This window comes from Streptococcus sp. 27098_8_12, assembly GCF_041432115.1.
Lineage (GTDB): Bacteria > Bacillota > Bacilli > Lactobacillales > Streptococcaceae > Streptococcus > Streptococcus parasanguinis_V.
Genome location: NZ_JAPVZA010000011.1, coordinates 1 through 57,671 on the forward strand (window position 1 = coordinate 1; position 57,671 = coordinate 57,671).

The window sequence follows — 57,671 nt, forward strand, 5'->3', positions numbered from 1 at the left end:
TTTTAAAGATGATACAACTCTTCTACAATAGCGGCTACTTTTTTAATATCTCCCAACATCCCCCGCATTTCAAAATCGGCTAACATAGGGAAACCAAAGCGTTGGCTGTACTGCTTAGCGGTTAAACAATATTGATTGTTAAAATTCCGATTGCCTGATCCAACCACTCCTAAGCACTTGCTGGCGTTGTCTCCGTAAGCAATAAAATCCGCAACATCTGTCGTCAAAATTTCCACATCGCCGTTGTCAACACCATTTCCACCCTCCAAATAGGTTGGCAAAAAAGTAATAAAAGGATTGGTCATTTCAAAGAAGGGCTGGCCCTCTTTGACCAGGTCTTTCACATGAACTTTCTCGATTTCAAGTCCGGGATGGGCTTCCAGCAAATAGTCACTTAAACGGCGGACAAAACTCTCTGTATTCCCACTCAGACTAATATAAACAAAGGATACTTTCATCTTTTTTCTCCAATCAAGAAGCTCTCTTATCCTCTAAGAGAGCTCCATTCAAACTTATCTATTATGCCGTAGCTTGAGCTTTTCTCAAACGCAAGGTTTTATACAAAACAATTCCAAGGAAGAGAAGAGATAAAGCAGTCAAGAGTAACAAAGCAATGGACGAAGATGCCAGATATCGTTGACGAAGTGCTTGGTTTGAAAAACTAGCCAATAGCGGACGTCCTGCAAAATAATTATAAAAAGAGAAGGCTTGACTTAACAAAATCTGTCCCATATAAGTATAATGGGCTGTTAACAGATCCTGCTTCATAAAGAGGAAATAGAAAGTTGCCAGTAAGGCAATCAGAACCAGGGATACAAATAAAAAGGCTAGTGGAGACTGATTGAGTTGGGCTGATTTCTCATAATATGTCACATAGTCAGCCTTGTCTTGAGCCGTTGTTAAACCAAGTTGTTTAGCAAAATCATCTGTCAGCTCAAAGCTCTTTGAAGCTCCAAAGGTTGAGACAGCTGATGTTAGGGTTCCAACCGTAGAGAAAAATAACAAGATGTAAAGATAGATAGGTTTCTTTTTCATACAAACTCCTTTTCATTTCTTACACCCTATTATATCGCGATACAGATAGAAAGGCAAGCACCTCAAAACCGTGGAAGCACTTGCCTGATTACTGATACGTTCAAATGAAATTCATTTGGAAAATAATGTGTGCAAAAGATGAAAAGCCATCGCAACTGTATCATTGGAATGATTAGAGATATAACGGAGTCCTATAAACTTTCATTCGAACACCACCAGTATACCTCATTCTCTTCTTCTTGTGTCATCCATTTCTATTCTGCTTCATTTGGACACGATTTGGTCTATAAAAGCCATTTCCTCTCCTTATCCAAAAACTATTCTGTTCTATTTCTCAACTATTTGGTCATCACTCCATCAAAAAAGCCAGAAGGACTTGCCCTCTGACTTTCTTTATTTAGATGAATGAACGAAAGAAACAAGAATTAATCTTCTTTTTTCTTGCGTGCAAGACCCAATCCAAGCAATCCAGCCATCGCACCTGCAAGAACAGCTGCAGTTGAGCTTTCTGTACCTGTATTTGGAAGCGCAGGTGTTTGTGGTTGCGCAGGTTGTACAGGCTGTTCCGGAACTTCAGGAGTTGGTTCGGTTGGAACCTCTGGAGTTGGTGGAACGATTGGTGTAGGTGGAACAATTGGTGTTGGTGGGTTGTATGGAGTTGGTGGAGTTGGAGGAACTGGCGTTGGTGGGGTTGGAATATCTGTTTCCGTTACCACTTTATTCTTATGCCATTTCACTTCAGCTGATTGAGGTTCCTCAGTTTTAGGAATTGTTTTGTATTTTGGTTGCTCAGGGGCTTTTGGTTCAATTGGAGAAACTGGAGAAACCGGTGCGACTGGTGTTGGTGGGGTCGGTTCTTTAATTTTTTCAATTTCCTCTTTCACAGGTTTTACTGGTGCGATAGGAGAAACCGGACTCAACGGAGTAGGCAATGTTGGTTTTTCTTCATTTAATTTTGGCTCTACTGGAGCAACTGGAGCAACTGGGGCTGGCGGAATGACAAATGAACCTGGATTTTTTGGAAGACCAACATTTGAGTTGATTGCAAACCAATAAACCGTAGGTTGTTTAGCCGCATTAGCACCTTTAGCAGTAAAGACTAGGTGACCATCAGACATCTTCAATCCTGCTCCACCGTAGTAGAGGTATGGAGAAGATGGATCATCCCAACCACGAAGAGTCGCTGAAGATTCCCCATTAAAGACGGCACCATGTTCAACGTATTGGTTATCTTTTTCAGATGTTACCTCTTTAGTAGCAGAATCATAAGAAACACTTGAGTTTGGAATTTGAATATATTTATTATTTCCAATATTTACAGACTCTTGGTGTTCCACGTTTTCAAATTTCTTCTTAGGTGTGAACGTAATTTGACCTGTAGTGGCATCTACTTTGTATGAGCCAAGAACATCATCCTTACCTTCAAAAGTAAATTCTTCTGTACCAATAGAATGCACACTTCCTGAACCCGAAGCATTCACAGTTAACGCATCTGTTACTTCTTCCTTCTCAGGGGTCGTACCAGGAATCCACTTATCTTTCTCAACTTCTACATAACCATATTTTTGAGTGACAATCTTAATTGGGTTTTCAGCAGAAATCGTGACATCAGCCGTACCAAAGTCAGCCTTTCCTGTTTTAACCTTCACTTCATTGTTTTCAATGCTCATTGATGATTTCTCATCTGGATATGGATTCCAAGTCCCACGAACAGTATTCCCATTTTTATCTTTAGCTTCTACTGTAAGGGCACGAGGTTTATCTCCACTATCTACATAAGAAGCACCTGTCCAGTGGTTGAGAGAGTTCAACGCTACAATCGCATTGTGTTGGGTCAAATCAAACTTATTGCCATTTTCATCGTAAAATTCGATATCGACAGCAACTTTAACCGGTTTGATTTGATCTTTGGTTTGATCTTTGGTTTGATCTGTTGAAGCACCGACTGTTAGTGTTACAGTTGGGTCATTACTTACTGCTGCAATTCCCTTCCCATCCTTTGATGGAAGACTCAAAATCTCATAACGATAAATCACGCGTTTGATTGGATGCATATCCGTATTTTCACGCATGCTGGACTGATTCAAGTTATCATAAGTAACGACAAATTTATCGCCTTCTTTCACTTGAATGTACTCAGTTTCATTATTGGCCCAAGGACTAGTCGCTACAATATCTGAAGCTTCCAATTTATTAGAATCATACTGATGAACATTGCTTGTATTCAAACGTTCTTGAGCTTCACGAGTGAGGTAAGTACTAATGCCGTCAATGGTATGAATAGCACCACCTTCACGTTGGAAGGTCAAATCTTGAACAGTTTCAACATCTTTCAGCTCTTTGAAACCATTGTCAGTCATATATTTTTCATACGCTTCTTTAGCATTTTTGTATTGAGCCAAAGCGGTTTCAATACTTGCAAGTTTCGCTTGATAAAGTTTTGCATATTGTTCATTCACAGCATCATAACTTGATTTTGCTTTATCATAAGCTGCTTTTACAGCCACAAACTCAATTTCGTTTGCAGCGTACTTAGCTTTTGCTTCCTCAAATGCTTTCTTATCTTCCTCATACTGAGATTTATTATTTTTATATAAGTTTTTTGCAGCTGTTAAATCTTTAGCTTTGTCAGTAAGTTTCTTAGTAGGTTTTCCGTCTTTGTCTTTTTCTACTTCTTTTTCTTCATCTTCTTCAATCGTATTACTTTCTACAATATTAACTGTTGCATCTTTGTAGATTGCTTTAATTTCTTCTTTGACTTTTTTAAATTTGTTTACTACTGTATCGTATTCATTATTTGCTTTAGCATAAGAAGTTGCAGCCGTATCATATTCTAATTTATCTTTTGCATATTGTTCTTGTGCTTTTTGATAATCTGATACCGCCTTATTATATTCTTCAGTAGCTTTGTTATATTTTGCCACTTCTGAATCATACTGAGCTTTTGCAACATCATAACTTGATTTTGCAACATCGTATGCTGTTTTAGTTGAATCATAACTAGCCTTGGCTGTTTCATATGATGTTTTCTTATCATTATAATTTTCAGCATCTACATCATATTTTGCTTTTGCAGTTTCATATGCTGATTTATCTGCTTCATATTTAGCTTTCAGCGCAGCATATTCCGCCGAATCTGTCCCACCAGTAGATGTCGCAGCGTTATAAGCCTCTAGAGCAGTTTCGTATGCTGTCTTAGCTTCATTATATGCTGCTAGATCTTGTTGGTATTGTTTTTCAGCTGCAGTATATTCTTTAGTTTGTTGATCGAATTTTTTCTCAGCAGCTGCTTGAGCAAGTTTATTTTTTTCAAACTCTGCTTTTTTAGATTCGTATGATTCTAATTCCTTATCATATTGAACTTTAGCTTCATTATACTGGGCAAGTGCTGCGTCATAAGAAGTTTTTGCAGTATTGTACGACGCTGTTGCATCCGCAAAACTCAACTCATTATCAGCATATTTTGCTGCATCTGTTTCGTATTTAGCTTTACTAGTTTCATAAGTTGCTTTTGCAGCTTCGTATTGCTCCTTAACTAGTTTATAGGCATCAGAGTCTTTACTTGAAGTTGAAGTAGAAGCTGCTTTATATGCTGCTAAAGCTTCTTCATATGCTTTTTGGGATTCTTCATAAGAAGCTTTAGCTTTTTCATATTCAGCCTTTTGAGTCTGATATGCTAATAAATCATTCTGGTATTTTGTATTAGCTTGATCGTAGTCAGCCTTTGCTTTAGCATTTTCAGCTTCTACTTGCTTTTGTTCAGCTAATTTTGCTTCATACTCAGCTTTGGCCTTTTTGTAGTTTTCAACGACTGTGTTGATTTCAGCTGTTTGGGCTTTGTTATCTGCTTCTGCTGCTGCGATAGATGGTTGGACTTTTTCAGCTTCTTCTGTAACGGTCACACCTTCTGTAACTGCATCTGCTTTGGCTTTTTCAAGTTCTGGTGATTCTACATAAGTCGTCGTAACTGTTTTATTTCCTTCTGTCACAGTTGTAGATGTCAACTTAGAACTTGTTGAAACAGCTGCATCGCTTGTTGCTGTATCCGTAGTAGTCGCTTCAGTTGCAGGCGCTGTTGCTTCATCTGCTTTCACTTCTGCTCCGTAGGTATTAACAGTAGCCAATCCAGCGATGGCCAATGAAACAACACCGACTGATAACTTACGAATTGAAAATTTTTCCTGCTTCGAAACATGTTCACGATAGCTTTTCATTTTCAAAACTCTCCTTTTTTGTTTAAAAAAATCTCACTGTAGAGGCAAAAATATGCTACTTCCAGTTAACTTCATTGTATCACAATCAACCATTTTTATATATTTGTCAATTTAATTTTTTATTTTACTTTAAATATATAACAACTTGAATCCCCAAACTTTCCTTGCCTTCCCCATCTTTAGTTGAAAATATATGCAAACGCCTGTGAAAAAATCCTTTATTTTCAAGGGTTTTTAAGACACTTTCTCTTTTTATAAATTTCACCGAAAGGCTTTTTAAAGGGAAGTATTTTTTTATACCAATAAATTAGATTTGAAGACTGAAATAAAAATTATGTAATTTTTTCCCTTTAGGGGTTGCAAAATTCAAAAAAACAACACTTTTTGCAGAGTGTCCATTCCCTAAACTAGCTCCATTTCTTCTCCCAAATGAGAAGTAATGAAAAAGACCAAGGTCTTATGGACCTTGGTCTAACAACTAATGATTAGTTTAAGTGCCAGATATCTTCATTGTACTGAGCGATCGTACGGTCAGATGAGAAGAATCCTGCTTTAGCAATGTTTACGATAACTTGATCCAACCATGCATCACGGTCTTCGTAATCAGCCAACATGCGTTCTTTGGTTACAATGTAGTCTTCCAAGTCAAGAAGAGTCATGAACCAGTCTTTGTTGATCAATTCCTTGTGAAGACGAGTCAAGCGTTCCTTGTTACCAACTGCAAGAACGGCATCGCTGATAATGAAGTCTACCAATGGTTTGATAGCTTCACGTTCATAGAAGTCCGCTGATTTGTATGCTGATTTCTCATATAGATCGATTACAGTTTCTGAATCTTCACCGAAGATGTAGATGTTGTCACGTCCAACCAATTCAGCGATTTCCACGTTTGCTCCATCCATAGTACCAAGTGTTAACGCACCATTCAACATGAATTTCATGTTACCAGTACCTGAAGCTTCCTTAGAAGCAAGGGAGATTTGCTCAGAAATATCGCTAGCTGGAATCAAGTAGCTTGCAGCAGTCACGTTGTAGTTTTCTACCATAACGACTTGCAAGTGTGGAGCTACTGCTGGATCGTTTGCAATCACTTCAGACAAGCAAAGGATCAAGTGGATAATATCTTGTGCAATGGTGTAGGCAGGAGCTGCTTTACCACCAAAGAGAACAGTGATTGGGCGAGCAGGGATATTTCCAGCTTTGATGTCCAAGTATTTGTGGATCACATACAAAGCGTTCATTTGTTGACGTTTGTATTCGTGGAGACGTTTGATTTGGGTATCAAAGATAGAGTTAGGATTGATTTCCACACCTTGATGGTCTTTCAAGAAACGAGCCAATTTCCGTTTGTTGTGAGACTTGATGTTTTCCAATTTTGCTTTGACTGCATCTTTATCTTCATAAGAAAGAAGGTCTTCCAATTTAGATGCGTCATGGTGCCAGTCACGTCCGAGGATATCATCCAAGTAGTGTGACAAGGTTGGGTTGGCATGCATGAGCCAACGACGGAATGTGATACCGTTTGTTTTGTTGTTGAATTTTTCAGGGTAAATGTCGTAGAAGGCCTTCAACTCAGAATTCTTCAAGATTTCTGTGTGAAGTGCTGCTACCCCGTTTACGCTAAATCCATAGTGGATATCCATGTGCGCCATGTGTACGCGATCATTCTCATCGATGATTTGAACAGCTGGATCTTTGTATTCAGCGCGAACACGGCGGTCCAATTCTTCAATGATTGGAACCAAGTGAGGAACCACTTCTTGCAAGAATTCAAGTGGCCATTTTTCAAGGGCTTCTGCAAGGATTGTGTGGTTAGTGTAAGCCGTCATGCTACGAACGATAGAGATGGCTTCATCCATTCCAATACCACGTTCTGTCAAAAGACGGATCAATTCAGGGATGACCATTGATGGGTGAGTATCGTTGATTTGGACAACTGCGTAGTCAGCAAGGTCGTGCAAGTTGCTTCCTTTTTCGATGGCTTCATCGATGATCAATTGTGCACCGTTTGAAACCATGAAATATTGTTGGAAGATACGGAGCAATTCCCCTTGACGGTTACTATCATCTGGGTACAAGAAGAGGGTCAAGTTGCGAGCGATATCTGTCTTGTCAAAGTTAATACCATCTTCAATAATAGATGAATCAACTGAATCCAAGTCGAACAAACGCAAACGGTTCTTGGTATCAATCTTGTAACCAGGGACATCGATATCATAAAGGGTAGAAGTCAATGTGAAGTGTGCAAATGGCACTTTGTAGCTACGACTTGAACGAACGAGCCAGCTTTGGTCAGTCAACCATGCGTTTGGAATCGTTTCTTGTTGGTTGTTTTTAAATACTTGTTGGAACAAACCAAAGTGGTAGTTCAAACCAACCCCATCCCCTGTCAAACCAAGGCTTGAAATAGAGTCGATAAAGCAGGCTGCCAAACGTCCCAAACCACCGTTACCAAGTGATGGTTCCAATTCCACTTCTTCTACTTCGATCAAGTCTTTACCAGCATCTGACAATTCTTTTTTAACATCGTCGTAAAGACCCAAGTTGATCAAGTTGTTAGACAAGAGTTTACCGATCAAGAACTCAGCTGAGATGTAGTAAACTTTTTTCTTACCAGTATTGATTTTCTTTTGAGCGCTTGCTTGCTTCGTGTAATTTAGCAAGGCAATGTACAATTCTTCATTTGAACATTCAGCAATTGTTTTTTGATGATGATCAATCACATATTTTTGTAATGATTCCATGTTGGGAGTCTCCTTTGTTTCAACAATTTTAATAGGGGGGAAAGATTATTTTTTTGCTTTCTTAACTTCTTTTTTCAAGTCTTTGTTTTCACGACGATAGATCGTAGTGAAATCAAGCAATTCTTGCTCGACAGCTGGAGTCAATTGATCCGCTGTCATTCGCCATGACCAGTTACCACCGAGAGTAGATGGGAAGTTCATCCGAGCTGAGCCATCTAACTCAAGCAAGTCTTGCATCGTAGCAATCGCCATGAAGCTGACGGAAGCAAAGACGGTGCGAAGCATAGCATGCGGTACAGATTCGTACTCTTTCCGGTTGGTATAACGAGCAAGATACTCACGAGTTGGATCGTCGATTTCATTGCGGTACCATCCAAGAACTGTGTTGTTATCATGTGTTCCAGTGTACATCACAGAGTTGTTTGGTGCCAAGTGAGGGCTATCGATACTTTCATCGTCAGGATTGAAGGCGAATTGAAGAATCTTCATTCCTGGGAAACCAGTACGTTCGCGAAGCTCAATAACTTCATCCGTCATAAAGCCAAGGTCCTCAGCGATGATGTTCAAATCACCGAGCTCTTCCTTCACGGCTGCAAAGAGTTTGTAGCCAGGACCTTTGACCCATTTACCTGGTGCTGCAGTTTCAGAACCAGCAGGGATTTCCCAGTATGATTCGAAACCACGGAAGTGGTCGATCCGAACGATGTCATAGATCTTGAAGCTTTCACGCAAGCGTTCAATCCACCATTGGTAGCCATCTTTGTCCATTGCTTCCCAGTCATAGATTGGGTTCCCCCAAAGTTGACCAGTTGCTGAGAACTCATCTGGCGGGCATCCTGCAATGCAAGTTGCTTTTCCGTTTTCATCTGTTTTGAAGAGATGAGGATTAGCCCACATGTCACTTGAATCTTCCGCTACATAGATTGGCATATCTCCCACAATTTCAATGTGGTGGTCGTTGGCATAAGCTTTCAAGGCCAACCATTGTTGGAAGAAGAAGAATTGAGTTACACGATGGTAAGTCAATTGATCAGCCAATTCTTCACGGTATTTAGCCAAAGCTTTTGGCTCACGCGCACGAATAGCTGCATCTGGCCACTCTGTCCAAGCTTTCAAATCAAAGTGTTCTTTAATAGCCATGTATTCTGCGAAGAGCTCCAACCAAGAAGCATTGGCTTCGCAAAAGGCTTGGAATTCTTTTTGATCACCTGATTTCAAGAAGTTCGCAACGGCTTTTTCAAGTAGCGGACGACGTTGTTCGAAAACCTTTGCATAATCCACTTGAGTAGGATCTTGACCAAAGTCCACTCCTTTAAGATCTGCTTCTGTCAACAAACCTCGTTCAATCAAAAGATCGAAATCAATAAAATGAGTGTTCCCAGCAAAAGCTGAGAAAGATTGGTATGGAGAATCTCCATAACTAGTTGTACCAAGCGGCAAGATTTGCCAGTAACGTTGCTTGGTCCGAACGAGGAAATCAACAAAATCATATGCTGATTGACCGAATGATCCGATCCCGTATTGTCCAGGAAGGGAAGAAATGTGCATCAAAACACCACTTTGACGTTTTTTCATGGGTTACCACCTTTTTTTATTTCTTTGAAGCCTGCGATTCGGTGCACGGTATGGGTATCGTTGCAGAGTCGTATCCAGCTCTCAAGCGGCTCTACTCTTTGTTAAAAATCGAACAGGCGCAACTCAGTTTACGCAATTTTTGCGAAAACGTTTGCGTACCATGTTATTATAAACTTTTTCCCTATTTTCTGCAAGGGATTTCTTAAAAACTTTTTTAACTTTTTTCAGAATGTCCTCACCCCCTTAGTGTATTCTTTCCTTTGGCTAATGTCAACAAATTTGATGCATTTTATAGAAGAAAGTTCGGAATTAAAATATTTTTAAAAAAATTGTTTAAAACTACTTGCAAACGTTTTCGCCTTGTGATATACTTAAGACGTTTTAGGAAAACGTTTGTCTAAAACGGTTTCTAATTATTATCTTTTTTTATTCTTTAGGAGGAATAAATCATGAAACGTACAATTTTACGTAGTGCTGCTGTACTTGGTACAGTTGGTTTTGCCGGCTTCTTACTTGCTGCTTGTAGCAATAGCTCATCAGGTTCTTCTGAGGCAAGTAAAGAAATCAACGTCTATGTAGACAAAGGCTACAAATCTTATGTTGAAGAAGCTGCAAAAGCTTTTGAAAAAGAAAATGGCGTAAAAGTTAACATCAAGACTGGTGATGCTCTTGGTGGATTGGATAACCTTTCTCTTGATAACCAATCTAAAAAAGCTCCAGACGTAATGATGGCTCCATACGACCGTGTAGGTGGTCTTGGTAGCGATGGTCAATTGGCTGAAGTGACATTAAACAAAGATAGCCATACAGATAAAACAACTGAAGCTCTTGTAACAAACGGTGGTAAAGTTTACGGTGCACCTGCTGTCATCGAAACATTGGTTCTCTACTATAACAAAGATCTTGTAAGCGAAGCTCCAAAAACATTTGGTGATCTTGAAAATCTTGCAAAAGATAGCAAGTACGACTTCGCTAGCGAACCTGGTAAAACAACTGCCTTCTTAGCTGACTGGACAAACTTCTACTACACTTACGGTTTACTTTCAGGTAACGGCGGTTATGTGTTTGGTAAAGACGGTACAGATCCTAAAGATATTGGATTGAACAACCAAGGTTCTATCGATGGTATCGAATATGCAAAAACTTGGTATGCTAAATGGCCAAAAGGTTTGCAAGATACAAAAGGTGCTGCTAACTTCATCCAAACACAATTCCAAGAAGGTAAAACAGCTGCTATCATCGATGGTCCTTGGAAAGCTGCTTCATTGAAAGAAGCTAAAGTAAACTACGGTGTCGCAACGATTCCAACTCTTCCAAACGGAAAACAATACTCTGCCTTTGGTGGTGGTAAAGCTTGGGTTATCCCTGCAGGTGCGAAAAACCTTGATGGCGCTCAAAAATTCATTGACTTCTTGACAAGTACTGATCAACAAAAAGCTTTGTTTGACAAGACCAATGAAGTTCCTGCCAACACAGAAGCTCGTAAATATGCGGTTAGCAAAAACGATGAATTGACAACTGCCGTTGTTGATCAATTCAAGAATGCTCAACCAATGCCAAATATCTCAGAAATGAGTGCTGTTTGGGATCCAGCTGCTACTATGCTTTTCGATGCTGTAAGTGGTAAAAAATCTGCAAAAGCATCTGCTGACGATGCAGTGAAATTGATTAAAGAAACCATCGAACAAAAATTCGGTAGCAAATAAGACAGTTTTTAGGTGTGAGTAAGAGGTTGGAGACAAAGTCCCAACCTCTTATGTTCAATTTTCAAGCACAACTTACTGTCTGACTTGTCTTCTTGCTCTCTAGCAAGGACATTATAAGGAGATTTGAATGACTACAGAACAAAACCCTAAAAAGGCTATGTGGCTCTCTTTGATCCCGGGTCTTGGGCAAATTTATAACAAACAAAAAACCAAAGGCTATATTTTTCTTGCCGTAACCATTCTCTTTCTCGCCTATTTCCTAGGAATTGGAGCTGGAGAATTAGCGAAATTGGTTACACTTGGAACCGTCCGTGGACAAGATAATTCTCTCTTTATCTTGATTCGTGGCGCCTTCCACTTGATCATCACTGTTGTTTACTTCCTATTTTATGCCTTAAATATTAAGGATGCTGGAACAGTTGCTAAACGCATCAACAACGGGATTGCCGTTCCAAAAACCTTGAAAGAAATGGTTCAAGCCATCTATGAAAATGGCTTCCCATATTTATTGATTATTCCTTCATACATTGCTATGACATTTGCGATTATCTTCCCAGTTTTAGTAACTTTGATGATCGCCTTTACCAACTACGACTTCAAACATACCGCTCCAACAACCTTGCTTGATTGGATCGGGTTCCAAAACTTCACTAATATGTGGACCTTGAGTACCTTCCGCTCAGCCTTCACATCGGTTCTTGGCTGGACCTTGATTTGGGCCCTCGCAGCTTCTACTCTTCAAATCGTACTCGGTATCTTGACCGCTATTGTTGCAAACCAACCATTCGTAAAAGGAAAACGAATCTTTGGGGTTATCTTCTTGCTTCCTTGGGCTGTTCCAGCCTTCATCACGATCCTAACTTTCTCAAATATGTTTAACGATAGTGTCGGTGCTATCAATGCACAAGTTATCCCATTGTTTGCGAAGATCTTCCCATTCTTAGATGGCGTTTTGATTCCTTGGAAAACAGATCCTACCTGGACAAAAATTGCTTTGATTATGATGCAAGGTTGGCTCGGCTTCCCTTACATCTACGTCTTGACTTTAGGGATTCTTCAATCTATTCCAAACGATCTTTACGAAGCTGCTTATATTGATGGTGCCAACGGTTGGCAAAAATTCCGCAGCATCACTTTCCCAATGATTATGGCTGTTGCAGCTCCAACTTTGATCAGTCAATATACCTTCAACTTTAATAACTTCTCCATCATTTACTTGTTTAACGATGGGGGACCTGGTTCTGTCGGAGGAAACGCCGGATCTACAGATATCTTGATCTCATGGATCTACAAGTTGACAACCAATTCTTCTCCTCAATATTCAATGGCTGCAGCGGTAACCTTGATTATCTCTGTGATTGTGATCTCAATCTCTATGGTTGCCTTCAAGAAACTACATGCATTTGATATGGAGGATGTATAAAATGAAAAATTCAGTTCAATTTAAACGCCGCCTCAATCATTTCTTGACTTACCTGTACATGGTGGTTCTTTCAATCGTTATCATTTATCCATTGTTGATTACGGTTCTATCAGCCTTCAAATCAGGGAATGTCAGTGCCTTTACACTTGATTTTAGTGGCAATCTTAGTTTTGATAACTTCTCAAAACTTTTCTCTGAAACCCATTATGGCACTTGGTATATGAACACCTTGGTTATCGCCATTATCACCATGATTGTACAAACAAGTATCGTTACCTTCGCAGGTTACGCATACAGCCGTTACAATTTCTTGGCGCGTAAACAAAGTTTGGTCTTCTTCTTGATTATTCAAATGGTCCCAACCATGGCAGCCCTCACAGCCTTCTTCGTTATGGCTTTGATGCTGAATGCCTTGAACCAACCTTGGTTCTTGATCTTCCTTTATGTTGGTGGTGGTATTCCAATGAATGCCTGGTTGATGAAGGGATACTTTGATACTGTTCCAATTTCCCTCGATGAATCTGCGAAATTGGATGGAGCTGGACACTTCCGTCGCTTCTGGCAAATCGTCCTTCCTCTTGTTCGTCCAATGATTGCCGTTCAAGCACTTTGGGCTTTCATGGGGCCTTTCGGAGACTATATCTTGTCTAAATTCTTGCTTCGTGACGAAGTGAACTATACGGTAGCCGTTGGTCTTCAAACCTTTATCAGTGACCAAAAAAATCAAAAAATCGCCTTCTTTGCAGCCGGTGCTATTTTGATCGCGGTTCCAATCTGTATCTTATTCTTCTTCCTACAAAAGAACTTTGTTTCAGGCTTGACAGCTGGTGGAGATAAAGGATAAAATAGAATCTTATTTCAAGCACATTTTATTTTTAAGTTGAGGGTAGTATGGTGGATGCTTTACTACCCTTCGTTAAGAATAAAATCAATGCAAAGAGATTTCTCTTTGCATTTCTGATACTCTTATATTTAGAAAGGTCATCTTATGCCCTATCCTTTTAATTATTTCGCAAGTATCTTCAATTTCCGCTCTTCTTTTGCAAACCGCAAAAAACTGAGCTGGTTCCAAATGATTTTTACTTCTTTCTTTCTAATCTCTATCACACTATTACCTGTGGCTCTGCAAAATGCTCAACTCAAAACCTATCCTTTGACAACCTTTGTCAGCGATGTGTTTGATCCTTTATCAACAGACGTTATGAAAGATATCCAAGAACACGTCGTGATCAAAGACCAAGAGCTCACCTATACAGGGACTAACCCTGTACACAAGACTTCAAAAGGACAGGTTATCTTAGGCCAAGAGGCAAAGGCTAGTGAAGGCAAGGAGTTAACACTCCATTTTGATCGCAAACAATTGATTATCTCAAAAGAGAATAAAGAACTCGCTACAGTCTCATACCAGACTATTAATCAAGAGAGCCTTCGGGATAAAAAAAGCTTCACTCAAGCTATCTCTAGCGATTGGTTTCGCGACAATCGACTCCCTGTCAGTCTCTTTCTCGTGATTTTCTCTGGCTTCTTATCGACAGTCAATTATTTGATTCTCATCGTAGGGGCATCTTTCTTCCTCTACTTGACACGAAAATCTCGACTCTTTTCACTACAAACTTTCAAGGAATGTTTCAATTGTATTCTGAATTGCTTGGGACTCCCTATTTTACTGAGTGTCTTCATCAGTTTACTATTCCATCAAGTATTTACTACGATGATCATGATCCAAAATGTCTTATTTGTACTCTATCTTGCCATGGTATTTTATAAGACCCACTTTCGTGATCCAGACTATCACCGCTAGGAGGTTTTCTCATGCGTGTTACCATCAAAGATGTTGCGAAACTCGCTGGCGTCGCGCCTTCTACTGTCACGCGCGTCATCCAAAATAAATCCACGATTAGTGATGAAACAAAAAAACGCGTCCGTGAGGCCATGGTCGAGCTGGACTACCATCCCAATCTTAATGCTCGTAGTCTTGTCAGCCAATCTAGTCAAGTCATTGCTTTAGTCCTTCCAGTCGATAGTGACGTCTTCTATCAGAATCCTTTCTTTCCAACTGTTTTAAGAGGGATTACCCAGATCGCGTCAGACAATGATTATGCCATCCAAATCTGTACGGGGCAAAATGAAGAACGGCGGCTCGACAACCTCAAACAACTCATCTACGGAAATCGTGTAGATGGTTTGATTTTCCTTTATTCCAACCCGAATGATCCCCTCGTTGAATTTGCGATCAAAGACAAGTTCCCCTTCCTCATTCTCGGAAAGGCAGCTTCACCTTTTGTATCGCTAGTGGATAATGATAATATCAAGGCTGCATTTGATGCGACGGATTATTTCATTCAACAAAACTACCGAAAAATTGCTTTTATCGGGGGAAACAAAGAACTGTTCGTATCTCAAGACCGCTACGAAGGTTATAAAGAAGCCCTCCAAAAAGCAGGGATTCCTCTCGATGAAAAACTGGTTCATTTCTCATTTGGTTTTATGTTGGAAGACAATTCTTATCAAATGATGGAGAGCCTTCCCCTAGCAGAGTTAGATGCCATCATGACAACCGATATTCTCGTTGCTGAAGGGGTGCGCCAATACCTATTAGAACACCAGCTGACAATCCCGATTATTTCCTTTGATTCGATTAAGCCACGACTCGATATTGAAGCCTATATTGACATCAATGCAGTGGAACTCGGACGTGAGTCTGTTCGGACAATTCTACAAATTATCAAGGATCACAAAGAAGGAAAAACCGTTTGCTACCGTCAATTGATTGACCATACCATTACGAAACTCTAGGAGTCTCTATGTCTACATTTACTGCTTATTTAGATGACCAAGACCTCATTCGTATCCAAAAGGGAGAGGAGCATATCCTTCCTTTTTATTTGAAAACGAACCAAGGTCATCTTGCCTTAATCCCTGTCAAAACGTCAAGTGCAGCGACTGACACAGGAGACTATTTCTTAAGCCCTATTCCACTTGAACTCGGAGAAGAGTACACCATCTACGATGCTACTGGAAATTCTTCTATACTCCACTATCGAAACATCGTTCGCAAACCCATTTTCGATCAAACCTTCACCTATAGTGGAGAAGATTTAGGAAGTTTTTACACACCAAATCAGACGCAATTTAAATTCTGGGCACCGATTTCGCAAGATGTGACCCTCCATATCGAAGATCAGATCTATCCGATGACACGTACAGAAAACGGTGTCTGGAAACTCTTGCTCAAAGGGGATTGGGAAGGAGCTGCCTACCACTATGAATTTCGTGTCAATGGCCTAGAACGTCGGATTCACGATCCCTATGCTCTATCCTCTTTGGCCAACTCTGGAGACAGCTTGGTCATCGACCGGAAGAAGATTACACGTCCTATCACACGTGCTGCTCGTCAATTAGACCCGACAGAAGCAATCATCTACGAGATGAGCGTTCGGGACTTCTCTGTCCAAAAAGAGGCCGGCTTTAAACACCCTGGTAAGTTTAAAGGGTTGACAGAATCGCCTCAACTCAATGGTCAGATCCTTGGATTTGATTACCTTCAAAAACTTGGCATTACCCATGTACAGTTACTTCCTGTCTATGATTTCGGTAGTGTTGATGAAGAGAATCAATGGAAAGCCTACAACTGGGGTTATGATCCTGTTCAATACAATGTTCCAGAAGGCAGCTATGCGAGTGATCCTAACGATCCTTATGCACGAATCCTAGAGCTCCAAGACACCATTGACACCTATCACCGGGCCAATCTGAGTGTCATCATGGATGTAGTCTACAATCACGTCTACCAAGCAGATGAGTACGCTTTTGAACAGATCGTTCCTGGTTATTTCTACCGCTATAATGCAGAGGGAGAGCGGACCAATGGAACCTTCTGCGGAAATGACGTGGCAAGTGAGCGCTCCATGGTGAGACAGTATATCAAGCAATCTCTCAAACAATGGGTTTCCCTCTACGGCTTTGATGGTTTCCGCTTTGATTTGATGGGAATCCTAGACATTCAAACCATGACAGAGATTGCAGAAGAACTCCGTGAAATCTATCCTAACATCTATCTCTATGGGGAAGGGTGGAAGATGGATACAGGCCTCTCTGAAGATCAGCTCGCTCACCAATATAATTCGAAACGATTACCAGCCTTTGGCTTTTTCAGTGATAACTTCCGGGATACGATCAAGAGAACACTTGTAGCTGGTCACCGTCGTGAGAGTCAACATTCTGCGAATGATTTCGCTAACATTCTAACGGCGAATGTCGGGAAGCTAGGGCCTGCTCATTTCACCCAACCTCAACAAGCCATTCAGTACGTCGAATGCCACGACAATGCAACTGTTTTTGATTATTTCCAATTTGAAAAGGAAGAGATTCGTCTAGAAGATCGAAAAGCTCTCTCACGATTAGCTCTTCATTTAGTGTTACTAGCTCAAGGAGTGCCGTTTATCCATGCTGGTCAAGAATTTTATCGCACAAAAGGGCTCGAAGACAACACCTATAACTTGCCAGATAGTCTCAACCAATTGGACTGGACATCCCTTCCAAACTGCCAAGAAGAAATTGCTTTTCTTGAAGAATTGATTGCTTATCGGAAATCACAGACACTCCTTCGTTTGAAAAAAGGGCAAGAGATTCGCGACTACTGTGATGTCAAATGGTTGTCTGATCATCATTTAATCTACACGATTGAGAAAGATCGTGAAAAAATAACGATTCTTGTCAATATCGGTGATCAAGAACAGACCTATCAACATCCGAGTGATAGTCAGCTGTTATTTGCCTATCCTCATGCCAACCTCCAAGCGCCTATTCCTAAAGGAAAGGAACTTTCTATTCCTCCCCATAGTTGGCTCCTTCTCCATGAAACTGAATCAACAAAATAAAGGTCACCACAATGTGGTGACCTTTATTTTTATTCTTCTGTTTCTACAAAGCGTCCAATGATATGAACGTTTTCTGAAATGGTGATAAAAGCCTGAGGATCAGCTTTTTTCATAATATATTTGAATTCATTAAACTCTGCACGCGTAATAACTGTCAACAGAACCGCTTTTTCCTGATGGTTATAGGTTCCTTCTGCATTGTGGATAATGGTTGCCCCACGATGCAATTTTTTATGAATCTTTTCAATAATGGCATCTGGCTGGCTCGTTACGATCATTGCCTGCATCCGTTTTTGCTTGGTAAAGACAGCATCCGTTACTCGACTCGATACGAAGATGGTAATCATAGAGTAAAGAGCATACTTCCAACCAAAGGTCAGACCAGCAATCAACATGATGGTCCCATTGACCAAAAAGGAGATACTGCCGACATTCTTTCCTGTCCGTTTTCGAATCGTCAAACTAACAATATCCGTTCCTCCACTGGAAATGTTGTTCCGAAGAGCAAAACCAATCCCTGTTCCCATGACAACCCCACCAAATAGGGCATTCATGATCGGATCGTTGGTCAACGTAATCACTGGCACGAACTGAATAAAGAGGGAACTCATCGAAACCGTAATAAAGGTAAAGATGGTAAATTTATGGCCAATTTGATACCAAGCCACAATCATCAAAGGGATATTGATGGCATAAAAGGTCAAGGAAACGGGAATCGTAAAGCCAATAAAGCGTTGGCTCAGAACAGATAAAATCTGAGCTAGACCTGTTGCACCGCTGGAGTATACATGTCCTGGTTGAAAGAAGAAGTTGACGGCAATCGCTGATAGAAAACCATACAGCAAGGAAGCTGACACTTTTTCATCGTATTTCTCACGGGAGATGCTCTTCAGCACGCGCAATAATTTAATGTTATAAGCTAGTCGCCGCACATGATAGCGAAATAGCTTATGAAAGCGAATTTTTTTCATTTTCAATCCATCGATTAGAAGAAAAGGAAAATCTTAGAGCAACTGATTCCTAGACTCTCCCTTTTCTCTCTTGTCCTATTCTTGCTCTGCTACTTCTACTTGAAGATTTAACTCATCCAATTGCTTTTCAGAAACGACAGAAGGAGCTTGTGTCATTGGATCTGTCGCCTTGTTATTCTTAGGAAAGGCAATGACTTCCCGAATATTATCTTCACCTGCAAGAAGCATCACGAAGCGGTCCAAACCAATCGCCAATCCTCCATGTGGTGGGAAACCATAATCCATTGCTTCCAACAAGAAACCAAATTGTTCATTGGCAGCTTCTTTTGTAAATCCAAGTGCCTTAAACATCCGTTCTTGTAAATCTTTATGATTAATCCGTAGGCTTCCTCCACCTAATTCATAGCCATTTAAGACGATATCATAGGCAATTGCTCGAACTTTTGAAAGATCTCCTTCCAATTCATGCTCTGTTTCAGCTTGTGGGAGTGTAAATGGATGGTGAGCAGACATATAACGGCCTTCTTCTTCAGACCATTCAAACATTGGCCAATCCACTACCCAAAGGAAGTTGTATTGATTGTTGTCAATCAAGTCAAGCTCTTTCGCAAGACGAACACGCAAAGCACCAAGCGTTGCATTGGCTACTTCAAGAGTATCTGCTACAAAGAGAACTAGATCTTTGTCTTCTAACTGTAAAGCAGCTGTCAAGTCACTTGTCAAGTCTGTCAAGAACTTCGCAACAGGACCGTTCAAAGTACCCTCAGCATATTTCACCCAAGCAAGACCTTTTGCACCGTATTGCTTCGCAACTTCTGTCAATTTATCGATGTCTTTACGAGAGTAATGATCCGCTGCACCTTTGACAACAATCGCCTTAACTGCTGGAGCTTCTGAGAAGACTTTGAAGTCTACACCCTTGACAAGCTCTGTCAAGTCTTGGAGCAACATTTCAAAACGTGTATCTGGTTTATCTGAACCATACAAGGCCATCGCGTCATCATAATTCATCCGTGGGAATGGGAGTGTTACTTCAATTCCCTTGGTTTCTTTCATGACACGTGCAATCAAGCCTTCTGTGATATCTTGGATTTCTTGATCACTCAAGAAAGAAGTTTCCAAGTCGACCTGTGTAAACTCAGGTTGACGGTCTCCCCGTAAATCCTCATCACGGAAACACTTCACGATTTGATAATAGCGATCAAAACCGGCATTCATCAACAATTGTTTTGTAATCTGAGGACTTTGTGGAAGGGCATAGAAATGACCCTTATTGACACGGGAAGGAACCAAGTAGTCACGCGCTCCTTCTGGAGTTGACTTAGAAAGAAACGGTGTTTCCACATCAATAAATTCTAATTCATCCAAGTAATTGCGGATTGAATGGGTTACTTTTGCACGGAGTTTGAGGTTTTCCAACATCTCAGGACGACGAAGGTCTAAGTAGCGGTAACGAAGACGGGTATCATCATTGGCTTCAATTCCGTCCTTGATTTCAAATGGTGTAGTTTTTGCAGTATTGAGAACCGTAATAGCTTCCACTTTGAGTTCTACTGCTCCTGTAGGCAAGTTTGGATTAGCTTGTTCACGAGCTTCTACAAGACCTGTCACTTCTACAACATATTCACTACGGATGCTTTCAGCTGTAGCCATTACTTCTGCACTAACTGTTTCTGGATTGATCACCAATTGCATGATTCCTTCGCGGTCGCGTAGATCGATAAAGATCAAACCACCCAAGTCACGACGACGGCTAACCCATCCTTTCAAGGTAATACGAGTTCCAATGTGTTCTTCACGAACACGTCCAGCATACATTGAACGTTTCATTTCTAATTAATCTCCAAACTAATATTCTTCCTTCTATTTTACCATAAAGACCAGCAGAAAGTGGCCTTTAGTTCAACTTTTTCAGTCACCAACTTCTTTAGTTATCGTGGCTCTCTTCTTTCTTTTTGGGATCATCGTAGAGAGTGGGTGCTAGCACCTTCATTAAAGTCGCCGTCCCAAATCGCAAGACAGCTGCTGCTAGTCCAAAAATAGGGGATAGGTAGCGGAAAAAGAAATCTCCCCTAAGTACATAGGTCATGCCACCCACAATAAAAAAGATCACAATTCCCTGAACGATTGCGTAAAACCAAATTTTTTTCACACTATTCTCCTTTTCACAAACCAGCTGACTTATCCACTGTTTTTTATCACTTATCCACAAAAATGTGGATAACTTTCACCTTTTGCTCCCTCAAAAGAGGAAGTGTCATCAGCACCAGGACTTGTTTTCATCCATTTACAAGGAAGTTTCCCACAGCCTGTGGATAACTCTCTTGCTCGTTTGTGACTTTCTCGTCACTTTCCTCACAAATCAAGGAGCCAGGATTTGATCCTGCCCCCTTTGATCAAGCATTATTTAAATTCGTCTGGTGTCCCTTTATATTGAGCCCAGTCTTTACTGAAGAAGCGATCATTTAGATGGTAAGTTGGTGCTTTTTCAGCCTTTGTGACAAAGGGATTGACCGCTTTATCAAAGGCTAGCCAACCATTCCATCCCATATGAATCGTATCTTCCATAAAGTAGGGCTGATCACCATCTTTAGAAAAGTCTGCAATATTGGTGAATCCTTGACTTTCCAATTGGTAACGAATCTTTTGAACAGCCTGTTCATATTTTTCTTGGCTCAAGCCTGTGTATTTCATCCATTTGGCATTAACTGGAGGAATGACAAAGATGACATTGGTCCGAGATTTAGCAAACTGGTCTAGAACCAATTGCAAGTCATTGTACTCAGGAGATTGAACATAGGATTCGTTTTTTTGGAAACCTTTAAGTTTCTTCAACTTCATTTTTAAACGAGTATTGTAAAAATGATTGCTGATTCCAAGGTCGTTGTTATTGGTTTTGACTTTTGCTTCAGCCGTTGCAATTTCTTCCAATTTCTCATATGAGAATTGATCTGGTAAATCTTGTAGACGTTTTTTGACCTTCTTATCGTAATTCCCGTTTGTACGCGTTGCAAGATTACTAAATAAAGCATCTTCGCGTTGGACAAGGTGGGAAACAAGCTGGTTCAAAGACTGATCAAATCTGGAAATTTTCTTTCCTTGAGAAATGTTCGTTACAACACTTTGAAAGGCGACATTTGGATACTGTTGTAACAGACGCTTTGCAGCATACTGGGATGCAGCATCCTGTTGGTGATTGGCAATAAAGCTATTCAACTGATCGCTATTAAAGAATTGTTGAAAGGCAGAGGAATCATAGCCCTTCTTGGTGAACCATTGCGGAGAAACCACATAAACAGCTGTATTGTCCTTGAGTTCTGGCAAAATCTGTTGCATCCCAAAATACTGGTTCAAAGAAGCCGCACCACGTTCTCCTAAAAAGTAGGGTCTGTAATTGCGGTCATATTTTTCAGCCAAAACTGCTGGATGCACCACATCAAAACGCAACCACTCACTGGAACCAAAATAAGGCACAAAGCGATGCTGTGGATCAGAAAGTGCTTCTTGTTTCTTTGTACGACTCTTGAATCCTTCTGCATTCAGACTAACCGCAGCTTTTTTCTCTTCGGTATAGTTGTGCTTATGATTGATTGGATAAAAGAATAATAAAGCTGCTACCATGAGGAGCGCGCAAAATACGGGCCCTAAAATCAGCCACAAACGCTTAAGCATTCTGAAGCTCCGTTACACCTTCTACGATCTTGTTCGCAGTATTCCAATCATCGCGTCCAAATTCAGATACAGGAACACGGATGCCAAAGCGATTTTCCAATTCCACAATCAATTCGACTGTTCCCATACTATCAAGGACACCCGCATCAAAGAGATCCTCATCCATCATGTCTGAGACATCTTCCATAAACAATTCGTCAATAATTTCAATTACTTGTGATTTTACATCCATTTTTCTATTCTCCTTTTATTTCAATTTTGGAAACCATTGTTGATCCAAGAATCCTGAGAAAATCAGGAAGGACAGCATCACTGTGTTAAAGGTGATAAAGATCCCTAAAGCTTTGGTCCAACGATTGTCCGGTATAGGATCCAATCCTTTTGCTTTTCTTTCTTTATTGATGGTCTTTTTCTTACGAATCCAAGCATCATTGATGACCAGTCCAAGCCCATGGAAGAGCCCATAAGCGATGTAGTACCAGGTCACCCCGTGCCAGAAGCCCATGACCAACATATTGATAATATAGGCAACATTTGAGGTGGTAATTCGGCTCTTGAATACTTTATTGCGCATCAATACCATCACGAGACGCATAAAGACAAAATCACGGAACCAGAAAGATAAACTCATATGCCAACGATTCCAGAATTCCTTTAAGTCACGTGATTTAAAGGGACGATCAAAGTTGATGGGACTTTTAATTCCCATCAGATTGGAAGCTGCTAAAGCAAACATCGAATAGCCCGCAAAGTCAAAGAAAAGGTCAAAGCCATAGACATACATGACTCCCAGCGTTCCGATATTGAAGAATCCACCTTGAGACAAGGCATAGGTCTGCACATGTCCTAACAATAAGTGGCCAAAAATATGAGCTAGGATAAATTTATAAAGGAAGCCATACATGATATACTTAACAGCTTGCTCCAACATATCCAATAATTCTTCACGCTCAGGAATGGTTTTATAATCCTCATTAAAACGTTTGAAACGATCAATCGGCCCACTTGAGAAGGTCGGCATAAAGAGCATAAAGCGTAAGAATTCCCAGAGTGTGAATTCTTTCAAGACACCATCTCGCATTTCGATGATCATTCCGACAGCCCGGAAGGTTAAATACGAAATCCCTAAAAATCCAAACAAGGATTGGTGCCCATTCTTGATCGCTGGCTCTACCTTAACAAAGATCAGGGGCAAGACAGACAAGAAGGAATGAAGATAGAAAATCCACTTATTGTCCGCTTTTTGACGATAGATCTTGTAGGAATACACAATCAAGATTTGCCAGACTACGTAAAAGAGCAGGGCATAAATTTGCTTGAGATTCGAACCTGTCAGCATCAAAATGATAAAGATCAGACTCACCAGTCCTTCATAGACCGGAAATCTCTTTTTGAAAAAGAGGCCCACAAAGATCGGCAAAAAAGCTAGAATGAGGTAGATAAAATAGATCGGTGTTCCATAGTGTTCTAAATGAGGGAGCTGTTTCAAAAACTCGATCATCGGTTGTTAACCTCGCTAATCAACCCTTTGATGTCGATTTTCCCGTTTGGTGTTAATGGCAGGCTGTCACGATAGAGGAATTTTGAAGGCATCATATAAGACATCATGATGTTTTCTAAATCTTCCTTAATGGCTTTCGTGATATCAATTTCGCGCTCAAATTGTTCTTTGACGCCCTCTTTTAAGATGACATAGGCCAAGAGATTTTGGACCTTGTGATCTTTATTATAACGCGGTACAGCGACTGCTGAGTCAATATACTTCGATTTGTTCAAGTTTTGAGAGACATCCTCTAGCTCGATACGATAACCGTTAAATTTGATTTGGAAGTCCATCCGTCCACCATAGAGAAGGAGACCTTCATCCGTCATGGTTCCGACATCTCCTGTATGGTAGGCTGGAAGGCCTTCAAATTCGAAGAAGGCTTCTGCTGTTTTCTCTGGATTATTCATATAACCTTTTGAAACGGCTGGTCCAGACACGATGATTTCCCCTTGCTCACCATTTGGCAATTTGTTGCCTGCCTCATCAATGATGAAGGTTGGAGAATCTTCTTTGGTGTAACCAATTGGCAGACGTTTCAAAGTCGCTAACATCTCATCTGTGATTGCTACTGCCGACAAAGCAACAGTTGCTTCCGTTGGGCCGTAGGCATTGATGATGCGTGCATTTGGGAAACGCTCGCGCAATTTCTGAGCGGTTTTAACGGTCAACTCTTCCCCATCAAAGTAGAAATGGGTGATCCCTGGCATCTTTTCAGCATTGAAATCTTCAGACAACATGGCCATATCTGCAAAAGATGGTGTCGAAGTCCAGATCGCAATCGGAAGAGAAAAGATGGTCGCAAAGAGTTGTTTGAAGTCTTGAGTAATGGCTGATGGAAGAGCAAAAAGGGTTCCTCCAAGAGCCAAGGTCGGTGCCCAGTACATGACAGACAAGTCAAAGGAATAAGGCGGTTGTGCCAACATTTGCGGACGCTCTGGCGTTGCAAATTCCTTGTCCGTAATCATCCAGTTGGTAAAACTGAGCAAGTTATCGTGCGAAATTTGCACCCCTTTTGGTTTCCCGGTTGTCCCTGAGGTAAAGATGATGTAGTAGTTATCATCCCCTTTGACCGGATGTTTCAAGTCATAGGCATGCTGAGCCGCATAAGCTTCACGCACTTGCTCCAAGGACATGATTGGAGCAGCTGGGTTTTCCAATGGAAATTCATTGATGGCAATAATCAAGCTTGGCTCTGCTACTTCAACAATGGCAGACACGCGCTCCAAGGCAGAGTGGCTATCAATTGGGATATAGGCATGGCCAGATTTTGTCAAGGCCACAAAGGTTGCTAACATTTCATATTCTTGACCACCAAAGACCACTACAGGTGACTTTTCAGGAAGTCCCATTTGGTCGATGTGGGCAGCCAAGCTATCTGAATCAGCCTTCAATTGGCCATAGGTATGCTCCTCACCAAGGACATTGTAGACAGGATAGTCTGGTTGTAGTTGCGCATAACGTTCAATTGTCTCGATCATATCAGTAATTGGTTGGTTTGACACGGCTAGGAGTCTCCTTTTCTAAAATTCGTTGTAGATAAAGCCACCCTGACCTTGACCAAGGTAACTAAAGAAATAAAGTAGGGCTAGGAAAATGGCGAAATACAAGACCGTCTGCCCGATAAATTTATAAAGTGTTTTATGTTTCATAAGTTTCACTCTTCATTTTGATTGTTACTCACTATTTTACCATTTTTTATACCAAGTAAGCAATTTTAAACATAGTGAGAATGTCGTAGAAAACGTTATCATTTCAGACATTTATCCCTTCTAACCAAAGGATTTTTTTCTTTAATCAGTTTTTCTGATTGAAATCCTGTTTTATTTAACATTCCCCTGACGAATCAACTCCAGACACTTGTCCAGATCCACATCTCTCTCGAAATGGCTAGGTGTCCAAGGAATCTCTATATCGGGTAGAACACCCTGATCCGTCATCCCTTTCCCTTTATCCACGCTTAAACAGCGAGAGGTGGGAAACATTAAACAAAAATTGCCATAATCAACTGTACAACAATTAGAGTAGTCTAGAATCCCAAGAGTTGGTCGACCCACCACCGTTACCTTCTTAAACTGCTTCATCATCTGAACAAAGTTATCCCCAGATGAAGCACAATAAATATCTGATAAGATAAAGATCTGTTCAGGATAGAGACTTCCTCTGACCTCTGGGAAAAATTCCTCGCCTTCTCCCTTATATGCTACATAACCTTTTCCCCGATGGCGAAGCAAATCCTCTTTCATATCTTCAAGCAGTTTAGCTGTTTCAGGACTAATTTCTTCCTGTTGCATCCAGTCCTCAAAGTCTTTCAAGCGCAGATCAACATTACGCTCCGTGTAGAGAATTTCCATGCCATCATCATCCCAATCAATGCCTTCATAGCCCTGATCCTTCTCTAAACCTAGATGTAATAGAGGGAAATATAAAGAATCTGTCCCTCCGCCGTTCTGTCGGATATCAATGATAAGAAACTTGACTTCCGTCATCATAGGTAAACACTCTTGATATACCCGACTAATAGCTCTCTCATCCATAAAGTTATCCAGACGAAGATAAAGAATCTCATCGTCTAATCGTTTCCAAAAGATATGATCCTGGATCGGTTCTCGACTGGGTACTACTTTAATGGTCTTTTCTATCCCTTCTCGAAGCAGGGTGACACTCGTTGACTGAGAGACCAAATCTGCCCATTCTCGGTAGTGTCTTTCAGGGGTCTTGCTGATAAAATAGTCTTTATGAAGAGAAGCTATCTGATCCAAGTCACTTCCATCCAAACCTAGGATCTGATCTCCTACTTGAAGACCCGTATCTTCATTAGCTTCCTCAACATACAGTTTCTGTCCATTTATTCTCAAAAGAAACCCTTTTTGACTGGCCTTTTTATCTCGAAAGGAAACATGCCCGATCACCCCAAAACTAGCTAGGTAAGTCTTAACTTGATAGAGAAAGGCATCATCTGTCATATCATCTGTAATGTTTTCTCGAAAAGGCTCTGGATCGCATCCTTTTCGATCCTTGATGGTAGATGAATCATGGGTCATAATAGAGACGACATCTTCAAAAATAGCAGTCTTTTTCATAAGGGATTCCTTCAATTTTTTAGAAACAGTATACCACTTTTTCTTAAAAAGTTCTTAAAACCCTAAAAAACTATCCTAAAGTAGGATAGCCGTTATAGATTCTTTCTTTTCTTCGCTTTCTTTGTCAGAGCGACATCACAATTTTCAATCTCGCTAATCAATAGATTGGCAAGGCCAAAATCATCGATGTTTGATTTCATATTTACCTCATAGTTCAAGGTCAGTTGTTCTCCAGCTTGGGCCGTTGTGACAGAAATAAAGTCAATTTCTGAACAACTTTGGTCCAACAACTGGCTGATTTGTTCTGCAACAGAATCTTGTTTTGAGACAGTTATGGTCAAATGACGGCGCCGTTGATGGTCTGCCTTACTCTGTTTGTTCTCTAATACCAGCCACACTCCTAGTAAAGAAAGGGTTGATAAAATGGCCAATAAAAGATAGCCCGAACCTGCCGCCAATCCTATAATCATGGCAAGAAAAATCGCAATCAACTCTCTCGAACCACTCGTAGCTGACCGGAAACGGATCAAACTAAAGGTCCCTGCCACTGCAATCGAGGTTCCCAAACTTCCATTGACCAAAAAGATCACTAAGGTCATCATAGAAGGAAGCAAGGTCAAACTAATGACAAACTCTCGAGTGTAAAGTGTTCGGTATTTATAGGTCCAAGATAGGGCCATCCCTAGAAAGAGGCTGACCAAAAGGGCCAGCAGTAAGCGCAAGGGATCCACTGTTGCTGTAGCATTATTAAAAATAGAATCAAATAGATTAGACATAGGCAGCACCTACCGTTTCTTGAACTGGTCTTGGGGCATAATCCAAGCCTTGTGATTTATGATAAGCACAGCTATATTTTGAAAATTTCTGTTTGACCAGTCCGTACTTCTCTAGAATATCCTTTAGCCATTTAGGTTCTTGGCCAGGAGCCTTAATTTCCATGATCACGAAGTCATCCTCTAGTAGAGGTTCTCCTTTCTTCCCATCAAAAAGGCTAACAGCCTGGTCTCGAAAGACTAAGTTTTGATCGATTGTCACGCGAATCTTCTGATAAGGATAACCCTGAATGGATTTCTTTTCTTTGAGAGACAAACGATCATAATAAATGAACATCCGTGGTTCCAATCGATGACCATAACGTTTGCGCAATCTCTGAATCTCTTGCACTAAGTCTGGATCTTGTATCTGATGATCTACTTTCCCATCTGTCATCAAGTTGATAATGGCTTGCGAAGTGGCGACTAGACGGAATTTATGGCCAATTCCTTCTTCATCTTTTGACTTCACCTCTAGAAATACTGGACTGTCTGCTTGAGGTTTTTCTATATAAGTCCGCATCCGAATTTTTTCACGGCGGTGTTGTTTGGCAAGAGCATCTTGAATGACATCAAAATTTTCCGTATCAAAATAAATGTTTGAAATGGTTGAAGTTGGGTAATCATCTTCTACGACGTATTCTTTTAAGTCTTTGATCAAGTCCTTCACGTCATCTTTTGCGACGATATATTTTGTTTCGATTCGTTTGAAACTTGTCTCAATTGTTTTTTTCATGTTTCTTCTCCTTTAAGGGGGATCTATTGTTTCTAACCTTCAGTAAGTATGAATACGATTTACCTGCTTTTTAGTTTAATGGGACTTTCTTAACTGGTCATTAAGCCAAACTTAAAGAAAACTAAAGTTAAGGTTCCTTTCAGAAAAACTTTAGGAAACTTTCAGCTAGCAACTTTAGACTAGGAGCATATCAATGGAACGAGAGGAAAAGCTCATGAAATCAAACAAATGGAAATTCTTATTAACGGGGGCCGCAACCCTCACCTTACTGACAGCTTGCACCCAGGCATCATCACAATCAGCTACAAAAAGCAATACTGCTCAAACAACCGCTACTTCTACTTCAAATAGTAAAACGGATAGCTCCAACTATTTTACAGATAAGGACAAGGACACGTCTTACGACGAAAGTACAGCTTCTACTGTCAAACTGTCTGGATCTTCTGCAACTGTTTCAGGGGACGGGGTAGCCGTTTCTGGATCCACCGTGACCATCTCGAAGGCCGGAACCTATGTCATCTCTGGTGAATCCGATGGGGTTCAAATCAAGGTTGAAGCAGGTGACTCAGATGATGTCCACATCATCTTGAAAGGTGTTTCCATGACCAACACCAACGCCCCAATCTCTGCTACAAAAGCAGGGCATGTTTACCTGACTCTAGCGGAGGGCACGACCAATACCCTATCTGATTCAAGTTCAAATAATGATGAAGATGCCGATGCGGTCATTTTCTCTAAAGGCGACCTTACCATCAATGGTTCAGGTACACTCAACATTGATGCCAAGAAGAACAACGGGATTAAGGCCAATGATACCCTCCACATCACAGGTGGAACCTATAAGATCACGGCTGTTGGAGATGCCTTCAACGTCAATGATGAACTCAATATCACTGGCACGACCATGACCATCGATGCAGATGAAGATGCCGTCAAGGTAGATAACGATGACGATACTTCGGTCGGAACCATGTATCTTTCAGATAACAAAATGACCATCACTGCAGGAGACGATGGCATCCATGCTTCTGGTGATCTGGTCATCGATAGCGGAACCTATGAGGTAACAGAGTCTGTCGAAGGTCTCGAAGGAAAATCGATCACCATCAACGGTGGTGATATCACCATCTATGCAACCGATGATGGTGTCAATGCAGCCAATGCTAATGCCAACCAAGATGAAATTTTCTTCACCATGAATGGTGGAACACTCAACGTTGAAGTTGGCCAAGGCGATACCGATCCAATTGATTCGAATGGAAATATCACCGTTACCGGAGGAACCATTAAATTAACGGGACAATCTGGATTCGACTTTGATGGTACTGCTACCTACACTGGCGGAGACATCTATATCAACGGTGAAAAACAAACGGAAATTGTCAACTCCATGCCTGGAGGCGGTGGGGCTCCAGGTGGTGGCGGACCTCAAGGCGGTGGACCTGGAGGGGGGCATCCATAATAACAAATAAAGGCAGGATTTCTTCCTGACCTTTTTTTGTTACCCTTTTTATGATAGAATAGAAAATCAATCAGCTTATCGAAAGGAACATGATGAAAAAACAAACACTCCCTCTTTTCTTCACACTCTTGCTGTCTCTTCTTTTTCTATCAGCCTGTGTGCCGGACCTTAAGATCAACTTTAAAAAAGAACCAACTACTACCAGCTCAAAAAAGAAAAACACTAAAAAAAGTAGCTCGAGTCGTTCTAGCCACCCGAGTCGCTCAACTAGCTCAGGTAATTCCTCTAGCTCTCCCTCAACTACTACGGAGACCACTTCTGACATCGTCACAACCGAAGGGCTCCCAAAAAATGCTCAAGAAGCTCCAAAAGATAAGATTTATGCAACAGGGAACTTAAAAGTAGCCTACTCTAGAAATAGCGATCATATTTTTGTCCAGACGCCGGATTATGAAGGATATACGGCTGCTCTTGTCCAAACAATTCTTGGAAGTCCTGAGAAACAAATAACAGACCCTGCTTATATTAGCGAATCTTTTCAAAATATTGAACTAGAAAATATTAAAAATCTCTATCGTAAGGGGAAAATTACAGAAGAACAAGCTCATGCCTTTTTATTGGGGGCAGTTGATCTGAAACAAGCTTCTAAATTTGGAGTAGCCTACACCATTTACACCTATAAAAACAACACCATCCAATTGGTCTTTGAAAACGACCAACTCCTCTATATTACGCCAAATCCTGATGTTGTCTTCTTTAAATAATGAATATTCTCGCTTAAACAAGCGAGAATTTTTGTTTCACATGAAACAAAAAACTCTCAACACATTCTGTTGGGAGTTCCCGAAGATTAGTCCTCTTCATATTGTTTTGGATTATAGAACCACATTCCTAGCCCTGCAAAAAGAGCAATAGTCATCAGAAGGAAGGCCACTTGATTTCCAATTTCTCCTGTCATCGAAATCGTTTGACGAAGACCAGAAACGGTATAGCTCATTGGCAAGAATGGATGAATGGCTTGGAAAAAGCCATTTGTCAAAGCAAGAGGATAGGTTCCTGCACTAGAAGCCAATTGCAAGAGCAAGAGGATCAAGGAAAGGAAAGCACCGATCTTTCTTTGCCATGTTGTCAAAGCAGTCACGATAGACATGAAGGCCACACTACCAATCACACAAAGGAAGAGAGTAGCCATCTCATGATTAGCTGATAAACCAATCAAGTGAACGGCACCATAGACCAAGACTCCTGCAATCACCGCAATCGTTCCGTTGACCTCAAAGCGAGATTTAAACCATGCCCAGCGACTTTCAGGATGACGACCGGATGGCAATTTTGCAAAGATCATATTGGTTGACAAGGCACAAACAAAGAGTGCTACAGAGATCATATAAGGAGCCATTCCGACACCATTCACCGGGACATTGTCACGGTCTGTTTTAGACAAAGTGACAGGATCTGCTAAGGTTTTAGCGTTTTCTTTTTCAGTTGTAGCCACATTCAATTGTCCCTTAGCATCGTTTAATCCTTGACTCAAGGTTTGGCTTCCTGTTGCTAATTCACCTAAACCATTTGTCAATGTTTGGCCACCTGCTGCTAATTTGCTGGACCCATCTGAGATTTGATTTGCACCGTCGGCTAGTTTATCAGCACCAGTCACCAATTGACCTGATTTTTCTGTCAACTGATTGACACCAGTGACAAGTTTGTTGACACCACCTGCCAACTCTGGAGTTTTGCTGTTCAATTGTCCTACACCGTCAGCTAATTTTCCAGCACCGGCAACCAATTCACCCGACTTACCTGTTAATTGAGTCGCTCCTGAAGCCAGTTGATTCATGCCTGATGTCAAGGCAGGCATCTTCCCATTTAACTCACCTAGACCAGAAGCTAATTGATTGCTTCCTGCAAGTAATTCTGATGATTTACTATCTAGTTGGCCAACACCTGCTGCCAACTGACTAGCACCATCCGTTAAAGTGCTACTATTGGTCTGAAGTTGGGTTGCTCCATTAGCGATTTTATCGACACCTGCTGTATAAGCGTCGATCCCCTGACTGATGGTTTGACTAGCTGGTAACAATTGTCCACTAACTGCGGATTGGATCTTAGACAAACCACTTGACAAGTCTGTCAAGGTAGAAGAAGCTGTCGGTAAAACTTGATTGGCTGCCGTTTGCAGTTGTGTCAAGCTATTTCCTGTATTCAAACTACCTTGGATCGTTTGAATCGTAGTCAAGATCCCTTGAGCCGCCGTTTCACTCGAGCTTGGGCTCGATGAGATCGCCGCATTGATTTCCGCTTGTTGGTCAGCTGTCATTGCTTGATAGGCTGCTGTCCCTTGTACACTTGCAAGGGCATTTGCACGATCCGCTTGGGCTGAAGCAAGGATTGATTGAGCTGAATTCGCAATACTCGTCAATCCAGACGAAAGTTGACTGGTATCTACTGAAGCATTTTGAATCGCTGCATTTAATTGGTTTAAACCAGCTGCCAATTGATCAATCTGAGCAGATTGACTTGTAGAAGCTTGTAGCTGGCTTGATAATGTTTGAATACCTGATTCTAATTGTGAAACCCCATTTCGAAGGGTAGCAGATTGACTACTTAATTGACCCGCTCCTTCTGATAAAGTAGCGACTCCATTTGTATAGGTTGCTAAACCATTTGAAAAGTTAGATAGGCCTGAATTCAATTGACGCACGCCATTGGTATAATTCCCAAGACCATCATTGAGGGTCCCCATACCACTGGTTAATTGACCAACTCCTGAAGCTAACTGAGGGGTTTGACTCGCCATTTGATTGAGACCATTTCCTAATCGATCCACTCCGGTAGCGTAAGCCATCAAGCCTGTATTAAAAGTACCAAACCCATTATTTAATTGATTGACGCCAGATACCAAGTTTGGAAGTTGACCAGCCATTTGATTGAGACCATTTCCTAATTGACCAACACCATCTGTATAGGCTGCTAGACCCGTACGAAGAGTAGTCGCACCATCTGAAAATGCTAAGCTTGAACGAGCCAATGTATTCAAATTAGTAGACAGTGTTTGACCACCATCTTCCAATTTACTTGCACCATCTGCTAATTTAGCACTTCCATCTGCCGCTGTCCCCATACCAGATTTAAGCGATCCCATTTTGGAAAATAAAGCTGTTGTATACGTATTGGTCACTTTTTCGGCCACTGACTGCTTCATCTTTGTCATCGCAGTGTCGCTCATTTTCCCTGCGATAAAACTATGACCACTGGATGTTTGGTAATCAATGGTCATCTGTTCCGGATGATTGGTTAAGATGGAGCTAGCTTTCTTTGAAAGATCCTCAGGCAGGGTTACAATCATATAATAATCGCCATTTTTAAGACCATCTTTCGCAGCTTTCTCATCTACAAAATGAAAATCAAGTGAGTCATTGTCCTTCAAATTGGACACCATGTCTTTTCCTATTTCCATCTTTTGTCCATTATATGTAGCAGATTGATCCTTATTGACAACCGCTACAGGAAGATCCGAAACTTGGCCATATGGATCCCACATGGAAGATAGAAAAATAATATTATAAAGAGCTGGAATCAAAGCAACTCCAATCATGACAATGATAAATGTTGGCTTTTTAAGAATAGCCTTCCATTCTTTCATCATATTTTTTGTCTCCTTTTTATACACATTGTCTAAATTTCTGATATAATAGATTATACAGTTTCTAGAAATTTTCACAAGTAGGAAATCTTTATTTTTAGACACTGTGTATAATTTTGTGCAAAAAGGATTAACAGATGACTGAGAGCAATAAACGATTAAAAACAAAACGAAATATCGAGGAGGCGATGGTTCGACTACTAGAAAAGGAATCATTCGACCAAATCACAACGGTTGAGTTAGCACAAGAATCCGGCATTAGTCGCTCTAGCTTTTATACCCACTATCGAGACAAGTACGATATGATCGAGCGCTACCAACAAGCACTCTTTCACAAGCTTGAATATATCTTTGACAAACACCAAGACGACAAGCGCCAAGCGATTACAGAAGTGTTCGAATTCCTAACCAAGGAGCCACTCTTTGCAGTTCTTCTGACAGAGAATGGAACCAAGGAGATCCAGACCTTCTTACGACATAAATTACAGATTCTTCTGGTTGATAGTTTGCAAGAGCGCTATAGTCATAAATCATTAACAGATATTGAAAGAGTCTACAGTTCTGTCTATCTGACCAATGCCTTCTTCGGAGTCTGTCAAATGTGGGTTTCTCGCGGAAAAAAAGAAAGCCCTCAACAAATGGCTGAATTTTTAATGAAAATGTTACGGTAACAGTCTCTCCTGATCGATCTAGATCAGGAGTTTTTTTATTAGCAGGTTTAGGTTTTAAGAAAACAAAAAGCCCACTGTAGTAGGCTTTCTGCAAAGTATATCTTAAAATTAAAGCATTTTGTTGTAGAATTCAACGACAAGTGCTTCGTTGATTTCTGGGTTGATTTCATCGCGTTCTGGAAGGCGAGTCAATGAACCTTCAAGTTTGTCAGCATCGAATGATACGAATGCTGGACGTCCAACTGTAGCTTCAACAGCTTCAAGGATAGCTGGAACTTTAGCTGATTTTTCGCGAACTGAGATCACTTGACCTGGAGTTACGCGGTATGAAGGGATATCAACGCGTTTTCCGTCAACAAGGATGTGACCGTGGTTAACGAACTGACGAGCTTGGCGACGAGTAGTCGCAAGTCCAAGACGGTAAACAACGTTATCCAAACGACGTTCCAAAAGAAGCATGAAGTTGAAACCGACAGTTCCTTCTTTAACTTTAGTAGCTTGTACGAACAAGTTACGGAATTGTTTTTCACCAAGTCCGTAAGAGAAACGAAGTTTTTGTTTTTCAGCTAATTGCAAACCGTATTCTGACAATTTTGAACGGTTGTTTGGTCCATGTTGACCTGGTACGTAGTTACGACGTGCCAATTCTTTACCTGTACCTGTAAGTGACAAGCCAAGACGGCGAGATTGTTTCCAAGATGGTCCTGTATAACGTGACATTTGAAATGTCCTCCTATAAAAATAATTTTTGTAGGAAATAACGTTTTAGACAAACCTGATTCGTTCAGAAAGCCTTCGCCCAAACAGCAAAGGTTACTTTTCTAGCTGACTTCCTGTTGACGAGCTTCATTTTGTCCTGCTGTCATTTCGTACAAATTCTATTCTATCACGGAATAGAAACTTTGTAAAGTCCTTCAAAACAATTTCAATGAAATTCAGCTAACAATTCTATGATTCGTTTTTTATATTGCAATTGTTGCCAGTCCCTATCCGTTGCTGGATCCCATTTTAAAGGAAGATCTGCAATAATTTCACCGGGATTATGATTCAAGATATAGACCCGGTCACTCAATGTCAAAGCTTCTTCGATACTATGAGTGATCACCAGAGTGGTGAGACCAAGACGTTCCTTACTTTCTAGATACCAGTGATAAAGGTCCTGCCTTGTCAATTCATCTAAGGCACTAAAAGCTTCATCTAATAGGAAGACAGAATGACCCAGAAGATAGGTTCTCAATAGCGCCACCCGTTGCCGCATCCCCCCACTCAGCGCATTAGGATAAAGGTTGGCGATACTTCCCAATTTAAATTCATCTAACAATTTTAGAGCGGTAGATGTCGCCTCTTCCTTAGAAATCTTTTTCAACTGAAGGGGAAGAATAATATTTCCCAATACTGTCTTATGTTCCAACAAAAGATCCTTTTGTAGCATATAGCTGACTTTCCCAAAGGAGATCGGGGCATTATCTACTTCTATGGTACCCTTTTGTAAGGGAAGGATCCCAGCAATTAAATTAAACAAGGTTGATTTCCCCACCCCACTCGGACCTAGAATAGAGACAATTTCTCCTTTTTGCACTTCTAGTGATACATTGTTTAAAACTGCTTTATCTCCAAAAGAGAAACTTACATCTTTTACGGTTAAAATATCAGTCACCTACCAATTCATTTGTGAAACCTTTGTCTTCTAAGTCATTTGAGACCAAACCTTGCTCTTTTGCCCAAGCATAAAAAGCATTCCACCGCTTAGGATCAAACTGCCCCCACTTGTCCTTGTCTGAAGCATATTGACTGGAAAGATATTTTTGGGAAGCTAGTACAAAATCACGCTGGTTAGCTAAGGCAGGGGCCTGTTTGATCAAGATATCCGCAGCTTCTTCCGGATGCTCTATAGCATATTGGTAGCCTTTTTTCACCGCTTGAATGAATTTTTTTGCTTCCTCTTTATGAGACTTCAAATAGTCATTGTTAGCAATAATAACAGGCGAATAGTAGTCAAATGCAGGAACAAAATCTTTCATATAGAAGAAATTGGTCTTCATTCCCTTTTGCTCAGCCAAAATTCCATCCCAACCGTGATAAATCCAAGCAGCATCAAAGACCTTATTTTCAATCGGAGTAATAGAATTTGAATCACTATTTGGAACCAATTTTACTTGATTAAAATCAGCCCCCTCTTTTTTCATCATCGATTTGATCATTTCCAACTCAATTGGATCATTCCAGGTACCATACTTCTTACCAACCAAATCTTTTGGACTTGTGATCGCTGCATCTTTTCTTGAAATAATTCCTGACGTATTGTGTTCGACGATAGCTGCAACAGCGGTAATACCCGCACCTTTATCCAATTTCTTGGCCATAGAATCTTGGAAATAAATACCAAATGGAGCTTTCCCATTGATAATCAAATCAGAACTACTGTCTTCCGGAGGAAGTTTTATATCTACATCCAGTCCTGCTTCTTTAAAGTACCCTTTTTCCTTTGCTACATAGAGACCCGTATGATTGGTATTCGGGGTCCAATCTAGAATAAAATCAATCTTTTTCAAACCACTTGACGATTGCTTGACAGAATTTTGACAAGCACTCAAGAAAACAAATCCCAATATTATTGATAAAAATAAACCTATTGACTTTTTCATTAGCTATACCTCTTTTACATTTTTGTCAATTTAATTTTTACACCATTTACAAGTTTGTCAATCCTTTTTCCATTTTAGAATGTTTTTTTCTAATTGGTCAACGAGAAACATACCGAGTAAACTAATAGCAGAAATCAATACAATGATCGCAAACATCGTATCATACTGAAATAACTTCTTCGATTGGATCATATAGACCCCCAATCCATCAAAACCTCCTAACCATTCTGAAACTACCGTACTGATAAAAGCATAGGAAACGCTCACACGTAAGCCTGCAAAAAAATAAGGAAGCGCTGCAGGAATTTTATAATGAACTAAGGTCTGAAAGCGATTGGCTTGCATAATCTGAAACAATCTCAGAATGTCTTGATCGCAATGCCGAAAACCATCTAAGAAACTAACTACGATGGGAAATACCACCGTAATAATGATCAAAACCAGTTTTGGAAGCATACCATAACCAAACCAAAGAACCAGGATAGGGGCCAAGGCAATCGTCGGAATGGTTTGAATAACAACCATAAAAGGATAGACCAGATCATTCACCCATTGAAAACTATCCATGAGAATCGCAAAGCCAGCAGCAAGAAGAACCCCTATAACAAGTCCGATCAAGGCCACTTGAAGGGTAGACAAACTGTGATGAATCAGGAGAGCTCGATCTCGTACAAAGGCATTCCCAATTTCAAGTGGCGTTGGTAATACAAATTTTGGGAGGACATTTAAAAATCCTGCTAACTGCCATAAGATAAGAAGGCTGCTAAAACCTGCAAATCCTATCAACTGTTTTGAATATCTTTTTACAAGAGACATCGTAACCTCCTTTCTCACAAATAAAAAACGCCTCCAAAATAGGAGACGTATTGCACAAGGTCACTCATAACGAAAAATACATTTCATTTGTTTCCTACGCTGGCATTACCCAGATCAGGTGCGGTCGAAGCTTACACTTCCTCTCAGACTGTACACAGACTCCCATATGTATTTATTATAATAACTGATTTAGACGATAAAAGCAAGAAATTAATCCAAATAACGAATTAAATTCTTCTCTGTTAAAATATCTGAATAGGTGTAAGACTCCACGTATGTATTGGCTGGTTCACCTGGTAAGCTATTGTCGTTCGTATACTCGATAATAAATAAAGAAGGATAGACCTCAATCAAGCGTCCAAATTTATTTTTTTGACGTTTCCGTCCATTTTCAAGCGTCATTTCAACCACTTGTCCTTCATGGGCCTTGATTTCTTCCTTAATTTTTTTCATTTTTGCAACATCTGTAAATGCATCACTCATCTTATTGATCCTCTCTCTTTGAAATACTTGAGAATTTATTGTATTCCTTTTGGAATATTAATTCGACTGTCCCACGCGCACCTGAACGGTTTTTCTCGATAATCACTTCAACCGTATTATTAGGCATTCCATCTTCTTCCTCTTCACCAGCTCGATCATAATAATCATCACGGTACAAGAAAGCAACAATATCCGCATCCTGCTCAATCGATCCAGATTCACGAATATCAGAAAGAACAGGACGTTTGTCTTGGCGCTGTTCCACACCACGTGATAGCTGACTCAAAGCAATAACGGGAACTTTTAGTTCCTTAGCCAAAATCTTTAACTGACGAGAAATTTCTGAAACTTCCTGTTGACGGTTTTCTCTTCCAGTCCCTGTAATCAGCTGCAGGTAGTCAATCAGAATAAGACCGAGATTCCCTGTTTCCTGCGCTAATTTTCTTGCTCTCGAACGAATCTCAGTGATCCGAATTCCTGGGGTATCATCGATGTAAATACTCGCATTGGCCAAATTTCCTTGAGCAATGGCATATTTCCGCCACTCTTCATCCGTCAATTGACCTGTACGAATCGAATGGGATTCAATCAAACCTTCAGCTGCTAACATCCGGTCAACCAAACTCTCAGCACCCATTTCTAATGAGAAAATAGCCACTGTCTTATCCAACTTTGTCCCGATATTTTGAGCAATATTTAGAGCAAAGGCTGTTTTCCCTACTGCAGGACGAGCCGCTAAAATAATCAACTCTTCCTCATGTAGCCCTGTCGTCATATGGTCCAAATCGCGATAGCCTGTCGCAATACCCGTAATATCAGAGGTTTGAAGAGAGCGGGCTTCCAAGCTACCAAAATTTATATTCAAGATGTCTCGAATATTTTTAAATCCACTACGATTTGCGTTTTCACTAACATCAATCAGAGCTTTTTCAGCACCCGCAATGATTTCATCTGAAGGACTTGCACCATCATAAGCTTGATTAATACTTTCCGTTAATCGAGAGATCAATCGACGTAAAACAGCTTTTTCGGCAACAATTTTCGCGTAATACTCTGCGTTAGCTGAAGTTGGTACCGAATTAATGACTTCTACCAAATAGGAGAGACCGCCAATATTTTGGAGATCCCCCTGACTATCTAAAATATTTCGAACAGTCGTCGCATCAATCGCATCCCCGCGGTCAGCTAGATCGATCATGGCTTTAAAAATCAAACGGTGCGAGTACTTAAAGAAATCGCCAGGCTCGATATATTCACGAACAAAGACCAATTTCCCCTCATCAATAAAAATGGCTCCCAACACTGATTGTTCAGCTTGGATATCTTGAGGTTGTGTTCGTAATTCCTCTATCTCAGCCATAAAAAAACCTTTCTATCGATCGTGTTTACCCTTCGTTTACACGAATATTAATCACACCTGTAACATCTTGATAAATTTTTACAGGGACGTCAATCAAACCTGTTGAACGAATCGGAGTGGAAACTTGGATATGACGTTTATCAATCTTAATGCCAAATTGTTTCTCAAGTTCTTCTGCAATCTTTTTATTGGTAATAGAGCCGAAAGTACGGCCATCTGGCCCAATTTTTTCAGTGAATTGAACAACAGTTGCTTCTTCTTCTAATTTTGCTTTAATCTTTTGCGCTTCCGCTAACAATTCAGCATGCGCTTTTTCTTCTGACTTTTGCTTTCCACGAAGTTCACCGATTGCTTGGGCATTGGCTTCTTTCGCAAGATTTTTCTTGATCAAAAAGTTTTGTGCATAACCAGTAGGTACTTCTTTAATTTCGCCTTTTTTACCTTTACCTTTTACATCCGCTAAGAAAATAACTTTCATTCTACATTCTCCTTTTCAATAGTTACTTCGTTTTCAATAGTCTCAATCAGTTGTTGACGAATACTCATCAAATCTTGACCCTCAATTTGAGAGGCTGCCGAGTTGAAATGACCTCCTCCGCCAAGCTGTTCCATGATACGCTGTACATTGACTTTGCTTCGACTTCGTGCAGAAATCGAGACAGTCCCACTTTGATTACAAGCAATGACAAAGGTTGCTTCCACCTCAGACATGGCCAGCATACTATCAGCTGCTTTACTAATAGTTACTGAATCATAGGCTTTAGTCGTATTGGCACAAGCTACGATGATATGCGGCAAAATCTTTTCACCAGTCAAGATCAGTTCGTTCACTTCGCGGTACTCATCAAACTGAATCGCAGAGATCTCCTGGATGGTTACACTATCACTACCTCTTGAACGAAGGTAACTCGCCACATCAAAGGTCCGACTCGTAACACGTGCGGAGAAGTTCTTAGTATCCAGCATAATCCCAGCCATCAAGACACTAGCTTGAATCTTCGTTAACCGATTTTTCTTCGACTTCTGGAACTGAATAAGTTCACTAACCAATTCGCTCGCACTACTTGCTCCACTTTCAATATAGGTGATCAGAACATTTTCAGGGAAATCATCATCCCGACGGTGATGGTCAATGACAATAATCTGTTGAAATTCCTGATAAAACTCTTTTGAAAGAGTCAAGGCCGTCTTAGAATGGTCAACCATAATTAACAAAGAGCGATCCGTCACCATTTGCATGGCTTCCTCTAGGGGAAGGATTTTCGTCACCTGCTCTTCTTCTAGTTTCGCAATCGCTCTTGAAATATCACTAGCCATTGCATGCGGGTCATAGACCACATAAGAGGAGGCCAAAATATTGCTAGAGAAAAACTGCATTCCCACAGACGCTCCTAAAGCATCCATATCCAAGTTTCTATGTCCAACAATGAAGACTTGATCAACGGATTTAATTTTATCCGAAATAGCTGTCATCATAGCGCGTGTGCGAGTCCGAGTCCGCTTCACAGCTGAAGCTGTTCCACCACCAAAGAAAATAGGGTTTTTCTGTTCATCATTTTCTTTGACTACTGCTTGATCCCCACCACGAACTTCCGCAAGGTTCAGGTTCAAGAGAGCTACTTTACCTATTTCATCATGCTCTCCATCACCATACGAGAATCCCATACTTAGGGTAATTGGAAGTTCACGATTTTTTGCCTCTTCTCGGAATTTATCGATGACTGAAAACTTCGATTCCATCAATTGTTCCAAGACCGTGTAATCTGTAAACAAATAGAAACGGTCCATTCCCACACGTCTGTAAAACATATGGTAGCGAGCTGTAAACTCTTCTACAAAGTTGGCAATAAAACTATTGATATTGCTAATATCAGAGTCTGAAATGACATCTTCCAGATCATCATAATTATCAACAGAGATAATACCGATAACAGGACGAGTTGTCACCAAGCCAACTGTTGCCTCATACTCACTAGATACATCAAAAAAGTAAACAACACTAGCTGTCTGATCAAAGTAAACAGAATATTTCTTATCGGCTACCGTGACATAATGACCTTTATCCTCAAACAAAGTATTGAGTAATTTTTTCAATGATTCAACATCAAAGTCCCCATCATCTGTTGAAAAAATCAATTCAGCATAAGGGTTGAACCACTCTACTTCATTTGATTCTTCATTAATCTTGATAACTCCAACAGGCATTTTATCAAGGAGGGATGCTAATCCGCTTTCTGCCTGATGGTTAACATATTGTATTTGTTCTAATTCATCTAACTCTGAAATTTGTAACTGGTATTCAAATAAAGCAATCAATCCAGCTAAGACTAAAAAAATTGCAATGAGAGTTACATAGCCTTTGCCAAAGATTCTTAAAAAAATTGCTAAAATTGCAAATGAAATAAAACCAATTAACACATAATGGATGAACGATAAACGAAATTTTTTCATCATAAACCTCTTCTCGGAATTATACCATAAATAGAGGTAAAAAGCGAGGTTTCTCTCTATATTACAGAGAAAATCGACCAGCAAAAAGCTCTTCCTCCACTTCACTACTTTGTAAACAAGGTTTACAACTGTGTAAACAGCAACAACAGATTTCAATCCATAAAATTGAGGCTGAAACATCATCTCAGCCCCATTTGATTAGTGGTTTGCTTTGTTTTTGGAGATACTCCGAGATTTACCTTCCAAGTAAACCATTAAAATAGAGATATCCGCTGGATTGACACCTGAGATACGACTTGCTTGACCAATCGTTTCTGGATTAATTAATTTAAATTTTTGACGCGCTTCGGTTGCAATAGAGTCAATATCATCCCAGTCAATATTCGCAGGAATTCGTTTTTCTTCCATACGCTTCATTTTTTCGACTTGGTCCATTGCTTTTGAGATATAGCCTTCGTATTTAATTTCAGTTTCAATCAATTCAATGATTTTATCATCCAGTTCTTCAGCTGCAGGACCGATAAATTCTACCACATCTTGGTAAGAGACTTCTGGTCTTCGCAAGAATTCTTTAGCAGTGACAGCATCTGTCAATGGTTTAAAGCCCATTGCAGCAACCTTCTCATTGGTTTCCTTTACAGGCTTTAACTTAATGCTATCCAAACGCTTCATCTCGTTTTCAAACTGATACTTCTTGGTTTCGAAACGTTGCCAACGTTCATCATCTACCAATCCAATTGCTCGTCCCATTTCTGTCAAGCGCATATCGGCATTATCATGACGCAAAATCAGACGGTATTCTGCACGGCTTGTTAACAAACGATACGGTTCGATCGTTCCCTTTGTTACCAAGTCATCGATCATGACCCCAATATAACCATCACTGCGTTTCAAAATGAGTTCTGGTTTTCCTTGGATTTTTAGAGCCGCATTGATCCCTGCAATAATCCCTTGACCAGCAGCCTCCTCATAGCCAGACGTTCCATTGGTTTGGCCAGCTGTAAAGAGACCTGAAATTTTCTTAGTTTCCAAAGTTGAGCGCAATTGATGAGGCAAAACCATATCATACTCAATTGCATAACCCGTTCGCATCATTTCTGCCTTCTCAAGTCCCTTAATAGAATGGACGAGATCCCGTTGAACATCCTCTGGTAAACTCGTTGACAGCCCTTGAACATAGACTTCTTCTGTATTTCGTCCCTCAGGTTCTAAAAATAGTTGATGACGCTCTTTGTCAGCAAAACGGACAATTTTATCCTCAATGGACGGACAATAGCGAGGACCTACTCCCTTTACAACCCCTGTAAACATAGGTGCCCGGTGTAAATTATTTTGGATAATCTCATGGCTATGCCCATTCGTATAAGTTAACCAACAAGGAACCTGATCCTTTACATAATCTTCATCACGCGATGTATAAGAAAAATGATTTGGAGCTTTATCTCCGGGTTGAATTTCCGTTTCGTCATAATTAATTGACGACGCCTTTACACGAGGTGGCGTCCCTGTTTTGAAACGTCCAATTTCTAATCCTAGCTGTTTGAGATTATCGGCCAAATTGATAGAAGCTAGACTATGATTAGGTCCTGACGAATACTTGAGATCTCCAATGATAATTTCTCCGCGTAAAGCTGTCCCAGTAGTGACAATAACAGCCTTTGCTCCATATTCTTGGTGAGTTGCAGTCCTTACACCAACAACCTTACCATTCTCCACCAAAATCTCATCAATCATAGTTTGGCGAAGAGTTAAATTTTCTTGATTTTCAACCGTTTTCCGCATTTCTTTTGAGTAAAGTTCTTTGTCTGCTTGAGCCCGAAGTGCACGAACCGCAGGACCTTTACCAGTATTGAGCATTTTCATTTGGATGTAGGTCTTGTCGATATTCTTCGCCATTTCTCCACCGAGGGCATCGACTTCACGCACGACAATCCCCTTAGCGGAACCACCAATAGAGGGATTACAAGGCATAAAAGCCAGCATTTCAATGTTAATAGTCGCAAGTAAGACCTTACAACCCATACGGCTAGCAGCTAGGGAGGCTTCTACCCCCGCATGTCCCGCACCGATTACAATGATATCGTATTCTTCAATAAAATTATAAGTCATTTTTTCTCCTATTTCTCAAGATGGATGTGTCGTAATTTTCCGTCCCATTCTGGTAGGGCTGATTTTAAAAAGGCCGGTTTCAGGTCAACAGTGTGTAAATCATCGAAAGCAATCCAACGGCAAGGTAATTGCTTGGTATCTTCCTGCATGACCAAAGGTGCATCTTCTAGCAAGTCCACCAAATAATGAAATTCAATGTTATGGTAGTGGATTCCAGCTTGTTCAAAGTGATTTTCAACCACGAAAGCTAACGGACCTGCTGTAGATGTGACACCAAGTTCCTCTTTGACTTCCCGAACTACAGCATCCTCTGTAGTTTCATTGACTTGAATAGCACCTCCGATTGTATAACAGCCGTCCTCATCTTCTATGACGAACAAGCGATTATCTTTTACAATCAAAGCAGTCGCCCTCACACCAAAAACAGTAGAACCTATTTTCGTTCGAAAATCCTGTTGCCTCATTTTACTTCCTTTCGAAATCACACAAAAATAGTCAAAACTCTGAGAAGTGCAGGACAAAAAAGCCTGCAACATCCATGAGCTTTGACCATCATTTCTATTGCTTTTATTATTGTAGCAAATTGAGAAAATTTGTCAATTTAAATATACTAACACTGACGGATTGCTTCAAAAACTCCTTTGTCAATCTCAACTGGATCAGAGAATGCATCTAGAACAATCCCTCTCACTGGAAACTTTCCTATCCTTTCTGCAGTAAATAAACAGTCCGTAAAAGGTATTTGCAGCCAAGAAAAACGATCGTAATAATCTTTAGGAATATCCTGTTCCGTCAAGAAACAAGGATAAAAGTAGTCGTCTCCCTTTCGTAGAATATCCGGTTTTAGACGAATACCTTCTTGTTCGTCACTCCCATCCATTAAAGAAGCATTAAAGGGAACCCAAACTTTAGATTTCTTCAATTCCTTGAACAAAGCTTCAATTGACTCCGTCGTTTTTTCCCTCAAATATTGTTTCTTATAATCAGAGATAGTCTTTGTGTTCTCTATTTTTTTCTTAAAGAACTGAAACACTTTCGTTCCTCCTAGAAAATTCTAAATATACTGACAAACTTTTCCATCCCGATAAGCATTGTCAATCAAGCCACCGCCTAGACACTCTTCACCGTCGTAAAAAACAACAGCTTGTCCTGGTGTAATGGCTCGTTGAGGTTCTGCAAAAACCACTTCTGCCTTGTCACCTTTAACGTGTACAGTTACCTTAGAATCTGGTTGACGATAGCGGAACTTAGCTGTACACTCTAATGTAAACTCTTCTGGCATATCTCGTGTAAAGTGAACTTGACTAGCCTGTAAACTTGTTGACATCAATGCTTCATGGTAGAAGCCTTGACCGACATAAAGAATATTTTGACTGAGGTCTTTCCCAACTACAAACCATGGAGCATTGTCTCCACCTTGTTGGCCACCAATTCCAAGTCCACCCCGTTGACCGATTGTGTAATACATCAAACCAGCATGTTCACCCATATCTCGTCCATCGATGGTCATCATTCGACCTGGTTGGGCAGGAAGGTAGTTCCCTAGAAATTCTTTGAAATTCTTTTCTCCGATAAAGCAAATTCCAGTTGAGTCTTTCTTTTTAGCTGTTGCCAATCCAGCTTCTTCAGCTAGACGGCGAACCTCAGGCTTTTCCAAATGTCCCAATGGGAACATGGTTTTTTGAAGTTGTTCTTGTGACAGTTGGCTTAAGAAATAAGTTTGATCCTTCCCGTTGTCAACGCCACGTAACATATGGACAATGCCATCCTCATCACGCGCCACGCGCGCATAGTGCCCTGTCGCTACATAATCTGCACCGAGTGTCATAGCATAATCTAAAAAGGCCTTAAATTTGATTTCCTTATTACACATGACATCCGGATTTGGTGTTCGACCAGCTCGGTATTCAGCAAGGAAATATTCAAAGACACGATCCCAGTATTCTTTCTCAAAGTTGACAGAATAGTAAGGAATGCCAATTTGGTCTGCAACCGCTGCTACATCTTTGTAATCTTCTGTAGCCGTACAGACGCCATTTTCGTCTGTGTCGTCCCAGTTTTTCATGAAGATGCCGATGACATCGTAACCCTGTTGCTTTAATAATAAAGCTGTTACAGATGAATCCACACCACCACTCATACCAACAACAACACGTATTTTCGAGTTATCACTCATAGATTTCTCCCATCTTTTCGTTTCTCACGATTGAAGGTCGTGGTTTGCTTTAACGATTGAAGGTCGTTTTGAGCAGTTACCATTTTAACACGCTTTATATTAGAAAACAAGCATCTTACTATTCTTTTTGTTGATCAGGATCGATGGGTTTACAGGTCTGTAAATTTAAAAAGAGTCCTATTCAAGAACTCTTTTCAAACGAATTTAATACCAACCATTTGCTAACCAGAAATTTTTAGCTGCTGACCATGATCCATAACGGTTGACAACATATTGATTGGCCACTTTTTCTTGGTTTGCAGGTGATAAATCACCATTCAAATAAGTGATAGTCAATTGGTAACGACCATAATATTGGCCATTTTGTGCTGTATAACTACCACTTGACTCTTTTTGGGCAATCCATTCCTTAGCAGCTGCATCTTCCGCACTCAAGCCATCTGAAGCAGAGACAGTAGTTGTTACTTGTGTAGTATCAGTTTTACTAGCAGGAGCTTGCTCCGTAGTTTTCTGCGTTGTATTTGCATCTTCAATCTCAAGAACTTGTCCAACTGAGATGAGATTCACGTTACTAATCTTATTTTTCTTAGCAATCGCATCAACCGTTGTGTTTTTCTCTTTAGCAATAGCTGATAAAGTATCACCTGATTTTACAGTATAAGAATCTGCATTCGCTACAATTGGAAGGAAAAGTCCTGCAAGTAAACTAAGTCCAATAATTCGTTTCATCATTTGTTTTTTATTCATTATTATGTACTCCTTTATTGGTATACCTCTATACTACACAAGAAATATTTCATATTTATTGAAATAATGTGTCAAATATTTCAGTCAGATGTTAGAAATACTAAAAATCCAGGATAATATAAATGCTTTAAGCCCCCTTTAAGATTTCTCAGATATTTCGGGAAAAATAGAAGAAATCATCAGCCATATCTGATATAATGAAGTAAAGTGATCACAAAGGAGCAGAGCATGAACTCTTTAAAATTCCAATCAGTTTTTGATATTATTGGACCTGTGATGATCGGCCCATCCAGTAGTCACACTGCAGGTGCTGTTCGAATTGGTAAAATTGTTTCTTCTATCTTTGGAGAGGAACCAAAAGAAGTTGAGTTCCAATTATTTAATTCCTTCGCCAAAACCTATCGTGGTCATGGAACAGATTTAGCCTTAGTAGCGGGCATCTTAGGAATGGACACAGATGATCCTAGAATCCCAGATAGTCTAAAAATTGCACATGAACGAGGCATTCGGATTGTTTGGTCTATTCAAAAAGAAAGCAATGCTCCTCACCCAAACACAACGACTATTACTGTTAAAAATGATCATAAAACGATTTCTGTCACTGGAATCTCAATTGGTGGCGGCAACATACAGGTTACTGAGTTAAATGGCTTTGCTATCTCGCTAAATATGAATACTCCAACCATTATCATTGTTCACCAGGACGTCCCTGGAATGATCGCCCATGTAACAGAAGCTCTTTCTCGCTATGATATTAACATTGCACAAATGAATGTAACACGGGAAAAAGCTGGAGAAAAAGCGATTATGATTATAGAAGTTGACTCAAGGAGTTGTGAAGCAGCGATCGAAGATATCCGTAAAATTCCTCATCTTCATAATGTCAACTTTTTCAAATAAGGAGTTCATATGTTTTATTCAATTGTAGACCTCGTAGAACAAGCAAGCACGCAATACCAAGGAAACGTCGCAGAGTTAATGATTGCAACTGAATTTGAACTAACTGGTCGTGAACGAGAAGAAGTCCTACGATTAATGACCCGTAATTTAGAAGTGATGATTGATTCTGTAAAGTTAGGGTTAAATGAAAACCACTCTCGTAGTGGGTTAACTGGTGGGGATGCCGCAAAATTAGATCGCTATATCAAATCAGGGAAAACGTTATCTGACTTGACCGTCCTAACCGCAGCGAAGAATGCTATTGCTGTCAACGAACACAATGCTAAAATGGGACTGGTCTGCGCAACACCCACTGCAGGATCTGCTGGCTGCCTTCCCGCAGTTCTCACTGCAGCAACTCAAAAATTAGGGTTAAACCGTCAGCAACAATTAGATTTTCTACTGACAGCTGGAGCTTTTGGTTTAGTCATCGCCAATAATGCTTCTATTTCAGGTGCAGAAGGTGGTTGTCAAGCAGAAGTCGGTTCTGCTTCAGCTATGAGTGCGGCTGCATTGACACTAGCTGCTGGGGGAACTCCTTATCAAGCGAGTCAGGCAGTCGGTTTTGTCATCAAAAACATGCTTGGCCTCATTTGTGATCCAGTAGCAGGACTCGTGGAAGTTCCATGTGTCAAACGAAACGCAATGGGAGCCAGCTATGCCTTCATTGCTGCTGATATGGCCTTAGCAGGTATTGAATCAAAAATACCTGTGGATGAAGTTATTGACGCCATGTACCAAGTTGGTTCTAGTCTTCCGACTGCCTTTAGAGAAACAGCTGAAGGAGGATTGGCAGCAACACCGACCGGACGTAGATTACAAAAAGAGATATTTGGAGAATAACATGCAAGCCTTATTTTTTGATTTAGATGGAACATTAGTTGACAGTTCCAAGGGAATTACAGAGAGCTTTCAACATACATTCGATACTTTGAAGGTTCCTCAACCCGATCTCAAAACCATCCGTAGTTTTATGGGACCACCTTTGATTTCTAGTTTTGAAGCTACTCTTCCTGAAGCTTTGGTAGATCAAGCAGTGACGATCTATCGCCAGTATTATCATGAAAAAGGTCAATACAAATCAACTCTGTTTCCTCAGATAGTAGAAGCTTTGAAAGCATTACAAGACGAAAACATTCCTCTTTATGTAACCACTTCAAAACATGAACCAGTTGCTTTACAGATGTGTCAAGATTTAGGTATCGCTAAATACTTTAAAGGAATTTATGGATCAAATTCAGATCGTATCCACAAAGCCGATGTCATTCGATACGCCTTGTCAAGCAATGACCTTCCAAAAGAGGAGACAGTGATTATTGGGGACACAAAATTTGACCTCATTGGAGGTCAAGCAGTTGGTATAAAAACCATGGCAGTCACTTGGGGATTTGGAGATCTTGAAGAGCTACTTCTTTACTCACCAGATTTTATTTGTCACTCTCCACTTGATATTCTTGAGACATTAAAAAAATAGGTTTACAAATTGTAAACCTATTTTTTAATAACCCCAAGCTGATAAACCTTGTGAGCTATATGCATTGTATGCAGACTGGATTTGATCATCAACTGTTGCAGTTGAACCCCAACCTGGCATTGTTTGGAACAACCCACTAGCACCAGAAGCATTTGCTGCATTTACTTGACCATTTGATTCACGGGCAATAATTGCTTCCCAAGTAGAAGCAGGTACGCCAGTCATTTCAGCCATACGAGCAGCTGCATAAGATCCTTGTTCTCCAGCAGTATTCCCATTTGATAGAACAATTCCACCATTTGTTGATTGTGCAGAAGTCACTGCAGCATTTGCTGCATAAGTTGTTTGTTTTTGAGCAGTTTGTGCTGTTGCAGTTGCTGTAGGTGCACTTTCAGCAGGTTTTGCTTGCTCTTGTGGAGCAACTTTATCAATCATAGATTTTGAACGCTCACCTAACTCAATAATTTGTCCTGCATAGATCAAATCTTCATTGGTCAGATTGTTAGATGCAATAATATTTTCTACTGAAGTGTTATTTTCTAGTGCAATTTTTGATAGAGTATCTCCAGACTTCACTTCGTAAGTTTCAGCATTCACTGTAGCAATACCAGAAATGAAAAGTGATGCTGCTGAAAGTAGGGAAGTGACTGTCCATTGGAACTTTTTACTGTTCATGAATTCTATTCTCCTTTCGAACATAATTCTATCATACACACAAAATGTTACAGTTTATTGTAGAATATATTACAAATGTTACAAGAATATGTGAATTTAATGTAAAAAGCGCTTTGTATAGCGCTTTTTCCTTATTTTTGAACCAATACAACTAGCTCTATCCATTTTTTAGATAAAAAACTATCAACATGAGACACAGAATAACGAGCAATGCTAGGGTATCTTTTACTCCCCACTGCAGAGTCCGATAGCGTGTTCGTCCCTCACCGCCTTTGTACCCTCTCGCTTCCATCGCAATTGCTAATGCATCTGCGCGTTTAAAACTAGAAGCAAATAGAGGAATGAGGATCGGAATAAAGGAACGGATCCTTTTTAATAGATTTCCTTCACCAAAATCAACACCACGCGCCCTTTGCGCATTCATGATTCGATTCGTATCATCTACTAAGGTTGGAACAAAGCGCAAACTCATAGATAGCATTAACCCAATCTCATGAGCCGGAACCTTAATAATTTTTAGTGGTGTAAGGATCTTTTCAACAGCATCTGCTAAACTCAATGGTGTCGTCGTCACTGTTAAAATCGTCGAATAAAAAATAATTAAAATAAATCTACAAAATATGATGGCGGCTTGCATCAATCCTTGGTCGGTTAATTTAAAAAACCACCATTGATACAAAATAGTTCCTTGAGAGGTCGCAAATAATTGAAAAATAGTTGTAAAAGCAATGATAAAAATCATTGATTTTAAGCCTTTAATATAAAAACTAACCGAAATCCTCGTTAGATACATTAAAACAAAAATAAAACCAAAGAGAAGAACATTTGTCTGGATATTATTTGCCCAAAACAGAAGAAATATGAATAAAAACATTGAGAGCAACTTCCCACGAGGATCTAGTTGGTGGATAATGGAGTTTCCAGGAATATACCTTCCCAAAATCATATTATTCATGAAGTAACAGCTCCTTTAGTTCCTCAATTTTGATTGGTAGTCTGTCCAGAGGAAGTCCTCTTCGTTTCAATTGAAGAGCAAAATTCGTAATTTGTGGGACTCCTAATTGAAGTTTTTGTAAATACTCAACCTGTTGAAACACTTCCCTTGGGGATCCGTTTAGGACAAGTTTTCCCGCTTCTAAAGCAAATACAGTATCAGCAAAATTTGCTACATCATCCATCGTATGAGTTACCAGAACTAGGGTCATCCCATTTTTATGTAATGTCTCAAACAGCGCCATCAATTCCTTTCTTCCAGCAGGATCTAGACCTGCTGTTGGCTCGTCCAATACTAAAATCTCTGGTTCGATAGCTAAAATACCTGCGATCGCAACCCGTCTCATCTGTCCACCAGATAGTTCAAATGGACTTTTATCATAGATAGACTCTTCTAAACCAACGATCGCTAATTTTTCTTTGGCTATTTCCTCCGCTTTGTCCTTAGGTACCCCAAAATTCTGTGGTCCAAAGGCTACATCAGCTAGAACGGTTTCTGCAAACAGCTGACTTTCTGGAAATTGAAAAACCAAACCAACCTTTTTTCTCAGGTACTTCATTTCTTTTGGCTCAGAATGATTATCTAAAACAAAATCTTCAAATTGAATCGTTCCTTTAGTCGGACGCAGTAAACCATTTAGTAATTGCAACAAAGTAGACTTGCCACTACCAGTATGCCCGATAATGGCTGTATAAGATCCATCTTTTATTTCCAAACTAATATCAGAAAGCGCCTGCCCTTCAAAAGGACTTCCCTCTTGATAAGTATAATAGACATTCTTTAAAGAGATTCCCATAATTGGTCTAATAACTCACTTTCTGTTAGATAATCCTGTTTTAGCGGAAAATGCGAGCTGAGAGATTCTTGAACCTGCTTACTAAAAGGCTTATCTAGTCCAATCTCATTGAGGTCATTTCTTGAAAACAATTCCCGCGGCGTCATAGAAGACTCTAGTTTTCCTTTTTGAAACACGAGTGTTCGATCACTTAAGGCAATTTCGGTTAAATCATGGGTAATGGAGATAATTGTTAATTGAAATTTTTTCTGAAGTTCTCTCATTACCGCCATTAGATCCTCTCTACCTTCTGGATCTAACATACTAGTTACTTCATCAAGGATAATAATAGTTGGTCTCAAGGCGATAATACCTGCTATAGCCACCCGTTGCTTTTGACCACCTGACAAACGAGATGGTTCGCGATCTTTAAACTCCAGCATACCAACTTGCTCAATAGCCTTCTCCACACGTTGAAACATTTCTTCCCGTGGAATTCCTTGATTTTCTAAACCAAAGGCAACATCATCTTCTACTGTCGCACCAACAAATTGGTTATCAGGATTCTGAAATACAATCCCAATTTTACTACGGATTTCCCATATGGTCTCACGAGTCAGTTGTTTTCCATCAACGTAAATCTCACCAGACTCAGCTTCCAAAAGGCCATCAATCAGGCGTACAACTGTAGATTTCCCACTACCATTGTGTCCAACAATCGAAAGCCACTCTCCTTGTTTCACGTGAAACGAAACCGTGTCAATTTGATACTCTTCTACTGTTTTATCGTATCGAAAGGATACATTTTTTAGCTCAATCATCTGTTTCATTTATTTAAATGTGTCTTTAAAGAGATAGCTACTTCCCTTAAAGTAGTCGTAACCAGAATAAATTGTGAAAATCAATGCAATATAAAGCAACACTTGCCCTGGAAGTGTCCAATGGCAAAGCAAAAAGATAATGGCAAACATTTGGCTAAAGGTTTTAATTTTTCCTGGCATGGCTGCAGCAAGAACTGTACCACCTGTCTCAACAAGTAGAAGACGCAAACCAGTAACAGCTAACTCACGACAAATGATAACGGCTGCAATCCAAGCAGGAACCATTTTTAATTCAATCATCATGATAAAGGCTGACATGACCAATAATTTATCTGCCATTGGATCGGCAAATTTACCAAAATTACTCACTACATTCCATTTACGTGCAAGAAAGCCATCTAAATAATCTGTAATACTAGCAATTGCAAAAATAACTGCCGCTACAATATGTCCTAAGTAAGAGTGACTTAAACTTAAAATAGCAATAAAAATAGGAATCATTACAACCCGAATTAATGTCAATGCATTAGGAATATTTTCTTTTTTCATACTTCCTCCAAAAAATAAACTATCTTTACATCTATTTTACAGATGCTGTAAACTCATAAAAATATACGATATAAATCACAAAGCCAAGGATGACAAAACTAACTAGTAGATAATACAGGATTGGTAACCAGCTCGCTTTCTGTCTTAATTTTCTTGAATGAAGCTCTTCGTCATCTACAAGTATTTCTTCATCAAATAACAATTCTTTTCCTTCACGAAAAGCTGTCAATAGGATGGACTCATCTAATCCCAAAGCCCATGCTAACTTTTTAAGATAGATCTGAGCGTAAAAGGGACTCGGTAATAGATCAAACTCATCGTTTTCCAACGCTTCTATATAAGGAATTTCAATGGCTGTCTTATTTGACACATCCTGTAAACTTAAGTGTAAATTTACTCTTGACAGTCTTAACACTTGACCAATCGTTCTCTTCTTCATGTTTTCCCTTCTTGATACATTGTTTACTACTTTTGAAAAATCATATAGTCAACCATCTCAGCCTGGTCGATGAACTGACGTCCTAATTTGATGATATCTTGTAAACTAATACCTTGTAAAATCTTTGGAAGATCATAAGAAGTGCTACCGTCTGAAAAATATTCAAACTGAGTGGCACTATACTCAAGCGAATTTAAACCTTGTAAGAAATCACCAAACATTTCGCTTTTAATCGTATCCAAATGTTCCTGATTGACATCTGGATCCTTCTCAAATTGTTTGATTGCTGACCTAAATTGATGAGATAAGGACACCGGTTCTTGAGTATCCATTGTCAAAATAATGAAATGAAATAATTCCTCAACCTCGACTTCAAGTGTCAATGAGTTGTCAATCTTCCCAGCTTCATATAAACTTTGAAACCGTTGCGAAGTCCAACCAAACATCATCGAAAACAGTAATTTCAACATCAATTTATAACGAAATTTTTCCTCTTCCTTAATGATATCATTTCCTCGAATTCCAATTGCCAACTTAGGAGTAGCAACTTCCATTCTACAAGATTGATTCAATTTTACTTCATTTTTTTCTACAGGAAAACGTTCTAACTCCACAGATGGATGAGGAGGAACTAGATCATATTTCTTTACTACTTGCAATACTTCATCAACATCAAAGTTTCCGATCACTAATAAGTGCATTTGAGAGGGATGATAGAATAGATCAAAGTTTTCACGGAGATTATCTATTGTAATGTCAGAAATAGACTCCCTAGTCCCAGCAATATCATCTGCTAACGGTGTTCCAGGATATAAATTTTCTAAAGCACCAAAAAATAATCGATAGTCTGGACTATCTTGGTACATTCCAATTTCTTGTTGAATGATTTCTCTTTCCTTAGATACAGATTTTTCTGTAAAGGAAACCTTTGAAACCATCTCCAATAACAATTGAATATTTTCAGGGACCTTTGAAGTTGTTGAGAAAAGATAACTTGTCTTTGTAAAGCTTGTAAAGGCATTACTTTCCGATCCTAAATGAACGAATTTTTTTAAATAATCTTGACCATTTTCATCTTCAAATACTTTGTGTTCTAGAAAATGAGCAATTCCTGCAGGATATTGCCTTTCATGACCATTCACTAGAATTCGTGTATCCACTGAGCCAAACTTAGTTGTGATTATTCCATAGGTTTCATAATAATCTTCTTTGGGAATTAAATGAATAGTCAACCCATTTGACAAGCGTGTAAAGTAAACTTGCTCACCAACTGATTCATAATATTTTTCTTTAATTTTCAATCTTTACACTACTTTCCTTCCATAAAATAAACAGACTGTAAATTAATTGTTTTTGCCACTTCAATAATTTCTTCTCTACTAACCTTATCGATGGATTCTAACCACTCTTCTAAAGAAAGGACTTTCGTTCCTAGGATCGTTTTCAGATATTCCCTTTCAATCAAGGTATTTTGCCGATCCTGTGCTAATAAGGTCGTATTCACCAACATTTCTTTTGTCAATTGAAGCTCTGACTCTGTAAACTTGCCTCGTTTTAAATCATTCAACTGTCTCATAATCAAGGTCATTACTTTCGTACGAGATTCCTTATCAATGCCTGCAAAAACTCTCATAAAGCCTGTGAAAATATCAAAATGGCTAGAGATGGTATAAGCGAGACCTTCTTTCTCACGAATTGTTTGAAAAAGTCTTGAATGCGAGAATGCTCCCAGCATCCCATTCAATACAACAAGTGGAATATGGAGAGGGTCTCCATACTGGGTAGAGAAATGGTAACCTAATTCTAAAATAGATTGTTGATTGTGTTTTTGCTCTAACTTTTCTCTAACGACATTTGTAAAAGGTTGTTGATAGGTGACAGACAAATTGTTATCACGTGGCTTAAATTCAAAACTATTCACTCGATCTACAATAGCGACTTCATTAAAATCGCCTATGAAAAAGAAGTCAATGTTATCGAAATGAAGCATCTGATGAAACTGTGAAAGAGAACTTTGAGCTGTCTCTTGTCTCACTAAATCAACTTTTCCCAATCTTGATATCCCGATTGTTTCGTCTTCAAAAAATAGTTGATTCAATTGCCCATGGGCATAATAATAAGGCTCTTCAATTTCCGACTCCAAATCGGAAATCGTATTTTTCTTTTCAACCTCAAATGTATCACTGTCAAAGTAATCTGCTACTACCAAAGGTGAAAAGAAGATGATTTCTATAATGTCCAAAACCTCATCAGTAAGAACATTTTTTTTGCTTAAAAAATCATCGCGCACAAAGGAAATATTCAAATCAACATAATGAACACGCCCCCTCTTAGAGACTGAGGTTGACAATTCTACCCCGTATAGACTCGCTAATTTTTCACGGAATAATTGAGAAGTTGGATATTTTTGATTTGCAGTTTCCATCATACAGGCTACTAAAACACGCGCAGCCACGGTATTTTCATCTAATGGCGATGAAAAACGGACCTTAATTTTATTGGTTTTAAATTTTTTTGATTGAAGAAAGTGAAGATTCACGCCCTTTACTAATTCCATTTTCATCCTCGTTCTACTCAATAGTAACTTTCATTATAACACGAAATCACACTAAAATCCTAATTCAAACTGTGAAAAAGCTCCTCAAATCACTCAACATTCTCTACCCTAGAAAAACTAAAAATATGGTATAATAACACGCAAAGAGGTGAACTATGAATTACAAATTATTTGATAATTTTATTACATTACAAGCAATCTTAAAAGAACTCGGTATTATACAGAGTGGTGGTGCAATCAAAGCCTTTCTTCAAGAAAAAGAAGTCTTTGTTAATGGTGAATCAGAACAACGGAGAGGCCGTAAACTTCGTGTCAATGATCAAATTGACATTCCTGAACTGAGCATAACTATCACCATTCTTGAACCTTCTCAAGAAGAAATAGAAGAGCATCTTAAAGACAAGGAAGAAAAGGAACGTGTTGCTAAACTTGTCAAGCAACTCAATCAACAACAAAAGAAACAACCGAAAAAGTCTAACAAAAAAGAAAAAGCGATTCGCTTTCCTGGTATCTCGTAATGTGGTTAAAACACTTATCCATTCAAAATTTTCGTAATTATCAAGAACTAGAAGTCGAGTTTCATCCTGGATTAAATATTTTCCTAGGTCAAAATGCTCAAGGAAAGACCAATATTCTCGAATCAATTTATTTTCTAGCTTTAACCAGAAGTCATCGAACACGAAATGATAGAGATCTCATCTATTTTGAATCTACCGATTTTAAAGTGTCTGGTCAATTACAAAGAGAAACTGGTCCCCTTCCATTAGAAATTTCCTTGACACCAAAAGGTCGGATAACTAAGGTAAATCATTTGAAACAAGCCAAATTATCGAACTATATTGGCCATATGAATGTTGTCCTTTTCGCACCCGAAGATTTGCAACTGATCAAAGGATCACCTGCAGGGCGTCGAAAGTTTATTGACATTGAATTAGGTCAGATGAAACCTCTCTACTTATCTGACTTATCTCAATACAACCATGTACTGAAACAAAGAAATAGTTATCTAAAAAATTCGGAAAAAATTGATGCTACATTTTTGGAGGTCTTAGATTCACAACTAGCTAGTTTTGGAAGTCGCGTCATCCATCATCGGCTTGAGTTTATTAAAAAATTAGAAGCTAAAGCAAAAGAAAAACATACTCGACTTTCTGACAACAAAGAAGACCTATCAATTCAATATCAGTCAACTGTTTTTTCTGAAGAAGGAAATGATATAGAAGAGCAGTTTCTCTCTATGTTGGAAAAAAACCGTCAGAAGGATATTTTTAGGAAAACAACAAGTATTGGGCCTCACAGGGATGATTTGGCATTTTTTATCAATAATATGAATGCTACCTTTGGTAGTCAAGGCCAGCATCGAAGTGTTGTTCTCTCTCTAAAATTAGCAGAAATTGAATTAATGGAAGAAATCACAAGAGAAAAGCCTATTTTATTACTTGACGATGTCATGAGCGAACTTGACAATTATCGTCAACTTCAACTACTTGA

Annotated in this window: 52 protein-coding genes and 1 riboswitch (1 of these 53 running past the window's edge); of the genes, 14 read left to right on the forward strand and 38 right to left on the reverse strand. The window is 39.8% G+C overall.

Annotated elements, in window-relative coordinates; genetic code table 11:
• Nucleotides 1-2 precede the first annotated feature (2 nt).
• The 5 genes from nrdI to malQ form a co-directional block, all read right to left on the reverse strand.
• The gene (gene nrdI, locus O3629_RS05700; protein ID WP_049474157.1) at nucleotides 3-458 is read right to left on the reverse strand and encodes a class Ib ribonucleoside-diphosphate reductase assembly flavoprotein NrdI; all 456 of its coding nucleotides are present in this window, start codon (nucleotides 456-458) and stop codon (nucleotides 3-5) included.
• A 61-nt stretch (nucleotides 459-519) separates the two neighbouring features.
• Nucleotides 520-1,035: a hypothetical protein gene (locus O3629_RS05705; protein ID WP_049482671.1), complete on the reverse strand. Its 516-nt coding sequence runs from the start codon at nucleotides 1,033-1,035 to the stop codon at nucleotides 520-522.
• Between the two features lie 425 nt (nucleotides 1,036-1,460).
• Nucleotides 1,461-5,249, reverse strand: a complete 3,789-nt coding sequence (locus O3629_RS05710) for a GbpC/Spa domain-containing protein (protein ID WP_223345510.1) — start codon at nucleotides 5,247-5,249, stop codon at nucleotides 1,461-1,463.
• 485 nt (nucleotides 5,250-5,734) lie between these two features.
• The gene (glgP, locus tag O3629_RS05715) at nucleotides 5,735-7,993 is read right to left on the reverse strand and encodes a glycogen/starch/alpha-glucan family phosphorylase (protein ID WP_371608867.1); all 2,259 of its coding nucleotides are present in this window, start codon (nucleotides 7,991-7,993) and stop codon (nucleotides 5,735-5,737) included.
• A 45-nt stretch (nucleotides 7,994-8,038) separates the two neighbouring features.
• Nucleotides 8,039-9,568, reverse strand: a complete 1,530-nt coding sequence (gene malQ, locus O3629_RS05720) for a 4-alpha-glucanotransferase (RefSeq protein WP_134974269.1) — start codon at nucleotides 9,566-9,568, stop codon at nucleotides 8,039-8,041.
• Nucleotides 9,569-10,017: 449 nt separating this feature from the next.
• Between malQ and O3629_RS05725 the strand changes: the two genes are divergently transcribed.
• The 6 genes from O3629_RS05725 (at nucleotide 10,018) to pulA (ending at nucleotide 17,577) form a co-directional block, all read left to right on the forward strand.
• Entirely contained in the window at nucleotides 10,018-11,274 is a 1,257-nt protein-coding gene (locus tag O3629_RS05725; protein WP_371608868.1) for an extracellular solute-binding protein, read from the forward strand.
• 127 nt (nucleotides 11,275-11,401) lie between these two features.
• The gene (locus tag O3629_RS05730; protein ID WP_023919930.1) at nucleotides 11,402-12,697 is read left to right on the forward strand and encodes a sugar ABC transporter permease; all 1,296 of its coding nucleotides are present in this window, start codon (nucleotides 11,402-11,404) and stop codon (nucleotides 12,695-12,697) included.
• 1 nt (nucleotide 12,698) lies between these two features.
• Complete coding sequence (locus O3629_RS05735; protein ID WP_021154117.1) at nucleotides 12,699-13,541, forward strand: sugar ABC transporter permease; 843 nt, start codon at nucleotides 12,699-12,701, stop codon at nucleotides 13,539-13,541.
• 144 nt (nucleotides 13,542-13,685) lie between these two features.
• The gene (locus tag O3629_RS05740; protein WP_371608869.1) at nucleotides 13,686-14,498 is read left to right on the forward strand and encodes a DUF1189 domain-containing protein; all 813 of its coding nucleotides are present in this window, start codon (nucleotides 13,686-13,688) and stop codon (nucleotides 14,496-14,498) included.
• An 11-nt stretch (nucleotides 14,499-14,509) separates the two neighbouring features.
• A complete protein-coding gene (locus O3629_RS05745; RefSeq protein ID WP_371608870.1) occupies nucleotides 14,510-15,493 on the forward strand; it encodes a LacI family DNA-binding transcriptional regulator in 984 nt (327 codons plus the stop codon).
• Nucleotides 15,494-15,501: 8 nt separating this feature from the next.
• Nucleotides 15,502-17,577 carry a type I pullulanase gene (pulA, locus tag O3629_RS05750; protein WP_371608871.1) on the forward strand — a complete coding sequence of 692 codons (2,076 nt, stop codon included), beginning with the start codon at nucleotides 15,502-15,504 and terminating at the stop codon, nucleotides 17,575-17,577.
• Nucleotides 17,578-17,606: 29 nt separating this feature from the next.
• Here the strand turns inward: pulA and O3629_RS05755 are convergent, their stop codons facing one another.
• The 11 genes from O3629_RS05755 to O3629_RS05805 all read right to left on the reverse strand — a co-directional run bounded on the left by O3629_RS05755 (nucleotide 17,607) and on the right by O3629_RS05805 (nucleotide 28,394).
• A complete protein-coding gene (locus tag O3629_RS05755; protein WP_003009152.1) occupies nucleotides 17,607-18,548 on the reverse strand; it encodes a YitT family protein in 942 nt (313 codons plus the stop codon).
• Between the two features lie 75 nt (nucleotides 18,549-18,623).
• Nucleotides 18,624-20,378, reverse strand: a complete 1,755-nt coding sequence (aspS, locus tag O3629_RS05760) for an aspartate--tRNA ligase (RefSeq protein WP_003009154.1) — start codon at nucleotides 20,376-20,378, stop codon at nucleotides 18,624-18,626.
• A 97-nt stretch (nucleotides 20,379-20,475) separates the two neighbouring features.
• Nucleotides 20,476-20,700: a hypothetical protein gene (locus tag O3629_RS05765; RefSeq protein WP_021154124.1), complete on the reverse strand. Its 225-nt coding sequence runs from the start codon at nucleotides 20,698-20,700 to the stop codon at nucleotides 20,476-20,478.
• Nucleotides 20,701-20,951: 251 nt separating this feature from the next.
• Nucleotides 20,952-22,220, reverse strand: coding sequence for a D-alanyl-lipoteichoic acid biosynthesis protein DltD (dltD, locus tag O3629_RS05770; RefSeq protein WP_003009158.1), 1,269 nt, complete (start codon nucleotides 22,218-22,220; stop codon nucleotides 20,952-20,954).
• Nucleotides 22,213-22,452: a D-alanine--poly(phosphoribitol) ligase subunit DltC gene (gene dltC, locus O3629_RS05775; RefSeq protein WP_003002265.1), complete on the reverse strand. Its 240-nt coding sequence runs from the start codon at nucleotides 22,450-22,452 to the stop codon at nucleotides 22,213-22,215. The genes dltD and dltC overlap by 8 nt, the downstream gene beginning before the upstream one ends.
• A 15-nt stretch (nucleotides 22,453-22,467) precedes the next feature.
• On the reverse strand, nucleotides 22,468-23,721 hold the full coding sequence (gene dltB, locus O3629_RS05780; RefSeq protein WP_070464736.1) for a D-alanyl-lipoteichoic acid biosynthesis protein DltB: 1,254 nt from the start codon (nucleotides 23,719-23,721) through the stop codon (nucleotides 22,468-22,470).
• Nucleotides 23,718-25,268 carry a D-alanine--poly(phosphoribitol) ligase subunit DltA gene (gene dltA, locus O3629_RS05785; RefSeq protein WP_134974263.1) on the reverse strand — a complete coding sequence of 517 codons (1,551 nt, stop codon included), beginning with the start codon at nucleotides 25,266-25,268 and terminating at the stop codon, nucleotides 23,718-23,720. The genes dltB and dltA overlap by 4 nt, the downstream gene beginning before the upstream one ends.
• 18 nt (nucleotides 25,269-25,286) lie before the next feature.
• Nucleotides 25,287-25,415 carry a teichoic acid D-Ala incorporation-associated protein DltX gene (locus O3629_RS05790; RefSeq protein ID WP_003002102.1) on the reverse strand — a complete coding sequence of 43 codons (129 nt, stop codon included), beginning with the start codon at nucleotides 25,413-25,415 and terminating at the stop codon, nucleotides 25,287-25,289.
• Between the two features lie 171 nt (nucleotides 25,416-25,586).
• The gene (locus tag O3629_RS05795; RefSeq protein ID WP_371608872.1) at nucleotides 25,587-26,846 is read right to left on the reverse strand and encodes a S41 family peptidase; all 1,260 of its coding nucleotides are present in this window, start codon (nucleotides 26,844-26,846) and stop codon (nucleotides 25,587-25,589) included.
• A 92-nt stretch (nucleotides 26,847-26,938) separates the two neighbouring features.
• Complete coding sequence (locus tag O3629_RS05800; RefSeq protein WP_371608873.1) at nucleotides 26,939-27,622, reverse strand: DUF4956 domain-containing protein; 684 nt, start codon at nucleotides 27,620-27,622, stop codon at nucleotides 26,939-26,941.
• Nucleotides 27,615-28,394, reverse strand: a complete 780-nt coding sequence (locus O3629_RS05805) for a polyphosphate polymerase domain-containing protein (RefSeq protein ID WP_049475077.1) — start codon at nucleotides 28,392-28,394, stop codon at nucleotides 27,615-27,617. Before O3629_RS05805 ends, O3629_RS05800 begins: the two co-directional genes overlap by 8 nt.
• Before the next feature lie 214 nt (nucleotides 28,395-28,608).
• Here O3629_RS05805 and O3629_RS05810 point away from each other — a divergent pair, with 214 nt between their 5' ends.
• The gene (locus tag O3629_RS05810; RefSeq protein WP_371608886.1) at nucleotides 28,609-29,856 is read left to right on the forward strand and encodes a carbohydrate-binding domain-containing protein; all 1,248 of its coding nucleotides are present in this window, start codon (nucleotides 28,609-28,611) and stop codon (nucleotides 29,854-29,856) included.
• Nucleotides 29,857-29,948: 92 nt separating this feature from the next.
• The gene (locus tag O3629_RS05815) at nucleotides 29,949-30,620 is read left to right on the forward strand and encodes a DUF4947 domain-containing protein (protein ID WP_371608874.1); all 672 of its coding nucleotides are present in this window, start codon (nucleotides 29,949-29,951) and stop codon (nucleotides 30,618-30,620) included.
• Nucleotides 30,621-30,706: 86 nt separating this feature from the next.
• Here the strand turns inward: O3629_RS05815 and O3629_RS05820 are convergent, their stop codons facing one another.
• Nucleotides 30,707-33,502, reverse strand: a complete 2,796-nt coding sequence (locus tag O3629_RS05820; protein WP_024055447.1) for a YhgE/Pip domain-containing protein — start codon at nucleotides 33,500-33,502, stop codon at nucleotides 30,707-30,709.
• Nucleotides 33,503-33,636: 134 nt separating this feature from the next.
• On the opposite strand from O3629_RS05820, the gene O3629_RS05825 reads away from it, so the two are divergent.
• Nucleotides 33,637-34,170, forward strand: coding sequence for a TetR/AcrR family transcriptional regulator (locus tag O3629_RS05825; protein ID WP_003001962.1), 534 nt, complete (start codon nucleotides 33,637-33,639; stop codon nucleotides 34,168-34,170).
• Nucleotides 34,171-34,278: 108 nt separating this feature from the next.
• Here O3629_RS05825 and rpsD read toward each other — a convergent pair whose 3' ends face one another.
• The 13 genes from rpsD to O3629_RS05890 all read right to left on the reverse strand — a co-directional run bounded on the left by rpsD (nucleotide 34,279) and on the right by O3629_RS05890 (nucleotide 46,957).
• Complete coding sequence (gene rpsD, locus O3629_RS05830) at nucleotides 34,279-34,890, reverse strand: 30S ribosomal protein S4 (RefSeq protein ID WP_003002210.1); 612 nt, start codon at nucleotides 34,888-34,890, stop codon at nucleotides 34,279-34,281.
• A 205-nt stretch (nucleotides 34,891-35,095) separates the two neighbouring features.
• Nucleotides 35,096-35,827, reverse strand: coding sequence for an ABC transporter ATP-binding protein (locus tag O3629_RS05835; protein ID WP_338324046.1), 732 nt, complete (start codon nucleotides 35,825-35,827; stop codon nucleotides 35,096-35,098).
• Nucleotides 35,820-36,815 (reverse strand): ABC transporter substrate-binding protein, encoded by a 996-nt coding sequence (locus O3629_RS05840; protein ID WP_155200081.1) that lies wholly within the window; start codon nucleotides 36,813-36,815, stop codon nucleotides 35,820-35,822. The genes O3629_RS05835 and O3629_RS05840 overlap by 8 nt, the downstream gene beginning before the upstream one ends.
• Before the next feature lie 57 nt (nucleotides 36,816-36,872).
• Nucleotides 36,873-37,631: an ABC transporter permease gene (locus O3629_RS05845; RefSeq protein ID WP_155200082.1), complete on the reverse strand. Its 759-nt coding sequence runs from the start codon at nucleotides 37,629-37,631 to the stop codon at nucleotides 36,873-36,875.
• A 74-nt stretch (nucleotides 37,632-37,705) separates the two neighbouring features.
• A riboswitch (TPP riboswitch) is annotated at nucleotides 37,706-37,807 on the reverse strand.
• A 34-nt stretch (nucleotides 37,808-37,841) separates the two neighbouring features.
• Nucleotides 37,842-38,114 carry a Veg family protein gene (locus O3629_RS05850; protein WP_003009183.1) on the reverse strand — a complete coding sequence of 91 codons (273 nt, stop codon included), beginning with the start codon at nucleotides 38,112-38,114 and terminating at the stop codon, nucleotides 37,842-37,844.
• A gap of 1 nt (nucleotide 38,115) precedes the next feature.
• Nucleotides 38,116-39,474: a replicative DNA helicase gene (dnaB, locus tag O3629_RS05855; RefSeq protein WP_014714093.1), complete on the reverse strand. Its 1,359-nt coding sequence runs from the start codon at nucleotides 39,472-39,474 to the stop codon at nucleotides 38,116-38,118.
• Nucleotides 39,475-39,499: 25 nt separating this feature from the next.
• Nucleotides 39,500-39,952, reverse strand: coding sequence for a 50S ribosomal protein L9 (gene rplI / locus O3629_RS05860; RefSeq protein WP_023919974.1), 453 nt, complete (start codon nucleotides 39,950-39,952; stop codon nucleotides 39,500-39,502).
• A complete protein-coding gene (locus tag O3629_RS05865; RefSeq protein ID WP_201037412.1) occupies nucleotides 39,949-41,928 on the reverse strand; it encodes a DHH family phosphoesterase in 1,980 nt (659 codons plus the stop codon). Before O3629_RS05865 ends, rplI begins: the two co-directional genes overlap by 4 nt.
• 195 nt (nucleotides 41,929-42,123) lie before the next feature.
• On the reverse strand, nucleotides 42,124-44,034 hold the full coding sequence (mnmG, locus tag O3629_RS05870; RefSeq protein ID WP_023919976.1) for a tRNA uridine-5-carboxymethylaminomethyl(34) synthesis enzyme MnmG: 1,911 nt from the start codon (nucleotides 44,032-44,034) through the stop codon (nucleotides 42,124-42,126).
• Between the two features lie 8 nt (nucleotides 44,035-44,042).
• A complete protein-coding gene (locus tag O3629_RS05875; protein WP_195327046.1) occupies nucleotides 44,043-44,498 on the reverse strand; it encodes an NUDIX hydrolase in 456 nt (151 codons plus the stop codon).
• 146 nt (nucleotides 44,499-44,644) lie between these two features.
• Complete coding sequence (locus tag O3629_RS05880) at nucleotides 44,645-45,067, reverse strand: SseB family protein (protein ID WP_371608875.1); 423 nt, start codon at nucleotides 45,065-45,067, stop codon at nucleotides 44,645-44,647.
• Between the two features lie 21 nt (nucleotides 45,068-45,088).
• Nucleotides 45,089-46,210: a tRNA 2-thiouridine(34) synthase MnmA gene (gene mnmA, locus O3629_RS05885; RefSeq protein ID WP_371608876.1), complete on the reverse strand. Its 1,122-nt coding sequence runs from the start codon at nucleotides 46,208-46,210 to the stop codon at nucleotides 45,089-45,091.
• 204 nt (nucleotides 46,211-46,414) lie between these two features.
• A complete protein-coding gene (locus tag O3629_RS05890) occupies nucleotides 46,415-46,957 on the reverse strand; it encodes a LysM peptidoglycan-binding domain-containing protein (protein ID WP_371608877.1) in 543 nt (180 codons plus the stop codon).
• A 228-nt stretch (nucleotides 46,958-47,185) separates the two neighbouring features.
• Here O3629_RS05890 and sdaAB point away from each other — a divergent pair, with 228 nt between their 5' ends.
• From sdaAB to O3629_RS05905, 3 genes are read left to right on the forward strand one after another with little or no spacing between them, the layout of a single operon-like run.
• Entirely contained in the window at nucleotides 47,186-47,857 is a 672-nt protein-coding gene (gene sdaAB, locus O3629_RS05895) for an L-serine ammonia-lyase, iron-sulfur-dependent subunit beta (RefSeq protein WP_003002135.1), read from the forward strand.
• Between the two features lie 9 nt (nucleotides 47,858-47,866).
• Nucleotides 47,867-48,739, forward strand: a complete 873-nt coding sequence (gene sdaAA, locus O3629_RS05900; protein ID WP_371608878.1) for an L-serine ammonia-lyase, iron-sulfur-dependent, subunit alpha — start codon at nucleotides 47,867-47,869, stop codon at nucleotides 48,737-48,739.
• A 1-nt stretch (nucleotide 48,740) separates the two neighbouring features.
• Complete coding sequence (locus O3629_RS05905; protein WP_070505962.1) at nucleotides 48,741-49,370, forward strand: HAD hydrolase-like protein; 630 nt, start codon at nucleotides 48,741-48,743, stop codon at nucleotides 49,368-49,370.
• Between the two features lie 24 nt (nucleotides 49,371-49,394).
• On the opposite strand, the gene O3629_RS05910 is transcribed toward O3629_RS05905, so the two are convergent.
• The 8 genes from O3629_RS05910 to yfmF all read right to left on the reverse strand — a co-directional run bounded on the left by O3629_RS05910 (nucleotide 49,395) and on the right by yfmF (nucleotide 56,180).
• Entirely contained in the window at nucleotides 49,395-50,045 is a 651-nt protein-coding gene (locus O3629_RS05910; protein ID WP_155168202.1) for a LysM peptidoglycan-binding domain-containing protein, read from the reverse strand.
• 157 nt (nucleotides 50,046-50,202) lie between these two features.
• Entirely contained in the window at nucleotides 50,203-51,000 is a 798-nt protein-coding gene (locus O3629_RS05915; RefSeq protein WP_024054768.1) for an energy-coupling factor transporter transmembrane protein EcfT, read from the reverse strand.
• A complete protein-coding gene (locus O3629_RS05920) occupies nucleotides 50,993-51,835 on the reverse strand; it encodes an energy-coupling factor transporter ATPase (protein WP_021154152.1) in 843 nt (280 codons plus the stop codon). Before O3629_RS05920 ends, O3629_RS05915 begins: the two co-directional genes overlap by 8 nt.
• Nucleotides 51,820-52,644: an energy-coupling factor transporter ATPase gene (locus O3629_RS05925; RefSeq protein ID WP_371608879.1), complete on the reverse strand. Its 825-nt coding sequence runs from the start codon at nucleotides 52,642-52,644 to the stop codon at nucleotides 51,820-51,822. Before O3629_RS05925 ends, O3629_RS05920 begins: the two co-directional genes overlap by 16 nt.
• Nucleotides 52,645-53,184, reverse strand: coding sequence for a CDP-diacylglycerol--glycerol-3-phosphate 3-phosphatidyltransferase (gene pgsA / locus O3629_RS05930; RefSeq protein ID WP_003009208.1), 540 nt, complete (start codon nucleotides 53,182-53,184; stop codon nucleotides 52,645-52,647).
• 31 nt (nucleotides 53,185-53,215) lie between these two features.
• Nucleotides 53,216-53,623 (reverse strand): helix-turn-helix domain-containing protein, encoded by a 408-nt coding sequence (locus O3629_RS05935; protein ID WP_023919990.1) that lies wholly within the window; start codon nucleotides 53,621-53,623, stop codon nucleotides 53,216-53,218.
• A gap of 26 nt (nucleotides 53,624-53,649) precedes the next feature.
• The gene (yfmH, locus tag O3629_RS05940; RefSeq protein ID WP_371608880.1) at nucleotides 53,650-54,924 is read right to left on the reverse strand and encodes an EF-P 5-aminopentanol modification-associated protein YfmH; all 1,275 of its coding nucleotides are present in this window, start codon (nucleotides 54,922-54,924) and stop codon (nucleotides 53,650-53,652) included.
• 8 nt (nucleotides 54,925-54,932) lie between these two features.
• Entirely contained in the window at nucleotides 54,933-56,180 is a 1,248-nt protein-coding gene (gene yfmF, locus O3629_RS05945; protein ID WP_371608887.1) for an EF-P 5-aminopentanol modification-associated protein YfmF, read from the reverse strand.
• Nucleotides 56,181-56,335: 155 nt separating this feature from the next.
• On the opposite strand from yfmF, the gene yaaA reads away from it, so the two are divergent.
• Both yaaA and recF read left to right on the forward strand, forming a co-directional pair.
• Nucleotides 56,336-56,698, forward strand: coding sequence for a S4 domain-containing protein YaaA (yaaA, locus tag O3629_RS05950; RefSeq protein ID WP_371608881.1), 363 nt, complete (start codon nucleotides 56,336-56,338; stop codon nucleotides 56,696-56,698).
• Nucleotides 56,698-57,671, forward strand: the 5' portion of a protein-coding gene (gene recF / locus O3629_RS05955) for a DNA replication/repair protein RecF (RefSeq protein ID WP_350012290.1). The gene runs 121 nt beyond the window's last position; the window shows 974 of its 1,095 coding nt (coding positions 1-974); the start codon lies at nucleotides 56,698-56,700; its stop codon lies off the right edge, out of view. The genes yaaA and recF overlap by 1 nt, the downstream gene beginning before the upstream one ends.

Excerpts from the sequence above, each read along its gene's own strand:
- pgsA (WP_003009208.1), bottom strand. The coding sequence starts at position 53,184 with ATGAAAAAAGAAAATATTCCTAATGCATTGACATTAATTCGGGTTGTA.
- O3629_RS05790 (WP_003002102.1), bottom strand. The coding sequence starts at position 25,415 with ATGAAACATAAAACACTTTATAAATTTATCGGGCAGACGGTCTTGTAT.
- O3629_RS05705 (WP_049482671.1), bottom strand. The coding sequence starts at position 1,035 with ATGAAAAAGAAACCTATCTATCTTTACATCTTGTTATTTTTCTCTACG.
- O3629_RS05910 (WP_155168202.1), bottom strand. The coding sequence starts at position 50,045 with ATGAACAGTAAAAAGTTCCAATGGACAGTCACTTCCCTACTTTCAGCA.
- rpsD (WP_003002210.1), bottom strand. The coding sequence starts at position 34,890 with ATGTCACGTTATACAGGACCATCTTGGAAACAATCTCGCCGTCTTGGC.
- O3629_RS05805 (WP_049475077.1), bottom strand. The coding sequence starts at position 28,394 with ATGAAAAAAACAATTGAGACAAGTTTCAAACGAATCGAAACAAAATAT.
- O3629_RS05935 (WP_023919990.1), bottom strand. The coding sequence starts at position 53,623 with ATGAAGAAGAGAACGATTGGTCAAGTGTTAAGACTGTCAAGAGTAAAT.
- O3629_RS05815 (WP_371608874.1), top strand. The coding sequence starts at position 29,949 with ATGAAAAAACAAACACTCCCTCTTTTCTTCACACTCTTGCTGTCTCTT.
- O3629_RS05730 (WP_023919930.1), top strand. The coding sequence starts at position 11,402 with ATGACTACAGAACAAAACCCTAAAAAGGCTATGTGGCTCTCTTTGATC.
- malQ (WP_134974269.1), bottom strand. The coding sequence starts at position 9,568 with ATGAAAAAACGTCAAAGTGGTGTTTTGATGCACATTTCTTCCCTTCCT.
- aspS (WP_003009154.1), bottom strand. The coding sequence starts at position 20,378 with ATGAAACGTTCAATGTATGCTGGACGTGTTCGTGAAGAACACATTGGA.
- O3629_RS05820 (WP_024055447.1), bottom strand. The coding sequence starts at position 33,502 with ATGATGAAAGAATGGAAGGCTATTCTTAAAAAGCCAACATTTATCATT.
- sdaAA (WP_371608878.1), top strand. The coding sequence starts at position 47,867 with ATGTTTTATTCAATTGTAGACCTCGTAGAACAAGCAAGCACGCAATAC.
- pulA (WP_371608871.1), top strand. The coding sequence starts at position 15,502 with ATGTCTACATTTACTGCTTATTTAGATGACCAAGACCTCATTCGTATC.
- O3629_RS05905 (WP_070505962.1), top strand. The coding sequence starts at position 48,741 with ATGCAAGCCTTATTTTTTGATTTAGATGGAACATTAGTTGACAGTTCC.
- O3629_RS05875 (WP_195327046.1), bottom strand. The coding sequence starts at position 44,498 with ATGAGGCAACAGGATTTTCGAACGAAAATAGGTTCTACTGTTTTTGGT.
- glgP (WP_371608867.1), bottom strand. The coding sequence starts at position 7,993 with ATGGAATCATTACAAAAATATGTGATTGATCATCATCAAAAAACAATT.
- O3629_RS05845 (WP_155200082.1), bottom strand. The coding sequence starts at position 37,631 with ATGTCTCTTGTAAAAAGATATTCAAAACAGTTGATAGGATTTGCAGGT.
- O3629_RS05740 (WP_371608869.1), top strand. The coding sequence starts at position 13,686 with ATGCCCTATCCTTTTAATTATTTCGCAAGTATCTTCAATTTCCGCTCT.
- O3629_RS05840 (WP_155200081.1), bottom strand. The coding sequence starts at position 36,815 with ATGAAAAAGTCAATAGGTTTATTTTTATCAATAATATTGGGATTTGTT.
- O3629_RS05925 (WP_371608879.1), bottom strand. The coding sequence starts at position 52,644 with ATGAAACAGATGATTGAGCTAAAAAATGTATCCTTTCGATACGATAAA.
- O3629_RS05865 (WP_201037412.1), bottom strand. The coding sequence starts at position 41,928 with ATGATGAAAAAATTTCGTTTATCGTTCATCCATTATGTGTTAATTGGT.
- O3629_RS05850 (WP_003009183.1), bottom strand. The coding sequence starts at position 38,114 with ATGAGTGATGCATTTACAGATGTTGCAAAAATGAAAAAAATTAAGGAA.
- yaaA (WP_371608881.1), top strand. The coding sequence starts at position 56,336 with ATGAATTACAAATTATTTGATAATTTTATTACATTACAAGCAATCTTA.
- rplI (WP_023919974.1), bottom strand. The coding sequence starts at position 39,952 with ATGAAAGTTATTTTCTTAGCGGATGTAAAAGGTAAAGGTAAAAAAGGC.
- O3629_RS05920 (WP_021154152.1), bottom strand. The coding sequence starts at position 51,835 with ATGGGAATCTCTTTAAAGAATGTCTATTATACTTATCAAGAGGGAAGT.
- mnmA (WP_371608876.1), bottom strand. The coding sequence starts at position 46,210 with ATGAGTGATAACTCGAAAATACGTGTTGTTGTTGGTATGAGTGGTGGT.
- nrdI (WP_049474157.1), bottom strand. The coding sequence starts at position 458 with ATGAAAGTATCCTTTGTTTATATTAGTCTGAGTGGGAATACAGAGAGT.
- dltB (WP_070464736.1), bottom strand. The coding sequence starts at position 23,721 with ATGATCGAGTTTTTGAAACAGCTCCCTCATTTAGAACACTATGGAACA.
- O3629_RS05800 (WP_371608873.1), bottom strand. The coding sequence starts at position 27,622 with ATGTCTAATCTATTTGATTCTATTTTTAATAATGCTACAGCAACAGTG.
- O3629_RS05755 (WP_003009152.1), bottom strand. The coding sequence starts at position 18,548 with ATGAAAAAAATTCGCTTTCATAAGCTATTTCGCTATCATGTGCGGCGA.
- O3629_RS05915 (WP_024054768.1), bottom strand. The coding sequence starts at position 51,000 with ATGAATAATATGATTTTGGGAAGGTATATTCCTGGAAACTCCATTATC.
- yfmF (WP_371608887.1), bottom strand. The coding sequence starts at position 56,180 with ATGGAATTAGTAAAGGGCGTGAATCTTCACTTTCTTCAATCAAAAAAA.
- O3629_RS05735 (WP_021154117.1), top strand. The coding sequence starts at position 12,699 with ATGAAAAATTCAGTTCAATTTAAACGCCGCCTCAATCATTTCTTGACT.
- O3629_RS05710 (WP_223345510.1), bottom strand. The coding sequence starts at position 5,249 with ATGAAAAGCTATCGTGAACATGTTTCGAAGCAGGAAAAATTTTCAATT.
- dnaB (WP_014714093.1), bottom strand. The coding sequence starts at position 39,474 with ATGGCTGAGATAGAGGAATTACGAACACAACCTCAAGATATCCAAGCT.
- O3629_RS05890 (WP_371608877.1), bottom strand. The coding sequence starts at position 46,957 with ATGAATAAAAAACAAATGATGAAACGAATTATTGGACTTAGTTTACTT.
- O3629_RS05795 (WP_371608872.1), bottom strand. The coding sequence starts at position 26,846 with ATGAAAAAGACTGCTATTTTTGAAGATGTCGTCTCTATTATGACCCAT.
- O3629_RS05725 (WP_371608868.1), top strand. The coding sequence starts at position 10,018 with ATGAAACGTACAATTTTACGTAGTGCTGCTGTACTTGGTACAGTTGGT.
- dltC (WP_003002265.1), bottom strand. The coding sequence starts at position 22,452 with ATGGATGTAAAATCACAAGTAATTGAAATTATTGACGAATTGTTTATG.
- O3629_RS05745 (WP_371608870.1), top strand. The coding sequence starts at position 14,510 with ATGCGTGTTACCATCAAAGATGTTGCGAAACTCGCTGGCGTCGCGCCT.
- O3629_RS05825 (WP_003001962.1), top strand. The coding sequence starts at position 33,637 with ATGACTGAGAGCAATAAACGATTAAAAACAAAACGAAATATCGAGGAG.
- mnmG (WP_023919976.1), bottom strand. The coding sequence starts at position 44,034 with ATGACTTATAATTTTATTGAAGAATACGATATCATTGTAATCGGTGCG.
- dltD (WP_003009158.1), bottom strand. The coding sequence starts at position 22,220 with ATGCTTAAGCGTTTGTGGCTGATTTTAGGGCCCGTATTTTGCGCGCTC.
- sdaAB (WP_003002135.1), top strand. The coding sequence starts at position 47,186 with ATGAACTCTTTAAAATTCCAATCAGTTTTTGATATTATTGGACCTGTG.
- O3629_RS05810 (WP_371608886.1), top strand. The coding sequence starts at position 28,609 with ATGAAATCAAACAAATGGAAATTCTTATTAACGGGGGCCGCAACCCTC.